Below are 56,587 nucleotides of genomic sequence, written 5' to 3'. Positions count from 1 at the left end.
GCGGACCAAGGTTACCGTCTATGTGCTGTCCGGTCTGCTGGCATCGCTCGCGTCGCTGATCCTGATCGGTCGTCTCGGCGCGGCGGAGCCGACCATCGGTAACCTCTGGGAGCTGGACGCTATCGCGGCGGCGGCCATCGGCGGGGCCTCGCTGATGGGCGGCAAGGGCAGCATCTTCGGCACGCTGATCGGTGTGGTCATCCTGGGCGTATTACGTAACGGTCTGACCTTACTGAACATTCAGGCCTTTTACCAATTGCTCGCTACCGGCCTTATTATTATCATAGCGATGTTGATTGACCGGGCGACCCGAGGCAAGTAATGAAGCAAGATCCGCGAGCCATTGGCGCTCAGATTCGCATGCGTTTGCCCCAGCTGACGCCGTTAGAACGGCGGGTCGCTGAGGCGATCATGGCCCGCACCGACATTACCGAGCAGTCTTCGTTAAAGGAGATTGCGCAGGAGAATAATGTCTCTGAAGCGATGATTGTGAAGATAACCAAAAAGCTTAACTTCACCGGCTTCAGGCATTTCAGAAGTGGTCTGATTTACTACAACCAGTCTGAGGTGGCGGGACTGCATGCGGAAATTGAGCCGGATGATTCGTCGGAGCAGTTGCTGACCAAAGTGTTCAGAACCTCTATCCAGGCGATCGAAGAGACCTTATCGATTCTGGATGTCTCTGAATTCAATCGTGCGGCAGACATCATCTTTAAAGCGCGTCATATCGATCTCTACGCCGTGGGCGGTTCTGCCGCTGTGGCGCGGGATTTGTCACACAAGATGCTGAAGATCGGCATCAAAACGACCGTCTATGACGACGCCCATATCATGCTGATGTCCGCCGCCGTGTTATCTGACGACGATGTGGTTATCGCCATCAGTCATTCGGGCGCCACACGTGCGGTGAACGATCCGGTCAGGCTGGCGGGAAAGAATGGTGCGAAGGTTATCGCCATCACCAACTACGCCGAATCCCCGATCGCGCAGAACGCCCATGTGGTCCTCAATTCAACCTCTCAGGGATCGCATCTGCTGGGTGAAAACGCCGCGTCACGCATCGCCCAGCTGAATATTCTGGATGCGCTGTTTGTCGCTATCGCCAAGAAAGATCTGAAGCGGGCGGAGAAGAACCTGATGAAAACCCAGCATGCGGTTCAGGATCTGCGGGAATTCTAACTATGAGCAAAATTGCAGTCACCGGCAGTCTTCATTACGACATTATGCTGGATGCGCCTCATCGCCCTGAAAAAGGCGAAACGGTGATGGGCAGCGCCTGTCGCTATAAGTCTGGCGGCAAGGGCGGTAATCAGGCGGTCGCTGCCGCGCACGCGGGGGCTTCGGTCCGTTTCGCCGGTGCCGTGGGTGATGACGCGCAGGGGCAGTTCCTGCGGGATCATCTGCAGCAGGCGGGCGTGGAGATCACGGCGGTCAGCGTCATCCCCGCATCGCCCTCCGGGATGAGCGTCGCCATTACCGACGCCGAAGGGGATTACGGCGCGGTAGTGGTTTCCAATGCCAATCAGCAGATCCCGCTGACCACCTTTGCGCAGCCCGACTTCTGGCAGGACGTTTCGCTGCTGGTGCTGCAGAATGAGGTGCCGGAGGCGGTCAATCTCTGCGCCGCCAGGGCCGCCCGGCAGCGGGGGATTATCGTCTGCGTGAATGCCGCGCCCGCTCGTGCACTGTCGGCGGACTTTGCAGCCTGCATCGATCTGCTGGTGGTGAACGCCATTGAGGCGCGCGACATGTGCGGGGTTAGCGTACAGGATCTGACGTCGGCGTATGCGGCGGCGGACGCGCTGGCCAGCCGGTTTGCCCGCGTGGTGGTCACCGCCGGCGAACATGGGGTGGCGTACAGTGAATCAGGAGAGACGCGGACGCTGGCGGCAGAGAAGGTCACGCTGGTCAGTACTCACGGCGCGGGGGACTGTTTTGTCGGAGTGTTGTGCCAGCGCCTGAGCCGTGGCGCAACGCTGGCGGAGGCGGTCAGTGACGCTAATCGTGCGGCTGCCGATCACGTCTCCCGGCCGCTGCAGTAAAGGCGCGAGCGTGCCACGTCACCGACGCGGCACGCTCCTCTTATCAGGCGCCGACATTCACCACGGTTTTACCGAAGTTTTTGCCATTCAGCATATCGATAAACGCCTGCGGCGCATTCTCTAAGCCTTCGATCATGTGCTCGCGATAGTGGATTTTTTTGCTCTCCACCAGCGGCGTCATCGCCTTCAGGAACTCAGGATAGCGGTCGCCGTAATCCTGGAAGATGATAAAGCCCTGCATACGGATACGACGCTTCAGAATACCCGCCATGATCAGTGACGTTCTGTCCGGGCCTTCCGGCAGCTCACGCTGGCTGTAAGCGGAGACCAGCCCGCAGACCGGTACACGCGCAGCGGTGTTAAGCAGCGGGAACACCGCGTCAAACACTTTGCCGCCCACGTTTTCGAAGTAGATATCGATACCATCCGGGCAGGCATTTTTCAGCTGCTCTTCGAAATCGGCGCTGTGGTGGTCAATACAGGCATCAAAGCCCAGCGTATCGACCGCATAACGGCATTTCTCTTCACCGCCCGCCACACCGACGACGCGACAACCTTTCTGTTTACCCAGCTGACCGACCGTAGCACCGACCGGGCCGGTTGCGGCGGCCACGACCAGGGTTTCACCGGCCTGAGGCTGACCGATATCCATCAGGCCCATATAGGCGGTAAAGCCTGGCATTCCCAGAATACCCAGCGCCCAGGAGGGGTGGGGCAGATCGTTGCCCAGCTTCGCGATCTCTTTGCCATCGGAGACGGCATACTCCTGCCAGCCGCTCTGTGACAGCACCCAGTCTCCGATCTTAAAGTCGCTGTGCTTAGAGGCCGCGACCTGACAGACGGTGCCGCCGACCATTGGCTGATCCAGCTCGGCGGGCGCAGCGTAGGATTTACCCTCATCCATCCGGCCACGCATATAGGGGTCCAGTGACAGGTAAATGGTCTTCAGCAGCACTTCACCCTCTTTGATTTCCGGCACAGGCTGCGCCACATAGCGGAAATTCTCTTTGGTCGGTTCACCCTGAGGGCGTGAAGCGAGTAACCAGGCGTGATTCTGCGTTGCTTGTTCAGTCATCGTCTCTTCCTTCTGTAGCCGGGCGATGCAAGGAGCATCGCCGTTTGAATACCGCAAAGTGTAGATGACCCTGGCGGGAATGCGTTTAGCGTGACGAGCGGTAAACTGCCGGAGCCGATGTGCGGGCAGGGCGTACAGAACGCAGCGGCAGCCCGGCTGCGGCGGGATCACGATGTTGATAGCCGGGTGAATGACAGTCACATCCGCTTGCAAAAAAGCGCGCCGGCGCGGCGGCCGTTACCGCACCCGGTGACACAGGCGCGGAACGGCGTGTGATAAAAATTTCTCTTTTAGCGAAGAGGGTTAGCATGACGATTCAGCATCTGCGTATCGCCCGGCCGGTGACGGATCTGGCGCTCAGCAGCCATGTCTGGTGTCACGGGCTGGGACTGCAGAACATCGGCGGGTTTACCGGCCATCAGGGATTCAGCGGTGTTATGCTGGGGGCGGACGGGCTGGGCTGGCATCTGGAATTTACCCATTGTCCGGGCCATCCGCTTCTGCCTGCGCCTACAGAGGACGATCTGCTGGTGCTCTACCTTCCCTGTCACGCGGCGTGGCGCGATCGTTGTGCCCGCATGGATGAGGCTGGCTTCCGGCGGGTGCCTGCGTTTAATCCTTACTGGGATCGGCAGGGCGTGACATTCAGTGACCAGGACGGTTATCGTGTCGTGATCCAGCACGCAGCCTGGCCCCCTCAACCTCTCTGATAAACCGGAGCAGACTTTGAACATTCTCTGCCTGCATACAGCGGCCAGTAATATCGCGATATTCGATGCCGCCGCAACGACCCTGGCGCAGAACGCGACGCCGCTCAGTCATCGGGTGATGCCTGAACTGCTGGCGGAGGCGGAGCGCAGCGGCGGGATGACGACACCGTTGCGCCGCCGGCTCGCACAGCTGATCGCCTCGCTGCTGCCGTCGTTTGATGCGATCCTGATTACCTGTTCAACGCTGGGCCCGGTCGCTGAGGATTTCTGCCCGCAGGATCGCGTCATGCGCACGGACGCTATGCTGGCCAGCGCGCTGCAGCGTCATGCAGGACGCACGGTGGCGCTCTGCGCTGCCGAATCCACCCTGGCGGCGACACGAACGCTCTTCTGTCAGCCCGGCGGCCAGGTCGACGTTGTGCTGGTGGAGGATGCCTGGACCGCGTTTAAGGCAGGGGAGATCACCCGCTATTTCTCCCTGCTTGCCGCGGCGGCGGAGCAGGCTTATCAGCAGGGGGCCGTTGCGGTAGCACTGGCACAAAGCTCAATGACGCCGGTCGCACAGCAGTTTCCTGCTGCGCAGCGTCCGCTCACCGCACCGTTTCTGGCGCTGCAGGCCTGCTACGATCTCAGATGATCGTCACCCCCTGCTGATGCAATGCCCGATCCAGCGCCTCATCCGGCGCGGTCTCAGTAACCAGCATACTCGCCAGCGACAGATCGCCAATGGCAAACGCGGAGGCGGCGTTAAGCTTCTCCGCCGATGCCAGCACTACGGTCTCTGCAGCGCGGCCTGCCAGGGCCCGCTTGACCGTTGCCTCCTCGAAATTACCTGTCGTCAGGCCCGCCGCCGGATGTACCCCGGTCACGCCCATAAAAAAGAGATCGGCGTTGATGCGGCTGAGTGACTCCAGCATCGCGGCGCCCACGGTGACAACAGAGTGGCGGTAGAGCTGGCCGCCCAGCAGGATGATCTCCACCTGTGGATGTTCAGCTAACGCCAGCGCCACGCTGGGGCTGTGGGTGACGGCCGTAAAGCTCAGCGTATCGGGCAACTGCTGCACCAGTTCTGCGCTGGTGGTGCCGCCATCGATCAGCACAATCTGCCCGGGCTGAATCAGCGTCACCGCCTTCTGCGCGATAACCCGCTTCGAGGCGGTCTGCACGCTTTTGCGTGTTTCGAAGGTGCCCAGTGCGGCAGAGACCGGCAGTGCGCCGCCGTGAACCCGCTGCAGCAATCCTTCGGCTGCCAGTTCACGCAGATCGCGGCGGATGGTGTCCTCGGAAAGGCCGAATCGCTGACTGAGATCGCGCGACTGCACCTGTTTTTCCTGCGCGAGCAGGGCGAGAATGGTCTGTTTACGTTGGCTGGAGAGCATAAAACGGGCCTGCATGTTTTTTCTTGAGTTTGCACGATTCTGCATGATAGCGTGAAGGCTGTCTACTTATCCCGGAGAATACCATGCAGCCGAACGCGTCCCGTGTGCGCCTTATCCATGAGCAGTTACTGTCCGATAACTGGTATACCCTGAAGAAATATACCTTCTCGCTGCAGCGCCGCGATGGTCGCTGGCAGGAGCAGAGCCGCGAAGCCTACGATCGCGGTAATGGTGCAGTGATCCTGCTTTACAACCGTGAGACCCGCCGCGTGGTCGTGACCCGCCAGTTCCGTTTTCCCGTCTTTCTGAACGGGCATAACGGTTTCCTGATTGAAGCGGCTGCCGGCCTGCTGGATAACGCCTCACCAGAGGCCCGTATCGTGGCTGAGGCGGAAGAGGAGACCGGTTTTCGCGTCACCCGGGTAGAGAAAGTGTTTGAGGCCTTTATGAGCCCCGGTTCCGTCACCGAAAAGCTCTACTTCTTTATTGCTGAATATGATGACAGGCAGCGCAGCGGCGAGGGCGGCGGTATCGAGGAGGAGGGCGAAGATATCGAAGTGCTGGAGCTGGATTTCGACCAGGCGTTACAGGCGATCGATCAGGGTGAGATTGTGGATGCCAAAACCATTATGCTGCTGCAGCATCTGCGTCTGAAAGGCATTTTATAAGTTCGCTTTACCGGGCAGACCGCTATGCAGGCGGCCCGCCCGTCCTGGCTTACTGATCCTGCGTCAGAATGCCTTTTACATCGTGCGGTTCAGAACGCAGATACTGCGGCGGCACCTGAACTTTGCCATCCAGCGCGGCGGCGGCGTGCCACGGCCAGCGCGGATCGTAGAGAATACCGCGCGCCAGGGCGACCAGGTCCGCTTCGCCCTGTTGCAGCACATCTTCAGCCTGCTGTGGCTCGGTGATCAGGCCCACCGCGATCACCGGAACCGACACCTGCTCACGAATATCCCGGGCAAACGGCACCTGATAATTCGGGCCGACATCAATTTTCTGATCTTCCGACAGGCCGCCGCTGGAGACATGGATATAGGCGCACTGCAGGGCTTCCAGTTCACGCGAGAAGGCGATCGACTGGTTAATCTCCCAGCCACCCTCGACCCAGTCTGTAGCAGAAATCCGCACGCCCACCGGCACCGAAGCGGGAACGGCGTCACGTACGGCTTTGAAGATTTCCAGCGGGAAGCGCATACGGTTCTCCAGCGAGCCGCCATACTCATCACTGCGCTGATTCGACAGCGGCGACAGGAACTGATGCAGCAGATAGCCATGCGCGGCGTGAACCTCGATGAGCTGGAAGCCCAGACGCACGGCGCGCAGGGCGGTATCAACAAATGCCTGGGTAACCCGCGCCAGGTCGTCACGGCTCATGGCAACCGGTTTGATCTCATCTGCGCTGTAGCTCAGCGCCGAAGGCGCGATAGTCTGCCAGCCGCCCGCATCCGGGGCAATCTGCTTACCGCCTTCCCACGGCACCGCACAGGACGCTTTGCGTCCCGCATGACCCAGCTGAATACCGATCGGAATTGAGGAGTAGCGACGCACATCTTCCAGCACCGTCTTCAGCGCGGCTTCGTTGTCATCATTCCACAGACCGAGATCGCCGGGAGAGATGCGGCCAATGTCCTCGACGGCCGTGGCTTCGATGATCATCAGGCCCGCGCCGGAAAAGGAGAGCTGGCCAAGATGGATCCGGTGCCAGGCGGTCGCATTACCCGCTTCGGCGGAGTACTGGCACATCGGCGCAATGACGATGCGGTTATCCAGCGTAAGTTCGCCCAGCGAGACAGTGGAAAAAAGTTGGCTCATGTTATCTCCATGGTGTTATGACTGACGTGACAGGCAATAACTATAGCGGGGGATTGGCAGAGTCGGGGAGAATGCAACGTGACATTTTATGACGGTGCGCTTTCTGCGGTTGCGTCAGAAAACGGCGGAACCTGCCCGCCAGAGGCGACGGGCAGCAAAAAAGGCCAGTCAGATCTGCGCCATGCCGCCGTCGACAAAGAGCTCTGTCGCATTAATAAAGCTGGCGGTATCGGACGCAAGGAACGCCACGGTTTTAGCGACCTCCTGCGCTTCCCCCAGGCGGCCAAGCGGGATCCGGGCTGACAGCGCATCAAACAATCCCTGTCGCTGCTCTTCATTCACCAGTTCGCCCAGACCCGGCGTGCGGATGGGGCCAGGGCTGACAACGTTGACCCGGATACCGCGATCTTTCAGATCCAGCGCCCATGAACGGGCAAAATTACGCACTGCCGCTTTACTGGCGCTGTAGACGCTAAAGGCGGCGGTACCCTGAACGCCGGCAGTAGATCCGGTCAGGATCACCGAGGCGCCTTCAACCAGCAGCGGCAGTGCTTTCTGAACCGTAAACAGCACTCCGCGCACGTTAGTATCAAAGATACGGTCAAAATGCGCTTCGGTAATCGCTCCCAGCGGCAGCATGTCACCGCCCCCGGCATTGGCAAACAGAATATCGAGATGTCCCGCCTGTGCCGCGATACGCGAATACACTTCATCAAGATCGTGCAGTTGAGCGGCATCGGCCCGAATTCCCGTGACGTTTTTGCCCAGGTGGATGACGGCGTTATCCAGCTCCCTCTGACGGCGGCCGGTAATAAATACCTGTGCGCCCTGTTGTGCCAGCTCGCTGGCTGTTGCCAGTCCGATTCCGCTGGTGCCGCCTGTCACTAATGCCACTTTTCCTGCGAGTAATGTGCTCATCGGTTTTCTCCTGCTCATAAGGTAACGTTTCCCGGTCAGCGCCGCTGCCGGTCTGATTGCCACTCTATGGGAGCCGGATTAGCAGATAAATCCGCTAAAATGAAAATGACTATTCACGGAGATGGATAATAAAGGGGAAAGAATGGATCAGTTACTGGCAATTAAAGCTTTTTCGCGGGTCGTGGAGAGCGGCAGTTTCACCCGTGCAGCGGATTCCCTGAACATGCCTAAAGCGACCCTGAGTAAGCTGGTGCAGGAGCTGGAAGCGCATCTCTCAGTACGGCTGCTGCAGCGCACCACCCGGCGCGTCACCGTGACGGCAGAAGGGCATGAATATTACGAAAAAGCCCCGCGCATTCTGCATGATCTGGAAGATATCGATGCCTGTTTCAATGCCCTTCGTCAGAAGCCGCGAGGGCATCTGCGCATCGATGTCGGAGGATCGACGGCCAGAGATGTGCTGATCCCGCTGCTGCCCGATTTCTTTGCCCGATATCCTGATATTACTCTGGACCTCGGTGTATCTGACCGGCCGGTGGATATGATCAGTGAAAGCGTTGACTGCGTGATCCGGGGCGGTCCTCTGGCCGATTCATCACTGATTGCCCGTCTGATTGGACAGGCTACGCTTGTCACCTGCGCAACGCCTGCCTATCTGAAAGCGAACGGCGTCCCGGCTTATCCTGATGAGCTGCGTAACGGACACCGGCTGGTGAGCTATCTTTCGCCACAGACCGGCAGGCCATTTCCGTTTCGGTTTGAACGGCAGGGGGAAAAAACGGAGATCGTCACGCCGCATCGCATCGGGGTAAATGAGAGTAATGGCCATCTGGCGGCCGGACTGGCCGGGCTGGGGATTATTCAGACGTTCAGTTACTGCCTGACGCCGTTTCTGCAGCAGGGCCGGATGGTGGAGATCCTGCAGGCGTGGCGTCCGGCGGGCTATCCGTTTCATCTGGTCTATCCGCAAAACCGGCATGTCACTCAGCGGCTGAGGGTATTTATCGACTGGCTGGTGGCCTGTTTTCCGGCGAAGGTCGCAGGAGAGGGTGAGTCCGGCACCGGAGTGCCGGATTTTCCGGGATCAGTTACCGCGGTAGGTGGAGTAACCAAAGGGGCTCAGCAGTAACGGAATGTGGTAGTGCTCACCGCTGGCGTCCATGTTGAACTCAACCGGGATTTCCGGGAAGAAGGTTTTCTGGTTGCTCTTTTTGTAGAAGTCACCGGTTTTGAATACGACCCGGTAGCTGCCTGCGGCGGCCATTTTTTCCTGCGGGAAGAGGGCGCTGATGCGACCGTTATTATCCGTGACGCCTGAAGCCAGTTTCACCCAGTTATCCTGCTGCTTTTGATCCAGCTCGACCTCGATTCCCGCCGTAGGCTGGCCGGTCTGCAGGTTCAGAACGTGGACGCTCAGGGGATTTTTAGCGGTGGCAGGCTGCGCTGCGATAGCTGATGCAGCAGAGGTCATCAGTAGTGTAGCAATCAGAGCATATGACGTTTTCATCAATGTTTCCTTTATTGACTCGTTGGGTGACTGTGAGGAAAGGGTATGATCGCTGACGGCAAAGCGACATTTATTGGCGGGAAATGTGAAATTTCTGAGAAATGAAGGCGACAGGTATTTTAGTTACATCATACATAAAGCCTTCCTTTACGCTTAATCCGGCATAGTGCGGTAAAGGCTATTCAATGAAGTAAACCGCCGCTCAATAGTGCCAGAAAAAGCGGGGCGGCCAGATGTTAACACTGATTTATATGATTTACGTCAACAAGTTACGAACCGGACTGATGAATATAGTCAACCCGCACGGCTACGCCAGCGCAGCGGCTCTTTTCCTGCTGAGGCTGCCAGATCGTTAAGGCAGGCAGACGGGCAGGCGCGGCTGGCCCTGTCACGCAAACAACTCACTCTTCAGGACGACAAGCATGAGAATGAATAAACTGGCGCTGACCATGATGTTACTGGCTGGCGCGACCGGCGCTGTGGCAGCAGAGCAGGCGGGCGATCCAGCGGCACAGACCGTTACGCAGAGCGGCCCTGCCGCGATTTCATCGCCGGATAGCGGGGCGCAGCGTCAGACGGCATCACACCCGGCTGATGTGCCTGTCGTCTCCGCCGCTCCGGCGGCACAATCCTCTTCGCCATCTCCGGAGACGACGCCGGTTATCTCCACATCGGTAACGGCCGCGCCGCCTTCCGGCAACGGCGTGGCGCCTGCTGTGCAGAACGCAGAGGCATCCGGTATTGCTGCTACCCAATCATCCGGCTCCGCACCGCAGAAAGCCGCGGACGCTGCGGCTCTCCCGTCACAAACGGAGAGCAGGACGTCAGACTCGGCTGCGCCGGCGGCGTCCTCTGCCACAGAAAAACCCGAAACGCCGCCGGCCACCGCTGACGCTGATACTCCCTCAGCCAGCGCCCCGACGCCATCGGTTACCGCAGCACCCTTTACGCCTGCGCAGGAAGCGCGTATTGGCGAGGTGGCAAAAGCTTATCTGCTTCAGCATCCGCAACTGCTAATCGAAATAGATCAGAAGCTGCAAAAAATGCAGTACGACAATCAGATAAAGGCGATGACCGCTGCCGTCATCCGGCATCAGAACGCGCTGCTGAACGACCAGACTATCCCGGCCATCGGCCCCGCAGACGCCAGCGTTGCGGTAATTGAATTTTTTGATTATCAGTGCAGCGTCTGCGCCCGTCAGGCACCGATTATTCAGTCGCTGATGAAAAGTCATCCACAGATCCGGTTTATTTTCAAAGAGTGGCCCATCTTTGGCTACCGCTGGAAACCCTCTTTTCAGGCAGCCGAAATGGGCCTGACTATCTGGCAACAGAAGGGGGCCGATGCCTATCTGAAATACCATGATGCGCTTTTTACTACCGGCCATATCGAGGGCGCACTGACGCAGAAGGACATTGCCAGAGCGGCATCCGTCGCCGGGGCGGCGAAAATCAAAGCCAGAAGTCAGGCGATGCTGGAGACGTTGTCCGGTACGGATGAGCTGGCGAAAAATCTCGGTTTTCAGGGCACGCCGGGCATCGTCGTGATGCCTGTCTCGGGCGCAACCGCAGAAAATGTCACGGTCTTTCCGGGCGGCGCGACGGAATCGATGCTGCAGGATGCGCTGAATAAGGCGCAGGGTCAGGCCCGCTAACCCTCATCGCGGGGCGGCGGCATCGCTGTCAGTGAACCCGGCCGGAAGGAAGAATCGCTGCCTTCCGGCATCCTCATTTAATCCCCACCGGCCGTCCGAATGCATGACTGATTGACTCGCAATGAAATAAAGCCATCTTTCGTCAGAACTGACGTTAATAACGTTTTCGTGCTATTTCCGGTGAATAACGATTCCATTTTTCCACTTATTTCAGCCTCTGTTTTTACGCCACGCAGTAAAGCGGACCAATAATCTCCTGATACCCGGAATAACACCGTACGGCGCTGAACAAACGTCCCGCCCCCCGGCTGACGGGGGAAAGAAGAGGGGGTTGGCAACGCTGCGGGACGGTATAGCTGCTGTTTAAGAACGATTTAATATACTCGCCGCGCGCAGAGTGAAGATCGTTTTAATTCAATAACGGTGCGCAATTAAATAATCAGCCAGCATTGTCTCTCTGTCGCGGCTTTATATAACCGACAGGGCTTGTTCTTTTATTGCTGGCAGCCCCAGGCGCATTCGATTGACTTTGTTGCTCGCAGAAGCGCGAGCGACGATTGACTGGACAACACTATGAATCACTATTCCCGCCGTCACGCGCTGAAGATGATCGGGCTGGTCGCTGTCGCAACGGCCTCCGGTCATCTGCTGCCACTGCCACGGCTCAGTGCGGCCCAGCCCCAGGCACCGCTAACCGGACTGGATGATTTCATCCATGTCTCCCGACTGCTGACCCAGCATAACGATCTCAGCCCGGCCCTGGCACATGCGCTGATGCTGGCGCTGACCCAGACTTACAATGACATTGCCCGCGATCTCATGACGCTGAACGCGCTGCTGCAGAATCAGCCCGGCCTGCTGCAGCAGGATCGCCTGACGTTTGCACCTGAAGATGCCGCCAGCGAATCGCTGGCGAAGGCCATTCTCAGCGGCTGGTACACCGGCGTTGTCGGCAAGGGCAAGGCTGCCCTGTATGTCACCTATGTGAACACGCTTTCCAGCCAGCTGGTCAGTGACAAAGTTGTACCGCCCGGTTTTGCATACGGTCCTGTAGGAAGCTGGGCGAAACAGCCCTGACGAAGAGAGTTCTGCCATCCATGAATAAACAAACTTCTCCCGACGTGGTCGTGATTGGCGCGGGCGTCAACGGTTCGCTGCTGGCCACGCGACTGGCTAAAGCCGGTAAGCGCGTACTGTTACTGGAGTCCGGCCCCAGAGTCGGCCGCGACGAGCTGGTTGAACGGTTTCGCGCCTCCGCGTTCAAGTCGGACTTTATGTCGCCGTATCCGTTTTCACCGCTGGCCCCGCAGCCACGTTACACGCCAGTGCCCAATGATTATCTGCATCAGGCGGGCCCGCATCCGTTTGCCGCGCAATATATCCGCATCTTTGGTGGCACAAGCTGGCACTGGGCGGCGCAGCTCTGGCGCTTCGTGCCCAACGATTTCCGTCAGCACAGCCTGTATGGCGTCGGCAAAGACTGGCCGATCGGCTATCAGGATCTGGAAGAGTACTACTACCAGGCCGAGGCGATCGCGGGTGTGGGCGGCTCACCGGACAACGGTTCGCCCCGCAGCAAGCCGTTTCCGATGGAGCGCGTTCCGGCTTCCTGGCTGCAGCAGCGGGTGACGGCGCGTCTGGCCCCCGAATTTACGGTGCTGGATGACTGCACCGGGCGAAACAGCCGAAGCTTCGACGGCCGTCCCGCCTGCTGCGGCAACAATAATTGTATGCCGGTTTGTCCGATCGACGCCCAGTATCACGGCGGACTTGCGGCTCAACAGGCTGAAAACAGTGGGGTGCAGGTCATCACCGAAGCCGTGGTTTATCAGCTGGAGCATGATGCGCAGGGGCGGATCACGGCTGCCCGCTATTACGACTGGAACAAAGTCAGCCATCGGGTGACGGCAGAGACCTTTGTGCTGGCCGCCAACGCGATCGAAACCCCGAAGCTGCTGCTGATGTCCGCCAGCGACACATTCCCGCAGGGTATCGCCAACGCCCGTGACAACGTGGGCCGCAACCTCTGCGATCACCCGGCGATAAGCGTCACTTTCGATGTGGATGAGGAGATCTGGCCGGGCCGTGGGCCGGTCAGCCCGTGCTCGATAGGCCAGTTCCGCGATGGCGATTTCCGGCGCGAGCACTCGCCGTTCCGCATCGATATCTCTAACGCGTCGCAGGTCGCTGCGGTAACTAAGGAGGTACTGGCAGAGGGCTACTTCGGTAAAAAACTGCAGGATGAAATCCGCTTCCGCGCCGCCCGGCGTCTCAGCATTAAAAATGCGCTGGAGCAGTTACCCGATCCCGATAACCGCGTCACCCTGAGCGGCAATAAAGATGCGCTGGGTCTGCCGACGCCGTCGCTTTACTGGAATATCGATGATTACGTGGTCAGAGGCACGGCCAGAACGCGGGAGTGTTACGACGCCATCGCGAAACGGCTGGGTGCGACCAATATCCGGCACAGCAAGAGCGGCAAATTCTCCAACCGTCAGCATATTACCGGCACGCTCTCAATGGGCCGGGACCCGGCGACCAGCGTGACCGATGAATGGGGGCGGGCGCACGACCATCAGAATCTGTTTATGGTCGGCACCGGCGTGATGCCGACGGTCGGCACCTGCAATGTCACGCTGACGGCGATGGCACTGGCGCTGCGCACGGCAGACAAAATCCTGCAGGAGACGCAACATGGTTAAGTTATGGCACGCTTTACTGACCGCAGGCACCTTACTGGTCGCCCCGGCCCAGGCGCAGTCGGCCGATCAGAGTGAGTTGATCCGGCGCGGTGAGTATCTGGCGATAGCGGGCGACTGCGGCGCCTGCCATACAGAGGAGGGCAAAGCGCCTTTCAGCGGCGGTCACGCCATTGTCAGCCCGCTCGGCACCATCTTCAGCACCAATATCACGCCGTCGAAACAGGCCGGTATTGGTCATTATACGGAAGCAGAGTTCGCGGCGGCGCTGCGGAAAGGGATTCGGGCCGACGGCAGCCGTCTCTATCCCGCGATGCCTTACACCGCCTACGCCAGGCTTAACGATGAGGATATCCTGGCGCTCTACGCCTACTTTATGCAGGGCGTAAAACCGGTGGATGAGCGGCCGCCGCAGACGGCGCTGCCATTCCCGTTTAATCTGCGCATCAGTATGGCGGCCTGGGATCTGCTGTTCGCCGGTGATAAGGTTTATCAGCCCGATCCCACGCAGAGTGCGGCCTGGAACCGCGGTGCCTATCTGGTTCAGGGGCTGGCGCACTGCAGCACCTGTCATACGCCGCGCAATCTGCTGATGGCGGAACAGCAGCATAAGTTGCTGAAGGGAGCGTCGCTCGGCACCTGGTACGCGCCGGATATTACGGCACCGGCCCTGCAGGCGAACCCACACTGGACGCAGCAGATGCTGGCTGAGTATCTGTTGACCGGTCATGCGGCCAACGGCGCCACGGCAGGCGGCCCGATGCGGGAAGCGATCGACAAAAGCTTCTCGCGCATGACGGATGAGGATCGTCAGGCGATCGCCACATATCTGCTGCCCGCCGACGCTGTCATCCCGAAAACCCCGGACGTCAGGGGATTGCGGCCGGTCACCGGTGACGATCTGCCGCCGACGCTGGCGACGATCAGCCAGGGTGAACAGATCTATCGGGATAACTGCGCGTCCTGCCATAACTTATCGGGCCAGGGACAGAACGGGCTGCCGGCACTGCAGAATCATCCCGTGCTGAATAAGCCTGTGGCGGATAACGTGGCGATGGCCATTCTGGATGGCGTCTGGCCGGAAAAAGGTCAGGGCATGATCGGGTTTGCCGGTTCACTGGACGACGAGCAAATCGCGGCCGTGACCAACTACGTGATGCAGGATATGGGTCACAGTCAGGTGCAAATCACGCCGGAGAGAGTCAGCGCGCTGCGCGCTGGCGGTGACACGTCGCCGCTGAAACTCCTGGCGCGTATCGGCATGGGTGCAGCGGTGGTTGCGCTGATTCTGATCGCGTTCTGGTTACGGAAAAGACGCGCAGCAAAAGTCTGAGTTGAAATCCCCGCAGGCGTTTGTCGCGGGGATTTTATCTATTGGTCGGGCAGCGTTCGTTAATTGCCAGCAACGGATTACAGAGAGGGTGAATTCAGTGTCAGGGCTGCCGACGCCGTTATCGGCTCAAAGGATGAAAGCGAGCGAACGACACGGCAGGGAACAGCAGAGCAGGAGAATCCCGTTAGCCGATGGCGTACCGCATACCTTATTTAACATAATATACATTATGCGCTTTTAATGCTTATGATGTCCGGGCATCGCTGAAATCCTGAATTTCGATGAAAACGGCCTTTTGACCCTGACTGTCGATCCGATCCTCGCTCCGGCCCATTTTCGATGATGGCTTCGCAGTTTATCCCGGTTCATCTGTTGAGCCTCTGACTTTCTGTTTTACGCACTTTTACGCACTCTGCCAGTCCGCCGCCACGGCTCTGACATATTTGCCATCAGCCACGTCTGCTGTGCCGCACGCACTGATTCACTACGCGCATTCTGTAACGGCCTCCGCTTCTCCGCGGCTGCACGCACAATTTCGGTTTCCGTATTTTCCGTGGACGAAGCAACAAAATGCGCTGACGTCTTCCCACTTATGCGTCTTTGCCGATATCCGCTGTCATGCAGCCCCACAGGTTTTACCACGCTGAGTCTGAGGCGCTGACCTGCTAGCACGCCTTATCCGTCTCGTTGCTGCTGCGGATTCTATGTCCGCCAGTTTCGGTTCCGCGCGCTGCCCGACCGCGACAAAGCCGGATCCTGCTCTGGATGTTGCCGCGTACATCCGAAAAATGGCAACGCTACGTGAATTCTGAGGCTGTTGTGTGGCCCGCTGGCCCCGGAATTTATCAGAACGCGCCATTTTCTGGCCCCGTTATCTGACCACACCGGAAAATTATGGCCGCTGCATGACATCCGATTTCAGGCACGCTAAAGTTGCTGGCTCTGACGGTTTGCTTGATGAGAGAAAATGAAGCGCTTATTTGTCTATGGCACGCTCTGTCCGGGCCGCGAGAACGCCCATATCCTGGAAAAGATTGGCGGCGAATGGCTGGCCGGTTCGGTGAATGGCACTTATTACCCGCGTGGCTGGGGCGCGGCGGCTGACTTTCCCGGCATCATCCTGGACGAAAACGGCCCGGACGTGCCGGGTTACCTCTTTATCTCCGACCAGCTGGAAGCCCACTGGCCGATGCTGGACGCCTTCGAAGATGGCTATGATCGCGTAAAAGTTCGCGTGCAGACGGAGAAAAACCAGCAGCTGACCGCCTGGGTTTATCAGCTCCAGCCGCCGGCGAGCGCCTGATCGATGTTTCCGTAACAAAGCGCGCGCGCCCTTCGGGTTTTATGGCGGGTAGCGCCTCATCGGTTCAGGACGTTATAAATAGCGCAAGCTACTGATTTTTAAACAGCTATAATGCATCTCCAGCTTTTCACTTTTGGCCACCCTTTTCGCTGCCAAACCTGATCAGGCAGGCACGATGTCAGACAGGTTTATCAAATAAGATTTAATGTATGATGTAACTAAAATAGTCTATTCTTTATACTATCAGCCTTTACTATATGCCCACCAGCCCTTACTCCGGCCAGCGCTGATGTGGAAACAGTGACACCCGGATATTAAACAGATGGATCAGCGGTGCAACGGCCTCACTCTCCTGCCGGGCGATGCGCTCCAGCCGAAGCAGCAGCAGGTCCAGCTCCTCCAGCAGATCCTGATGCGGCGCGAGCTGTAGCGACTTCATTTTGCGCTTCAGATAGAGCGCCAGCTCATGAAACATCTGTCCGCTTTCAATACCGTGCCTCTCCAGAACCTCACGGTAACGCGCATAATAGTCATAACAGTTTGCGCCCAGCCAGGTTTCGGTAATCAGATACCCTCCCACCACGATATCGGGCACCGGATCGAGCCGTTTTCGCGGCAGGATGATGTTTACCCTGTCGAGCATCCGCGCAATAAATTGCTGCCGGGAAAGCAGCGTCGCGGAATTGCGCTCCACCAGTTTGGTAAAGCCCAGCAAATCACGCAGCCCCCGCTGCACCGCGCGTCGGGCAATCCATGACGGCCGTTTATTGCGGATCAACGCCGTCAGCACGACCGCAAACAGAATCCCTGTCATTGAAGAGATGGCCGCGTTGAGCGTCACGATCAGGTTCGGCACGTAGTGATGGCTCAGCCCGATAAAGCCCGGGATCTGAATCGCGACACTCAGCCCGATCAGATTGGTCGCCGGATTGGCGATAAGCAGACTCAGCAGCATCAGACCCGGCAGCAGACAGATCATCAGCGCCTGCAGCGTGTTGGCCTGCGGGATCAGAAACGCGATATAAAACAGACTGACCACCAGCGCAATCATCACCCCTTTGACGAACAGCTTCATCGGCGTTACCGGAGAATCGACGCCCGCGAAAAAGGAGCTGATAATCGCCGCCATTAGCGGCGCATTCGCGCCATCCGCCCAGCCACTGCCAATCCAGAACAGGCTGGAGAGAAAGGTCGCGAGAAAAGCGGTCAGCGCCGACAATCGCAGCAGCCCTTTGTCGATATGCCGGTGCTCCCGGATATTGCGGATCGCGGATCCGTCGCCGTGACTGTAGAGATCCCCGGCGCGCGCGCTGACGTTCTCATAGGCATCGGCAATACGCACAAAGTTTGCCATCCGTTCCAGCAGCCCTATCAGCAGCAGACTCTCTTCGGTTGCCAGCTCCCCTGCCCGCCAGGCCTGCTCCAGCGTCTCCTGTGTGGCCGCAATCGCTTCCCGCAGTCCGTTAATATCGTTAACCCGGTCATGATGCAGCCACAACAGAAACTGCTGAAAGGCATCGGTGACGCACGGCGGAAAGCGGATGTTCAGTTCAGCCAGTACGCCCAGCCGTGACTCAATGGCGGTCAGGGTTGGCAGCAGATAGGTCAGATGCTGATACTGCACGCTGACCAGACGAATGACGTTTCGGGCGGCCTCGCCCTCATAGACGCAGTGCGTCAGCAGCGTTTCGACGTTAAGCGGATAGCCAGCCATCTGAATCAGGATATCTTCCCGCTCCAGCGATTTGTTCTTCGCCATCCCGCTAATCAGTTCGTCACACAGTCTGCGGGCGTTCAGGAACCAGTGATTGACGCTCTGCCCCAGCAGATGGTGCATGGAAACCGGGAACAGCAGCCGGTGAATCAGCGTACTGCAGAGGATCCCCAGCGTGATCTCTTCGATCCGTGAAATCACCGTATTAATAATCGCTGACGGCGTATCAACATCGGGAAAGCCCATAATCGCCGCGCTGTAACCCGCCAGCATAAAGATATAGCTCTTCGGTGTGCGGTCATGCAGCGAGAGCCAGAGGCAAACCGTCACCCACAGTGAGACGCACAGGCTGAACAGCACCGGTGACTGCACCGTTTCGGGATAGATCAGCAGAATAAAGGTGCCGCCCAGCAGCGTGCCCAGCAGCCGAAACAGCGATTTTGAGATGGTCGAGGCGGCATAAAGCTGTGAGGTGACAAAGACGGTCGTCAGCGCCCAGGCCGGTTTTTCAAAGTTCAGGATCAGTGCGACAGAGAGTGCGATAAACGCGGCAAGGGAGGTTTTGCAGGCAAACAAAACCGCGTTTTTGGTAAACCATTTCATCGAATGAGGGCAGCCAGGAGCTTTCTGAGGCGCGTATCCTGACAGAAGCGCCAGCGTTTTACTCTCAGTTAAATTTTACAAATTATTACCAGCCTGATAACGCCTTTTTATCCTGCGGTGAACAGCTTCCTGAACGGCCTGCGAACGGCAAACAATCCCCCTTCTTTCCCCTTCAGATTCTGTGTGTGCGTCTGTTCCCAGGCTAATCTTAAGGTTGGTCGCGTATGCTGCCACCCGCACACTGCAACTGCGTGGGTGTGCACAAAAGATGACTTACCTGCGATACGATTTTGCCTGCCTCGTGCAGGCTTTTTTTTGCTGAAATAGTGACACAAAACCTGAGCTGGCGGACGGGATCGTAAAAAAGCCCGCAATCGGCGGGCTTACGCTGTTATCTGACGGGAATGCCACCATTCTCCAGTGCTTCAGCCTTTTCGGGATACTGCCCGGCTGTCCCGGCGGTCATAATCACCGCCCCGCAGCGGATGCAGTGATCGCCCTTCACATCCGGTACCACATCTGCCGGATTGCCCGTATTCAGGCTGACATCACGCGTGGCGTAAACGAACGCCTCTCCTTCACATCCCGGACATTTCATAGCTGACTCCCTTGTTGACCCTGTCTGCTAAGCATAGACGACAGCGGCTGAGCCACGGGCACCCGGACAGTGCTTTCAGAATGGGCCCATATTGCCGGTGATGTCTGAGACTACGCCTGATGCCGCAGCCGCTCCAGCATAATCAGGGAGTGGCTGAAAATGGCGTCGGCGATATGCTGCGGGAAACCGGACGGCAGTGTATCGCGCACCGCCACAACGGCCTGAGGAAAGGCCCGGACAAAGAAATCAAAAATCTGCTGCAGACTGTCCGTATCGAAACTGACGCTTCTGGCCGTATTGATAAAATGACGCGGGAAGATTTTGTCGATCTCCGTTTTCCGGCCCCGGCTGGCGCGCAGCCCCATCGCCAGTTTCAGGGCGCGCCTGTTCAGACCCGTGCCACCCAGTACCGGATAGGCGGAGATGAGATCATAGAAGGGGGTCAGGCGGTAGCTGCCGCCGCGCTCAATAAACAGGGAGAAGTTCTTGGCGTGGCCATCGGTTGCGCCTGTCAGCCACTGAAACACCTGAAACTGCATAAACCGGTAGCGATCCTCAATAGCGTTACTCGACCCCATCAGTATCTGCATGATCTCCGTAATCCCCGGCCCGCCGTCCGACTCATATTTGGTCGAGGATGGCAGCCCCAGCGCCTGACAGAAATCCTCCTGCGGCAGGCGAATCAGACGGGTTTTATCGCGTGACCAGCGGCGATCGAAACGTTCGACGGCCAGGGCGCGCATCCTGCCGGCCTGGATTATTGTGGCCTGCGGCACATCGATACCGAGTGCGCGGGCCAGTGCCAGACAGAGATACTCATTCTCTACGCTTTCGCGCATATCGAGCGTGGCGGCAGGCTGTTTAATCTCCCCAATCGGCAGCTTGATAATGTGGGAGGTAGGCGTGGCGCCGGCTGGAATGCTCCAGCCCTCATCGGTCAGCAGCAGCGCGGTCTTTTCCTGCGCACCCGCCACCGAGATACGGAAATCGGTCTCTTCCCGCAGCATCCCCAGCGGGATATCTGACTGATAGGCCGACAGGACGCTTTCGAGGCGGGTTTCATCCAGCACTTCGTAGCGGGCGTGCAGCGCGGGCAGCGGCATATCGGGCGGCAGCAGCATGGTTGCGCCAACGCTGTCGCGGCCGATCTCCTGCAGCAGATCGAACGGCTGACGCGATTTTATCTGATAACGCGCTACGATTCTGTCGCGAATCAGCGGACTGTCCGGCAGCAGGTTATCGAAAAAATTGATGACCGCAGGGGAAGTGATCGCCCGGACCTGCAGTGGCAGCGAGAGTGACAGCGGCCTGGAGAGCGGATTACTCAGCCAGCCGGTATCATACTGAAACTCATGCGCGCCGTTGCGATGTCGGGTCAGTACACCCACCCGCTCGCCGTTCATCCACGCTATCAGCCTCTGCATTACCACGCATCCTCATCATCAATCTGTGGCGTTGCCGCCGCCGCTTTTTCCTGCACATCCAGACTCAGTTCCAGCGACTGCAACAGTTTAAACAGCGTGGCCAGTGAGGTGTTGTCAGGCGCATTTTCAAAGTGGGAAATGGTGGCCTGTTTCAGGCCGACCTTTTTTGCCAGTTCACTCTGGGTCCAGCCATTGCGCTGGCGGATCAGTTTCAGCCGGTTTGCCAGCTGAAGCGGGCTGTATATCATGGGGCGCTCCTCCGGAAAGCAGACGACAAGCATAGCGCAGTCGTCTTATCCCTGACAGGGTATAAATGACACTTTATCCCCATAAGAGGATAAATACAACTTTATACCCTTCCGGGGATAACGGGCGATTTATCCCTTGCAGCGGATATTCCGGGATTTACTAACGGATTAAAGAGGAGCAGGATGCAGACATTGACCCTTACCCACGAGATGAACGATGACGACCGGGAAGCCCTGCTGATCGGTCTGGGCGCGTATAACCAGACGTTTATCCAGCGAGATAACTGGGGGCCGCTGTCGGTTGCCTGCCATGATCCGCAGGGAACGCTGCGCGGAGGCCTCATAGCGTCACGGAAAGGCAACTGGCTCTGTATCGATTATCTCTGGGTAGACGAAACGCAGCGGCGTCACGGCACAGGCAGCGCGCTGATAAATGCGGCAGAACAGGAAGCGGTCAGAATGGGGTCACGGTTTGCGCTGGTCGATACCTTCAGTTTTCAGGCCCTGCCGTTCTATCAGAAACAGGGTTATGCGTTACAGATGTCACTGCCCGACTTTCCGCATGAGGGGATGCAGCGCCATTACCTGATAAAAACGCTGTCACGCTGACGGGCAGAACGCCAGCGTGACAGCGTCACCGTAGGTCAGAGGCCCGCAATATGGCGCAGATCGGCCTCGGCACCCGGTGCTACGGCCAGCACCTGCGCCCCTCGGGTGAGGCGGTCACCCTCAGTGTTAAACGGATGAACCCAGCCGCCCGCCTCTTTTACCAGGCAGTACCCCGCCAGACAATCCCAGGCGTGCATGTAAGGTTCGTAATAACCGACTACGCGGCCTGCAGCCACCCAGGCGAGCATCAGCGCACCCGATCCGATACGGATAAAGTTACCGCCCGCCGTCAGCAGCGCCGCCACTATTTCGCCCACCTGCTGCGGCGTCACATGGCTGTTGGCACCAAACCCGGTGACATGATTCTGCAGCGTCCGTGAGGGATCGACGGCCAGCGGGCGTCCGTTCAGGGTTGCTCCCTGCCCCAGCGCCGCCACATAGCACTCCTGATAGGTGGGCGCGAAGATCACGCCGATAACCGGTTCATCGCCGCGCAGCACTGCAACCGACACACACCAGCTCGGCATCCCGTTGAGAAACGGGCTGGTGCCATCGATCGGGTCAACCACCCAGGTATAGTCAGATTGTCCCGGCTGCAGGCCCGACTCTTCACCCAGAAAGCCATCGTCGGGAAAGGCGTCACGGATGCGGCTGGCGATCAGCTGCTCCACGTCACGGTCAGCAATTGAGACAACATCCTGCAGATCATATTTGGTCTCCACCACCAGCGTCTCCCGGCGGTGAAACCAGGATAAGGCAGTCGCGCCCCCTTCGCGCGCCACGGCTTCAGCCAGGGCCAGTCGCGTCATGATTTCGTGCGTTTGCATACGAACTCCCGGATTTCATCAGATTAACGGGCAATCAGGGCAAGGCCCTGAGGCTTGAAGTGGATACCGACCCGGGCCGCGAGCGGCAGACGCTGCGCCATCAGCGGATCGATAATGAACAGTGCGCCCAGCTCGGTCGCCACCTCATATTCGATGTGGTCGCCCAGCCAGGTGCTGTGGATCACCTCCCCCTGCAATGCGCCGTGGCCCGCCTCCGACAGCGTGATAAACTGCGGTCGCACGGCCAGCTGCGCAAGCCCGGTCCGGGCAGAGGAGCTCTGTACCCGAAATTGCTGAGTGCCGAGGCGAATCAGTGCCTCCTCTGTATCGGCCTGTACCACTTCACAGGGCAGAATGTTGGCCTCCCCCATAAAGTCAGCGATAAAGACCGAGTCAGGTGCGTGATAAAGCGTCTCCGGCGCGCCCTGCTGAGCAATATCCCCCTCTTTCATGACAATAATCTTATCGGAGACGGCCAGCGCCTCCTCCTGATCGTGGGTGACATAGACGGCGGTAAAGCCGATCCGCTGCTGCAAATCGCGAATATCGGTGCGCACCCGACGGCGCAGACGCTCATCCAGGTTCGACAGCGGCTCATCGAGCAGCAGCACCTGCGGCTCCAGCACCAGCGCACGCGCTACCGCAATACGCTGCTGCTGTCCACCGGAGAGTTCCGACGGCAGCCGCTGCCCCTGGCTGTCGAGTCCCACCAGCTTCAGCCCTTCGTGCGCCCTTTCCTGCGCTTCACGTTTGTTCATGCCCGACGACAGCAGGCCATAGAGAATATTGTCGAGGGCGTTCATGTGCGGAAACAGCGCATAGGACTGGAAGACCATCGCCACGTCACGCTGGTTGGCGGGCAGATGGGTGACATCTTTGCCGCCTATCAGGATCCGGCCCGAGGTGGGATGTTCCAGCCCGGCCAGCAGCCGTAGCGTGGTGGTTTTGCCGCAGCCGGAGGGGCCGAGCAGCGTCACCAGCGTACCCGGCTCCACGCTGAGCGACAGATCCGGCAGCGCCGTGAAGCCGTCAAAATGTTTGGTCACATGCTCAAAAACCACCGAACCAGCTTGAATGGTCGTCATACGGCTCTCTCCTGAGTCAGGTTGGATGCAGAGGGTGCGGCAGTGATGACCGCCGGTCGGGTTGCGCGGCGCAGGCGGCGTTCGCCCACCAGAAGCTGGAAGAGGCCGATGATCAGAAGCATTACCACGATCAGGACAGAGGAGTAGGCAATCGCCACGCCATACTCTCCGTTCTCCACCAGGCCGACGATATAAGAGGTCGCCATGTTGTACTGCGCGCTGACCAGGAAGATCACCGCGCTGATCGAGGTGATGGCCCGCACAAAGGCATAAACCAGCGCCGCACTGATGGCCGGTTTTAGCAGCGGCAGCACCACTTTGCGCAGCGTACGGAAACTGTCTGCGCCCAGCGTCAGGGAGGCTTCATCCAGGCTTTTATCGAGCTGGCTCATGGCTGCGATGCCGCCACGGACACCCACCGGCATGTTGCGGAAGACAAAGCAGGCGATCAGGATAGTCGCCGTGCCGGTGATCTCCAGCGGCGGCAGGTTATAGGCCATCACATAACTCACGCCAATTACCGTGCCGGGAATGGCAAAGCTCAGCATCAGCATAAATTCAAAGGTCTGACGACCGGCAAACTTCTGCCGCACAATCAGCCAGGCGGTCAGCAGGCCCACGATGGCCGTCAGCGGCGCGGCGATCAGCGCAATCTCCAGCGTGGTCCAGAATGAATTCCAGGCGACGCCGCGCCAGACCAGCGTGCCCTGCTCAATAGTGACGCTGAAGGCCCGGATATAGTGATCCAGCGTCAGCGCATTATTCAGCCCCCAGGACTGCACAAAGCCGCCGACCATAATCATGCCGTAGATCACCAGCGTGAAGAGGCCCCAGGGGATCACCATGCCGTAGACGCCGTAGCGCACCGGACGTGGCAGCCGGGCGTGACGGCCGCCGTCACCTTTCCCGGTCACGGTGGCAAAACTCTTGCCGGAAAGCCAGACGCGCTGAACCAGGAAGGCGAACAGCGTGAAAGTCAGCAGGATCATCGCCAGCACCGCGGCGCGGCTGGGATCGTTCTGAGCGCCGACCACCGAAAAGAAGATCTCTGTCGAGAGTACGCCGTGACTGCCGCCCAGCACCATCGGGTTACCAAAATCGGCCATGCTTTCGATAAAACTGATGAGAAAGGCGTTGGCCAGACCGGGTGCCATCAGCGGCAGCGAGATGCGGGAGAAGGTACGCCAGCGGCTGGCGCGCAGAGTCTGTGACGCCTCTTCCAGCGAAGGCGAGATCCCCTCCACCACACCAATCAGCACCAGAAACGCAACGGGCGTAAAAGAGAGCACCTGGGCGATCCAGATGCCGGTCATGCCATAGAGCCAGCGGCCCGGCTCGATGCCGAACAGCGTCGCCAGCGATTCCGTCACCACCCCGGAGCGGCCAAACAGCAGGATCAGCGCCAGCCCGATGACAAACGGCGGCGTGATAATCGGCAGAATGGTCAGCATCCGCAGCGCCTTTTTGCACGGCAGCGGCGTGCGGGTAGCCGCCAGCGCAAATGCCAGCCCCAGCAGAGTGGATCCGCTGGCCGTCATCAGGGCCAGTCCCAGCGTACGCCAGGCGGTGCCGCAACTGCCGCCGGTGAAGCAGCCAAGGCTCCAGATGGCCGGATCCTGCAGATTCGCCAGCAGTCCGTCAGGCTTAAAGCTGCCATCAACATCCTGCACTGAGGCGACAAACAGACTCAGAACCGGATAGATCACAAAGGTGGTGACCAGCGCCACCAGCAGTACAATCGACGCCACCACAAAGGCATCGCCTTTCAGCACGCCGCGCTCGGCCAGTGCAAAGGCGAAGATCAGCAGAAACAGGGTCAGCAGCAGCAGTGCGCCTGCCCCCATCGCCGGTTGCCCCTGCGCCAGCGGCCCCGCAAGCTGATCCAGCCAGAGCCAGTTCCAGCCGCTGAAGCCGATGGCATGCCCTTCCAGCACCAGAAACAGGATGCCCGTGAGGCTGAACAACAGAAGCAGCGTACTGCGGGTTCGGCCGAAGGGCAGAAAGCGGCAGGCCGCCGCGAGCAGCCAGAGCGCCACGACGACGCTGAGCCAGGGGCGTAACGCAAGCTGGCCCAGCGCAGGGGGGCTGTTCTCATCGCGCCACAGGCTGAAGATCCCGTCAACGCTGAAAAAGCCCTGCTCCAGACTGTACCAGGGCAGCAGCGTCAGCGCGACGACTCCCGCCAGCAGCACACCGGTTAAGCGACGATTGTGCGCATTCATAAATCACCTCGTTCAGGAAGCGGACATCAGGCTTGCGCCACCGCGGTCTGGTACAGGCCCGGCTCAGGCAGCCAGGCGCACACCACCGTTACTGCGCGCGGGCACCGATCTCTTTATCCCAGCGACCCAGCAGCGCCTTGCGTTTTGCCGCGTCACCGTAGGTTTTGAAGTCATAATCGATCAGCTTGATGTTCTCGAAGCGCGGCGCGTATTCAGAGATCGCCGCCTGGCGGTTGGAGGGCAGCTGGAACGATTTCGCCTCTTTCATGTGCGACTGCGCCTCAGCACTCAATGCCCAGTCATACCAGCTTCTGGCGTTGGTCAGGTTGCGGGCCCCTTTGATGATCGACATCGAGCCAATCTCATAGCCGGTGCCCTCGCAGGGGGCAACGGGCTTAATCGGGAAGCCATCCACCTGCATGGCGACGGCATCGTGCATAAAAACGATGCCGATGGTGGTTTCGCCGCGCGCGGCGGCTTTGACCGGTGCCGAGCCGGACTTGGTGTACTGGGAGATGTTGGCATTCAGCTTCTTCAGATAGTCAAAGGCCTGGTCTTCGCCCATAATCTGAACCAGCGTTGCCAGGGTGTTGTAAGCCGTGCCGGAGGAGTTCGGATTGGCGATCTGAATTTCGCCTTTGAAAGCGGGATCGAGCAGGTCCGCCCAGCAGGCCGGAACCTTCTGCTTTTTCTCCGCCAGCAGTTTCGTGTTGTAGCCCCAGCCCAGCGCGCCGGCATAGACGCCGACGGTGCGATAGCCGGAGATCTCTGCCACCTTCTGCGACCAGGGCTGCTGCTGGTCGAGCAGCGGCGAGTGGTAAGCCTGCGTCAGGCCCTCTTCTGCGGCCTGCATATGCGGGTCGCCGGTACCGGCCCACCAGATATCGGTGCGGGGATTCCGCGCTTCGCTGCGGATACGGGCATAAGCCTCACCGGCGGAGAGTCGCACCATGCTGACTCTGATATCGGGATGAGACTGGCTGAACAGCGTCGTCATCTGTTCGCATACCACCACATCCGCAGAACAGATCATATTCAGATTGCCCGCTGCCGCAGCGGCAAAGGGCTCGGCCGGGCAACTGACAATAACAGCAGCAAGCAGAGAGGAATAACGCATGATGTTCTCCTGAGGGGCCGGATGACGCAGAGTCGCCACCTTTTGCACATGTGTGCAATTAGTACGGCCGCCCTGTCTGGCTGTCAATTCAGTTATCCCGCAATTGTCAGGTTCTGTCACAAATTTGAAACATTCAGCGCATCGTTATCTTTTGCACAGCTTTGCAATTTCAGGCAGACTCACTGCGGGCCCTCACGGGATAAGGAGAAGAAGATGCAGCAGCTGAAGACGGTCGTCAGCGCCCAGGATGTGGCGGAGCGGGCGGGTGTCTCCCGATCCGCGGTGTCACGCACCTTTACACCGGGCGCCAGCGTGTCGGAAACCACCCGTCAGCGGGTGATGAAGGCGGCAGAAGAGCTGGGTTATCACGTTAATCATCTGGCGCGCGGCCTGGTCAGTCATCGCAGCGGCATTGTCTGCTTAATCGCCTCCGAAGTAGATACCCCCTATCGTGCCAGCCTGGTGCGCTGGATGACGCAGTATCTGCAGGAGGCGGGAAAGGTGGCGATGCTGATCAACACCGACCGTTCAGATGCGCGGGTTTCGGCGGCGTTGCAGCAGGCGATTAATTTTCGCGCCGACGCCTCTGTCATTCTCTCCGGGATGCCGGACAGCGCCATCACCCGCCTCTGCTATAAGCACGGCCAGCATCTGGTGCTGATCAACCGCGATGAGTCCCTGCCCGGCACGCTGAACATCAATCTCGACTCCCGCCCGGCCGCAGAGATGGCCGTCAATGCCTTTGTGCGCGCCGGGTGCAGCCGCATCGCCTTTGTTAATTCGCTGGCGGGCACCCCGAGCCTGCAGAAACGTGAAGCGGATTTCCTGGCGGCCGCGCAGCGCGCAGACGTAACCGTTCATGTGGAGCGGTTCGGCTCGACCTCCTATGAGAGCGGACAGATTCTGGCGCAGCGCCTGCTGACGCGCAACGTGCGCCCGGACGCGGTTTACTGCGCCACCGACCTGCTCGCCTGCGGGTTTATGGATGAGGCGCGGCACCGCTTCGCGCTGCGTATCCCGCAGGACCTCTGCATCATCGGACACGACAATATTCCCCAGTCGGGCTGGGCCTCCTACAACCTCACCACTTTTGCGCAGCCGGTCGAGCAGTTTGCCCGTGACGCCATCCGCTGGCTGGTGGAAACGGAAGCACAGCCGGACGCACTGATACCGAAAAGCGAACAGCATCAGGAGCGAAGAATATATCCGGTCGATGTTGTCTGGCGCGGTTCTGTCCGGGGCGCATAGGCGCCCTTCTTTTTATTTTTCACCGGCACGTTACCGCGCTGAAATAATTTCCCGCCGGTTTTACGCTTCGCTTTAAATAATCGTGGCCTGCATTGAAAAATAGTGGACCACGGCAACCCACAATCGCGATTTCCTGTCTACGCTTTATCTGCATTATTAATTCACTCTGGTTTTATCTGCTCAATGAATCAGCAGTCAGATGTGACAAATATCACATTTGTGCCAGGCTTACTGTCTCAGATCACTCTGTTCAAGGAGCAAACAATGACAACACCAGCGAATAATACGCTCGATGTGAATGACTTCCCAAAACCTCCTTTTGAGGATCAGCCGCAGCAGGCGCCAGGCCTGGCCAGCAAAATGATCCCGGTTCCGGACCACGGTGAAACCAGCTATCGCGGGACAGGCCGTCTGGCTGGCCGCAAGGCATTGATCACCGGTGGTGACTCCGGTATCGGCCGCGCCGTGGCGATTGCCTATGCCCGTGAAGGCGCAGATGTGGTCATTAACTATCTGCCGGAAGAACAGCCGGATGCCGATGAAGTGGTGAAATTAATCGAAGCGGAAGGCCGTAACGTTTTCGCTATTCCCGGCGACATTCGCTCTGAAGAATTCTGTCAGCAGCTGGTTAAAGAGGCTGCGGATAAATTAGGCGGTCTGGATATTCTGGTAAATAACGCCGGTCGTCAGCAATTTAATGAGTCCATCCGGACGTTGAGTACAGAAGATTTCGACGCGACGTTTAAAACTAACGTTTATGCTATGTTCTGGATCACTAAAGCGGCACTGGAATATCTGCCTCGCGGCGCGTCCATCATTAATACTTCGTCCGTGCAGGCATTTAAACCCAGCGATATTCTGCTCGACTATGCACAGACAAAAGCGTGCATTGTGGCCTTTACCAAATCGCTGGCTAAGCAGCTGGGCGGTGACGGTATCCGCGTCAATGCGGTCGCGCCTGGCCCATACTGGACCCCGCTGCAGTCCAGCGGTGGTCAGCCGATGGAGAAAGTTAAACAGTTTGGTGCCGATGCGCCGCTGGGCCGTCCGGGCCAGCCGGTTGAGATCGCCCCACTCTATGTGACCCTGGCGTCGACCGAGAGCAGTTACTCCTCCGGTCAGGTCTGGTGCTCCGATGGCGGCACCGGCACCCTGTAATCCCCAAAGTGGCCGCCTGGTGCGGCCCTTTTTTTGTCCGGCTTTTATCCCGCCTATCCCCCGCTATCGAAAACAGAGGAAAACGCGCATGGAGAACCCGATCTTTCATTCGCCCGTCAGAGAGGATGGCTTTGCGGGGCTGGGCGACTATGCCGCCATCGGCGAAGGCCGTTCGGTCGCGCTGATCGCGCCGGATGGTTCAATCGACTGGTGGTGTGCGCCCAATCTCGACGCGAAACCGCTGTTTGACCGCCTGCTGGATGCCGGACTGGGCGGCTACTTTCAGATCGTGCCGGCCGCGCCTTATCAGGTGTCACGTCGCTACCGGGACAACAGTAACGTGCTGGAGACCCGCTTCGAGACCGGAAGCGGTACGGTGCTGCTGACTGAATCGATTAACAGTACGCTGGCGGGTCGGCTGCCCTGGTGCGAACTGGCCCGCCGTATCGAAGGCGTCAGCGGTGAAGTGGCGTTAGCCATTACCCTGCGCTTTGGCACCGCGGCTGAAACCCGTTCGCCGTGGGTGGCCGAAAATGAGAAAGGCAAGGTGTTTCACATCGCCGACATCATGACGATGTTCCGTGCCAGTGACGATATCTGCATCACCCATCTTTGCGACGAAGAGATCTGCGCCACACTGCGCACCACGCCGGGTTCCCGTTCCCTCTGTGCGCTGCTGGTGACCGAGAGCGAGCCACTGGCGGTGCCGCCGCTGGAGGCGATCGACCAGCGCATCGAAATCAGCCACACCGGCTGGCGCAGCTGGGTGGAGAACCTGAGCTACAACGGACACTATCCGGCACTGGTAAAACGCTCTGCCCTGTCGCTGAAGTTTCTCTGGTACTCGCCGACCGGCGCGCTGGCGGCGGCGGCGACCACCTCACTGCCGGAGGGGATTGGCGGCGAAAAAAATTACGATTACCGCTACGCCTGGGTGCGCGACGCCTGCCTGATTATCAAAGCCTTCGTCTATATCGGCGCGCTGGAGGATTGTAAGGCGGCGTTCTCCTGGCTCTCTCAGACCATCATGCGCCACGGCGTCAGGCTGCGCGCCTGTTATGCCCTGAACGGCGATGAGGTGCCCGCCGAGCGTTATCCTCTGCTTGCGGGCTATCGCCATTCCCGGCCAGTCCGGGTCGGCAATAACGCGCGCGATCAGCTGCAGCTCAGCATGTATGGCGACATGCTGGTCACTGCGCAGCACTTTATTGAGGCGGGACATGTGCTGGATATCACCACCTCACGCATGCTGGGCGAGCTGGCGAACTGCTGTGCCGACCACTGGCGGCAGAAAGATTGCGGGATCTGGGAGCTGCCTGAACTGCAGCACTACACCCATTCGAAAATGGCCTGCTGGATGGCGCTGGATCGGGCGGTGGCCCTGGCCGAGAGCCAGCATATTGAACCAACCTGGCTGGGGCGCTGGCAGCGGGAGCGCGACCGTATTCGCGACTGGATTGAGTCCCACTGCTGGTCTGAACAGCAGCAGGCTTATCTCTTTTATGCGGGCAGCGAGGATCGGCTCGACGCCTCGCTGGCGCTGGTTCACCACTATGGCAACGCGGTGAACCGGCAGCGGATGCTCGCCACCTGTCACGCTATCCGCAGGGAACTGGGCGATGGCAGCGCCATGCTCTACCGCTACAGCGGCGTCCGGGAGGAAGAGAGTACCTTTCTCGCCTGCGCTTTCTGGCTGGTGGAGGCCTGGGCAAAGCTGGGCGAAACGGCGCAGGCAAACCAGGCGATGCAGGAGATCCTGACGACGCTGGAGGGTCACGGCAACGTCGATATTTTCAATGAGATGTATGATGTGCGCACCCAGAGCTGGCGCGGCAATATGCCACAGGGGCTGAGCCATCTGGCCCTGATCTGCGCGGCGCAGGCGCTGTCGGAAGCCGAAGCGCCGCCCTGAGTAACCGGGCCCTGCTGCGGGCCCGGTTACTCCGTTCTCTCCTGCTGCAGGGCCTGCAGGATCTGCCAGGCCGCCCGGACGCGCAGCGGGTTCGGATAGTTTTTATTCGCCAGCATCACGATGCCGCAGTTCGCGGCGGGAATAAACGCAATGTAGGCCCCGAATCCGTTGGTCGCGCCGGTTTTATGTACCCAGCTGGCGGGCTGCGACGGCCCGACGGGCGTCAGTTGCGTCGCCGGACGGGCTTTCAGCGCCACACTGTTATCGCTATCGCCGATCAGGGTGTCGGCAGAAACCGGCCAGTCGTACATCTCCCAGCCCAGCCCCTGATAGAGCTTCCCGACGCTGAAATAGCGCGACTGCGCGGTGCGTATGGCATTCCGCAACACCGCATTGCCAGCGGAAAGGCGATTAGGATCGATGTTCGCCTGCATAAACGTGAGCATGTCACGCGCGGTCGATTTAATGCCGTAAGCTTCAGCATCCAGCATCCCTGGCGACACCCGCACCGGCTGACCCTCTTTATAGCCCCAGGCGTAGTTAAGCATCATGGAGGGCGGCACAGTGATATAGGTGCGCGTCAGGCGCAGGGGCTGAAACACATTCCGTTCCATCGCCTGCTCATAGTCCCCCTTCACCATCAGCGCGCCAAACAGGCCGATGCTGGCGTTAGAGTACTGACGCAGCGTGCCTGGCGCGGCCCCGGGCTGCCAGTCCTGATAGAAGCGCAGCAGCGACGCCTGATCGGTCACCTGATCCGGCAGCTGCAGCGGCAGGCCGCCCGCCGTGTAGGTGGCCAGATGGAGCATCCGCACCGGCCGCCACTGCGCACCGGTCAGCTGCGGCCAGTACTTCTGCACCGGATCGCTGAGGCGGATGTCGCCGTTGCGGATCTGCACCCCGGCCAGCGTGCCGGTAAAGGTTTTACTGACGGAACCGAGTTCAAACAGGGTGTTTTCCGTGACCCGGCGGCGCGAGTCGAGATCGGCCACACCGAAGTTCACGAACTGCGACCGGCCTTTGCAGAGCACCGCCACCGACATGCCGGGGATCGACTGCTGCGCCATCAGCGGTTCGATCGTGGCTTTGACCAGAGAAGTGACCTGCTGTGAGGAGAGATCGGCGGCAACACAGCGGGCAGAAAGAGCGAGCAACACAACGTACAACACAGACTTTTTCATCGGCAACCAGACGTTCTTTACTGAAAGAGATTACTTACATTGACTGGCACAGGCCTGCACACACATCTGCGCCTCGGTGCTGCAGGATCCGTTGTCACGGGTATTGCAGTGAGACTGTTCAACGTAGCAGTTGGACTGGCAGGCAGAGAGATCGCAACGGGCCGCAGCGGGCGTCAGCTGAACCACGGGGGCGCGGGCTGGAAAAAGCGGAGCGGGCTGAGCGAAGGCGCTGCTGCCCAGTAAACCGGACAGCAGCAGAGTGACGAGCAGTTTCATAAGAGTTCTCCTGTGGGACGCTTCCCTGAGTATGACCAGTCTGGCGCGTCCCGTCAGGGAAATCTCACTAAATTGAGACAACAGGAGGGTGTTGAGTGGCATTCATCACGCCACGGCTGTAGATTTCGTTGAGTCGGGCAATGTAACGCTGGGTGTCATGCTGCTCCCGGATACGCTGAATGGCCGCCTCGCCCTTCTCCTGCAATATTTCAGGACGCCCAATAATGGCCAGCAGCGTCGACTTGAGGCCCTCCACCAGCGAGCGGCGCAGTGCGGCTTTCTCATCCGGCGAGGTAATGCTGTATTCGCGGTCAGCGTTCAGTGGACTGGTCAGCACCCAGCCCGCGCTGGCGGGATTGATCTCCGGCAGCGCCCGCACGTTACTGGTGATCACCGGGCAGCCGTTGGCCTGCATCTCGAGTACCGAGAAGCCATAAGTCTCCTGCCAGGTCGGCAGGAGTCCGGCATCACTCTGGCGGAACAGCTGCATCAGTGCGCCATTCTCCATCCGGGCGTGGTGGGTAAAGCAACGATAGCGTTTAATCCGGTTCTCAATGCCGCGACAGAACGCCTCATCATCCTGGAACTGGCGATGCGCCACGTTGTGGCGCTTGGACAGCTCGCCAATCAGCTGCACATCCAGCTGCGACTCTTCCATGCGGCGCTCTTCAAGCAGTTCACTGATGGCCAGCACCACTTCCGCGCCGCCTTTACGGTAGAACTCATTACCGGCGAACGTCAGCCTGAGTATGCCGGGCTGGCGTGGTGCCTTCTGCTGCACAAACAGCTTTTGTGGCGGATGCATCACCAGGGTTTTCCGGCGGATCTGCTGCGCAATATCAGGTCTGAACAGCTTCATCTGAATATTCAGCGTGGCATCGGAGATCGCAATCAGCCCCAGACAGTTATCTTTCAACAGGTGCGGGATCAGGCGCTGCAACTCAGGGTTATCCTGCTTGGCGACGCCCGCCACCGGTAACACGCGCGGCAGCTCGGTTTCAAAGCTTGCCACCCACTTCTGGCGGGTAATCGCGACTTCATTAAACAGATGCAGGATGTCCACCCGCGAAGCCCCGGAAAACGGCACCGGCTGGAAAACAAAGATTTTATTTTTTTTAAGCAATCGGGTGCGTAACGGATTAATAAAATAGAACAGATTGCTTTTCTTCAGATTGATATATTCATTATCCGGATTAACTAAAATATTGCGCTGCTCGGGATACTGGTTATTTGTGATTCCAATTTTCATGATTGCCTTCCGGAGTCCTTGTCATTGGCGTGATCTATATCATGCCACGCCAGAATCCGCGTCCAGGCAATATCCTAAAAGCCTGTTGTGGCGCGGTTTGTACGATTTTCCTTATGCTTTAATCTGGCAACAAAATCATCACAGTTGTTTCTGATTGTGAATAAACAAACGCTATTTATGGCACTATCCGGTTGGTTTACCAGCCTTTCCGGGAGAATAAACACCTGGCCTGACCGCGATTAACCGGGCCGATTGTTAATTAATTGTTTAATTATTTTTCGGGCTATTTAACGCTTCCTGCCCGCCTTATCGTTAATTATTTCTTAACTGACTTCAGGACACCGCCAGAAACGCACCTGCCCGGCGGATGAGATGGGCTGATCGCGCCCCGCGCCAGATCGGGCGATGAAACGATCGATACAGCATCGCCGGGTCTGCACCCTGATGAAACGTCACGCTGCAACATGGTAGTGCAACGGCATCGCCAGTCGCGGCGGAATCGCTGGCCTGCTCGGGCCTTAATGCCTTGATTTTACTGCCGCCGCTGCTCTTTTCTGCGGCGCACGCCTGCCTGGTACAAAAGTTGCAGGATGTAAGGCAAGCAGACAGGAGAGCATTATGAAAGCAATCGTGATTGGTGGCGGGATCGGCGGCATGAGCAGCGCCATCGCGCTGGAAAAAGCCGGATTTGAGGTCGACGTCTTTGAAGCCGTCAGGGAGATGAAGCCGGTTGGCGCGGCAATTTCGATCTGGCCCAACGGCGTGAAATGCCTGAACGCGCTGGGCATGAAAGCTGCGCTGCGTAAGCTGGGCGGGAATATGGCTTATATGGCCTATCACGACGGCACCAGCGGAGCCGCCCTGACCCGCTTCAGCATGGCGCCGCTGGTGCAGCAGGTCGGCGAATATCCCTGCCCGGTTGCGCGGGCCGAACTGCAGGCGATGCTGATCGACACCTTCGGCCGCGAACGGGTGCAGTTTGGCAAGCGGGTGATCCAGGTCAGGCAGACCGAACAGGGGGTTATCGCCACCTTCTCGGACAACAGCCAGGCCCACGGTGATTTTCTGATTGCCGCAGACGGTACCCACTCGGTGATCCGCGACTATGTGCTGGAGCAGAAGCTGGAGCGGCGCTATGCCGGTTACGTTAACTGGAACGGCCTCGTTACCATCGATGAAGGGATCGCGCCCGCCGACCAGTGGACCACCTTTGTCGGCGATGGCAAGCGGGTGTCACTGATGCCGATCAGCGGCAATCGCTTCTACTTCTTCTTTGATGTGCCGCTGCCAAAAGGGTTGCCACAGGATCGATCCACGGTAAAAGCGGATTTAACCGGCTACTTCCGGGGCTGGGCGGCGCCGGTGCAGCGGCTGATTGCGGCCATCAATCCTGAAACCACCAACCGGGTAGAGATCCACGATATCGAGCCGTTCAGCCGGTTCGTTAAGGGTCGCATCGCCCTGCTGGGCGACGCCGCCCACAGTACCACGCCCGATATTGGTCAGGGCGGCTGCGCGGCGATGGAGGATGCGGTGGTGCTGGCCTCTGCTCTGGCGTCCCATTCGCTGGGCATTGAGGATGCGCTGCTGCGCTATCAGACCCGGCGGGTTGAGCGGGTCAGAGATCTGGTGCTGAAAGCGCGTAAGCGCTGCGACGTGACCCATGCGCGCGACCCGGCCGTCACGGCGGCGTGGTATGACTCCCTGAAAAACGAAACCGGCGAGCGCGTGCTGGCCGGTATGTGCGAAACCATCGAAGGCGGCCCGCTGGGCTAGCGGTAAAGCGCGGGCCGTCTGCATGACGGCCCGCTGCCGGTGTCAGTCATCCGTGAGACCGCGATTTTTCAGCATCGGCGCCAGCTCTGGCGCTGCGCCCCGCCAGCTCTCATAGAGCGTTTTCAGATCGCTGCTGTTGCCCCGGGACAGAATCTTCTGCCGGAAAAGATCGCCGTTTTCCCGCGTCAGTCCGCCCCGCTCTGAAAACCACTGATAGCCATCGTCGGCAAGCATCTGCGTCCAGATATAGGCGTAGTAGCCCGCCGCATAGCCGCCGCCCCAGATGTGCTGGAAATAGCTGGAGCGATAGCGCGGCGGCACCGCCGTCAGCGCCAGATTATCGCTCTCCAGCGCCTGCTGCTCAAAATCGCCGACGCTGTGCGGCGCGGCGTCGGCCTTCAGACTGTGCCAGTGCAGATCGAGCAGCGCAGCCGCCAGCAGTTCGCTCATCTCATAGCCTTTGTTGAACTGTGCGGCCTGCACCATCTTCTCATATAGCGCGGCCGGCATCGGCTCCTGCGTCTGATAGTGGCGGGCGTAGTGCCGGAACACCTCCGGCTCGCTGGCCCAGTGCTCGTTGATCTGCGATGGAAACTCAACAAAGTCGCGCGGGGTTTCCGTGCCGGAGAGGCTTGGATAGCGCTGGCTGGCGAACAACCCGTGCAGCGTATGACCAAACTCATGGAACAGGGTAATGACGTCGTCCCAGCTCAGCAGCGCAGGCTCACCGGCTGGCGGCCGGGTGTAGTTGCAGACGTTGTAGATCACCGGCCGGCTCTCCAGCAGCGTTGACTGGTTAACGAAGTTACTCATCCAGGCTCCGCCGCCTTTGCTGTCGCGCTTAAAGAAGTCGGTATAGAAGAGCGCCAGCGGGGTGTCATCCGCGTCGAAAATCTCATAGACCTGAACGTCGGGATGGTAAACCGGCAGATCCTGACGCTGCGCAAACCGGATGCCGTAGAGCTGCGTGGCCGCCCGGAAGACGCCGTTATGCAGCACCGAGTTGAGTTCGAAGTAAGGTTTGATCTGACTCTCATCCAGGTCGTAGCGGGCGCGCCGCACCTGTTCGGCATAGAAGCGCCAGTCCCAGGCTTCCAGGGTAAAACCGCCCTGCTGCTCGTCGATGATCTGCTGAATCGCCGCCGCTTCCCGTCCGGCGCGGGCGCGGGCGGCAGGCACGATGTTGCGCATAAAGGCCAGCGCCGCATCGGGCGTTTTCGCCATCTGATCCTGCAGCTTCCACGCCGCGTAGCTGGCAAAGCCCAGCAGCCTGGCCTGCTCCGCCCTGACCTGCGCCAGCCGCAGAATAAGCTCGCGGGTGTCGTTTTCATCCCCTTTTTCGGTACGCGTGACGCCAGCCGTAAAGAGCGCCTCACGGGTGGCACGGTCGGTGAGGCTCTGCAGCGCCGGTTGCTGTGTGGTGTTCTGCAGCACCAGCAGCCAGCGATCCTCCAGGCCGCGCGCCCGCGCTTCCGCCTGAGCCACCGCGAGATCGGCGGCGGACAGTCCCGCCAGCTGCTGCCGATCGCTGACCACCAGCCCGCCCGCTTTGGTGGCCGCCAGCAGCCGGTTGGTAAAGCGGGTGCTGAGGCGCGCCGCCTCCTGATTCAGCGCCTTAAGCTGCTGTTTCTGCGCCTCCGGCAGGTTGGCCCCCGCCAGCTGGAAGCGCTGCCAGATCACCTCGACCAGCCGTTTCGATTCGCTATCCAGCGTTGCGCGATCCAGATAGACCGCATCAAGTCGTGAGAACAGCGGCCGGTTAAGCATGATCTCATCGTTCAGCGCGGTGAGCTGCGGCGCAATCTCCTCATCGACCTGCTGCAGATAAGGGCTGGTATGTGCAGACGTCATGGCGCTGAAGACCAGGTTAACCCGGTTCAGCAGCTGTCCGCTCTTCTCCAGCGCCTCGAAGGTGTTGAGAAAGGTGGGCGCCTCGCTGTTCCCGGCGATTGCGGCGATTTCCTGACGCTTCGCCTCAATACCTGCCTGCAGTGCGGGCAGGAAATCCTGCTCCTCGATCTGATCAAAAGGAGGCGCCTGGTAAGGCAGTGTGCTGACGCTAAAGAAGGGATTCTGACGGGCGTTCATGGTTCGCTCCTGATGGGCATCGCAAAGGCTTATCCTGACAGGTTGCCGCCAGCGCGACAACTCAGCCGATCGTCTGCTGATAAACGCTGATGATCTCACCGGCAATCGCCACCGCAATTTCGGCGGGCAGCTTGCCTTTCACATCCGGCAGGCCAATCGGACAGCGCAGGCGGGCCAGCGTGTCGCTCTCCACTCCCTTGCCCGCCAGCCGGTAGCGGAAACGCTGATTCTTGGTTGCTGAGCCGATCACCCCGGCATAGCGAAAATCACCGCGCCGGAGCACCGCCTCGCACAGGGCAAAGTCGAGCGGATGATGGTGCGTCATGATGATGAAGTAGCTGCCTGCCGGGGCCTGCGCCACGCAGTCGAGCGGATCCTCCGGCTGATGTGTCACGACGCCGGGCGGCACATGGCAGAACTGCGCCGCGCGACTGTCGACCCAGTTTATGTGACAGGGTAACGTTGACAGCAGATTCACCAGCGCCTGACCGACATGTCCGGCCCCGAACAGCCAGATCTCCGGCTGCGCCTGCAGCAGCGGCTCAAACAGCAGCGTAGTCCTGCCGCCGCAGCACTGGCCGAGCCGCGCGCCCAGGCTGAAGGCTTCCGTGTGCGGGGCGCGGGTGCCGCTCTCCAGCATCGCCCTGGCCTGGGCGATGCACTGAAACTCCAGATGCCCGCCGCCGATAGTCAGCCACGTCTCATGCTGTGAAACAATCATCTTGCTGCCGCTGTCACGCGGCACCGACCCCTGTTCACTGAGCACGGTGATCAGGACGCAGCTCTGACGCTTCTCCCGCAGCTGGTGCAGCACGCCGATCCAGTCATGGTAGATCATCAGTGGCTCCTGTCAGGCGCTGCACGCCCCGGAAGATCCGTTCGGGCGTGGCGGGCGCATCCAGCAGCGGGTGCTGCCGGTAGTCCGCGACGCTGGCTACCGCATCCTGCAGGGCGCACCAGGCCGCGATACCCAGCATAAAGGGCGGCTCCCCGACGGCCTTGGAGTGAAACACCGTCTCCTTTGGATTTTTGCGATTCTCTACCAGCGTGACCCGCAGATCGGCCGGCACATCGCTGATGGCCGGAATTTTGTAGCTCGCCGGACCATCGGTCAGCAGCTGCCCTTTATCATTCCACACCAGCTCTTCGCAGGTGAGCCAGCCCAGCCCCTGCACAAAGCCCCCTTCCACCTGACCGATATCGATGGCCGGGTTTAAGGAGGCGCCGACATCATGCAGGATGTCGGCACGCAGCAGGCGGGATTCGCCGGTCAGCGTATCGATGATCACTTCGCAGCAGGCCGCCCCGAAGGCGTAGTAGTAGAAAGGTTTGCCCCGTCCCGCCAGCCGGTCGTAGTGAATACCCGGCACGCGATAGTAGCCGGTGGCCGAAAGCGGCACCTGATTCAGCCACGCCAGCTTTGCCACCTCAGCAAAGGTATAATGTTTCTCCCCGGCGCGCACCACGCCGTTGCGGAAACTCACCTCGGCGGCGTCGCACTGATGCTGTTCGCAGAGCATCGCGGTCAGCCGGTCACGCAGAATCTCCGCCGCATTCTGCGCCGCTTTGCCATTGAGGTCTGCACCGCTGGAGGCGGCCGTCGGGGAGGTATTCGGCACTTTTCCGGTGTCGGTGGCGGTGATCTGGATTTTATCGGTCTCGATCTGCAGCACCTCGGCGACAATCTGCGTCACCTTGGTGTTGAGCCCCTGGCCCATCTCGGTTCCGCCGTGGTTAAGCTGCACCGTACCGTCGGTGTAGATCAGGATCAGCGCGCCTGCCTGGTTAAGAAAGCTGGAGGTAAAGGAGATACCAAACTTCACCGGGGTCAGCGCCAGTCCGCGTTTCAGCAGCGGGCTGCGGGCGTTAAAGGCCGTAATCTCTGCGCGGCGGGCCTGGTAGTCGCTGCTGCGTTCAAGCTGCTCCGTGATCTCATCCAGCAGGTTATCTTCGACCTGCTGATGGTAATGGGTAATGTTACGATCCTCCTTGCCGTAGTAGTTACGTTTGCGCAGCGTCAGCGGGTCCAGACCCCGTTCGCGGGCGATGTGATCCATGATCTGTTCAATCGCCACCATACCCTGCGGTCCGCCAAATCCCCGGTAGGCGGTGTTGGAGGCCGTATTGGTGCGGCAGCGATAGCCGGTAATCCGTGCATCTCCGAGGTAATAGGCGTTATCGGCGTGGAACATGGCACGATCGACAATGGATCCGCTCAGATCCAGCGAATAACCGCAGTTTCCGGCCAGATCGATACGGATGCCGCAGAGCCGTCCATCCTCCTCGACGCCCGCCTCATAGCGCACGAAGAAAGGATGGCGTTTGCCGGTCACGCGCATATCGTCGCGGCGTGAGAGCCGCATCTTCGCCGCCCGCCCGGTCTGGCGCGCCACGATGGCGCAGAGACAGGCGACGCCCGCCGCCTGCGTCTCTTTGCCGCCGAAACCGCCGCCCATGCGACGCATATCGATGGTGACCTGATTCAGGCTGATGCCCATCACCTCCGCCACCAGCTTCTGCACTTCGGTGGGGTTCTGGGTCGAGGAGAAAACCTGCAGCTGCTGATCTTCGCCCGGGATCACCATCGCGGTCTGGGTTTCCAGATAGAAGTGCTCCTGGCCGCCGATATGAAACGACCCGCTGACCCGATGCGGCGCACGCGCCAGCGCCGCCTCCACGTCGCCGCGCTGATGAACATGCGGCTCCTGAACAAAACTGCCCTGCGCCAGCGCCTGCTCCACGTCCAGCAGCGGTTCCAGCACCTCATACTCAATCACCGCTGCGGCCGCGCCCTGGCGGGCGGCGTCAGGTGTCTCTGCCGCCACCGCGATCACAATCTGGCCCAGATACTCCACTTTCTCGTGCGCCAGCAGCGGATCGCCCGGTTCCAGCGGACCGACATCGTTGATGCCCGGCACATCCTGCCAGGTCAGGACGCTGACGACGCCCGGCACGGCGTAGCAGGGTTGCACATCAATTTGCAGGATCCGGGCGTGGGCGTGTTCGCTCAGGCGCGGACAGAGGTGCAGCAGTCCGGGCAGCTCCGGCTTGTCGTCAATGAAGCGCGCCTCACCCGAAACGTGCTTTTCCGCACTCTCATGGCGATTACTGCGACCCACGCCGCTCTGCAGGTCGGCGGCGTACTGCGCCTTAATCACCTCTTCGGTCAGTTCAGGACGGTTATGAGACATAGCGTGAGACCTCGATACAGGTTATGTCGCCGTTATGGCGATGCCAGTAGCGGCGAAGCAGGTTCTGCGCCACCTTGAGGCGGTAGTCGCTGCTGGCACGAAAATCGGAAAGCGGCTGGAAATCCTCGGCCAGCGCGGCCGCTGCGTGTGACACTGTCACCGCATCCAGCGGCCGGCCGAGCAGCGCCTGTTCGCAGTGATACGCACGCCGGGGCGTCGCGGCCATGCCGCCAAAGGCGATACGGACGGCGCTGACGACACCCTGATCAAACTGAAGATTAAAAGCCCCAAACACCGCAGAGATGTCGTCATCCAGCCGTTTAGAGACTTTCCAGGCGACAAAATCAGGTGACACCGTCACTTTATCGATGCGGATGGCGCGGATAAACTCCCCTTTTTTCAGCTGCGTCTGCCGGTAGCCGGTAAAGAACTGGTCGAGCGGCAGACTGCGCTGCTGTTCGCCTTCCTGCAGCACCAGGCTGGCATTCAGGGCCAGCAGCACTGGCGAGGCGTCGCCGACTGGCGAAGCGTTGGCAATGTTGCCGCCCAGGGTGCCCTGCAGACGGATCTGCAACGAGGCGAAGCGTTGCAGCATCTCGCTGACGCCGGGAATGCGGCTGGCAAGAAAATCGCTGACCTGCTGTAGCGACGCGCCCGCCCCCAGCAGATAGTGGTCGTCAAATTCGCTGCAGACTTTAAGCGCAGCGACCTGCTCCAGCGCAATCAGCACGCCAATTTTTTTATGCTGCTGGGTGATCTGCAGGCTGAGGTCGGTGCCACCGGCAATCAGCTGCGCGTCGGGATGCGCCTGACAGAGCGCAGCCAGCTGAGCGGGCGTTTTCGGCAGGAAGCAGCGGCGACCTTCACCGGCTAACTCCTGCACCTCCGGACTGGCCAGCGCCTCCAGCCGCTGTACGGTGGTGGCAGCCTGCTGCTCAAACAGATCGGACACCGGCTGCGAACAGAGCTGTTCGGCGGCCGCCATAATGGGGCGGTAGCCGGTGCAGCGGCAGAGATTTCCGGCCAGCGCCGTTTCCGCCTCGTGGCGATCCCAGCCTTCCGCCCGTTTCTGCAGGCTGAACAGCGACATCACAAAGCCCGGCGTGCAGAATCCGCACTGCGAGCCGTGGCACTCCACCATCGCCTGCTGCGCCGGATGCAGGGCGCGGCCATGACGCAGATCCTCTACCGTGATCAGCTGCCTGCCCTGTAAGGCGGAGACCAGCGTCAGGCAGCTGTTGACGGTTTCATACTGCATCTTTCCCTCCACGGCTTTGCCCAGGGTGACGCTGCAGGCGCCGCAGTCCCCCGAGGCACAGCCCTCTTTGGTTCCGGTGCGCTGCTGCCGGGTGCGCAGATAAGTGAGCACCGTGAGATTAGGATCGAGCGTCTCTTCGGTGACGAGCTGATTATTTAACAGAAACTGGATCATGCGGCTTGCTCCTGTGATTCTCGCTGCCAGACCGGACGACCCGCGACCCAGGTCTGGGCAATGTTGCGGTCGTCGCCCAGCGTCATCAGCACGAACAGTTTTTCCCAGATATCTTTGCTGTTGCCGATACGCAGCTGCTGCAATGCAGAGACAGCCGGATCGAGCACCACGAAATCGGCCTCTTTACCCACGTTGAAATTGCCGATGGCCTGGTCGAGGTCCAGTGCGCGGGCGCCACCCAGCGTGGCGTGGTAGAAGGCTTCGGCGGCGCTGAGCCGGTAGTGCTGTAACTGCCCGACCTTGTAAGCTTCGCCCAGCGTCTGCAGCATGTTAAAGGTGGTGCCTGCGCCGACATCGGTCCCGATCCCCACGCTGACGCCCTGCTGCCAGCTGCGTTTCAGGTTGAACAGCCCGCTGCCGAGAAACAGGTTGGAGGTGGGACAAAACGCAATGGCGGATTCGGTGTCGTGCAGACACTGCCACTCCCGATCGTCCAGATGCAGACAGTGCGCAAAGACGCTGCGACGGCCCGTCAGCTGATGATGATGGTAGACATCCAGATAATTCTCCCGCTCCGGGAACAGTGCTTTCACCCAGGCCACCTCCTGCGGATTCTCACTGAGATGGGTGTGCACCCAGGTATCCGGGAACTCCTGACGCAGCTGCTGAACTTTTTCCAGCAGCGCCGGGGACGAGGTCGGTGCAAAGCGCGGCGTCAGCGCATAGCTCAGTCGCCCGCGCTGATGCCAGCGCGCAATCAGCGCCCGCGTCTGCTGGTAGCTCTGCTCCGGCGTTTCGGTCAGGTTGTCGGGCGCATTGCGGTCCATCATGACCTTACCGGCAATCAGCCGCATGTTCAGGGCTTCGGCCGCGCTGAACAGGGCCTCCACCGACTGCGGATGGACGGTGCCAAACACCAGCGCACTGGTGGTGCCGTTGGAGAGCAGCTGATGCAGAAAGAAGGCGGACATCCGCGCCGCGTGATCGGGGCAGTGATACTGCGCTTCTACCGGGAAAGTGTAGTGATTGAGCCACTCCAGCAACTGTTCACCGAATGCGCCAATCATCTCGGTCTGCGGATAGTGAATATGGGTGTCGACAAAACCCGGCACAATCAGCCTGCCGCGCAGGTCGGTAACGGGCTGGTCTGCCAGCCGCGCCGCGCTGTTCTCCCAGCTCTCCAGCCCCACCACGCGGCCTTCACGCAGCAGCAACACCCCATCCTCCAGATAGCGGGCCCGTTTGAGGAGATCGTCGGGATGAGTCACTGTGCCCGTGAAATCGAAGAAGCTGGCGCGTATCGCCGTATCAGTTGCTGATAACATGGTCCGTCCTTTCTGAATGCGCGCTGATGCGCGATGGTGCATCAGCAGAGGTATCTTCATTACGCCTTGCAACCTGCGTGCCAATTTCGAAATGAAATAAAATCCTTAACAATCAGCAAAATAAGAGTGAAACGCATCGTTGCGCAACAAAACAGCCCGGAGTGGGTTAGCAACCGTTTGCGGAACCGATGCAAACGGTTGCAGTCCGTTTTCAACCGGACAGGATGATTTAAGTATGGCCGCTCAGCCCAGAATCTGCCCTTTCAGGGTGCAGGCTGCCCTGAAAAGGCGCATCCGGCTGAGCGGTAAAATGCGTTTACAGGCCAGGCTGTTTTTCCACGCGCAGAAGCCGGAATGAAATGCTATGGTGAAGCCATCGACTCTGAAAATGGCATAAGGAACAGTGAGATGATAATTTTTGTCACCGGTGCGACCGCCGGTTTTGGTCAAAGCATCACCCGCCGCTTTATCGAAAATGGTCATAAGGTGATTGCCACCGGACGCCGCGCCGAACGTCTGAAAGCGCTGAAAGAGGAGCTGGGCGACAACCTCTATACGGTGCAGCTTGATGTGCGCAACCGTGCCGCGATCGAAGAGGCAGTGAGCCAGCTTCCGGCCGAATGGCGTCATATCGACGTGCTGGTCAACAATGCCGGGCTGGCGCTGGGCATTGAGCCTGCGCACAAAGCTAACGTTGAAGACTGGGAAAACATGATTGACACCAACACCAAAGGGCTGGTCTATATGACCCGCGCCCTGCTGCCGCAGATGGTGGAGCGCAATGTGGGTCATATCATCAATATCGGTTCGATTGCCGGTAGCTGGCCCTATGCCGGTGGCAACGTTTATGGTGCCACTAAAGCCTTCGTGCGTCAGTTCAGCCTGAATCTGCGTACCGACCTGCACGGTACCGCGCTGCGCGTGACCGACATTGAACCGGGTCTGGTCGGCGGCACCGAGTTTTCTAACGTGCGTTTCAAAGGCGACGACGATAAAGCGGGTCAGGTCTATGAAGGTGCGACCGCCCTGACGCCAGAGGATGTGACGGAGGCGGTCTGGTGGGTCGCGACGCTGCCAAAGCATGTCAACATCAACAGCCTGGAGATGATGCCGGTCAGTCAGACCCTGGCGGGCCTGAAAGTCCACAAGCCGTAAGTTCCCGCCACGCCAGCTGCGGCTGGCGTTATCCCCGCCCCCAGCCCAGCACGATGATCAGCATCCCGCTGAACGCAATCAGTGCCCCGCTCCAGTCCCACGCGCTTAACTTCACGCCATCCACGATCCGCAACCAGAGCAGCGCCGTCAGGACATAAACGCCACCGTAGGCCGCGTAGACCCGGCCACTGGCCGCCGGATGCAGGGTCAGCAGCCAGACAAACAGCGCCAGGCTGGCCGCCGCAGGCAGTAACAGCCAGACAGCGCCCCCTTTTTTCAGCCACAGCCACGGCAGAAAACAGCCGGTAATCTCCGCCAGCGCGGTAATAAAAAAGGGTAACCGGAATATCTGGTTGATATCTCCTTTGCTGGCAGCCTGTAATTCCCACTTTCTCACCGGAGAATATGGTTGATCAGCCTCCCTTCGCGGGTTAGTATCAGTCCATCTATAGGAGGACGACCTCATGATTCGGGTCCGCACGTCGGCCACTCCACGCCACCTCGCCTTGACCAGGAGCCTTGTACCTTGAGTTCGCAGAAAACCGTGACCGTTACACCGCCCAACTTCCCCCTCACTGGCAAGGTCGCGCCCCCCGGCTCCAAATCCATTACCAACCGTGCTCTGTTGCTCGCGGCACTGGCCAAGGGCACCAGCCGTTTGAGCGGCGCGCTCAAAAGCGATGACACACGCCATATGTCGGTCGCCCTGCGGCAGATGGGCGTCACCATCGACGAGCCGGACGACACCACCTTTGTCGTCACCAGCCAAGGCTCGCTGCAATTGCCGGCCCAGCCGTTGTTCCTCGGCAACGCCGGCACCGCCATGCGCTTTCTCACGGCTGCCGTCGCCACCGTGCAAGGCACCGTGGTACTGGACGGTGACGAGTACATGCAAAAACGCCCGATCGGCCCGCTGCTGGCCACCCTGGGCCAGAACGGCATCCAGGTCGACAGCCCCACCGGTTGCCCACCGGTAACGGTGCATGGCGCGGGCAAGGTCCAGGCCAGGCGTTTTGAGATTGACGGAGGCTTGTCCAGCCAGTACGTATCGGCCCTGCTGATGCTGGCGGCGTGCGGCGAAGCACCGATTGAAGTGGCGCTGACCGGCAAGGACATCGGCGCCCGTGGCTATGTGGACCTGACCCTCGATTGCATGCGTGCGTTCGGGGCCCAGGTAGACATCGTGGACGACACCACCTGGCGCGTGGCCCCCACGGGCTATACCGCCCATGATTACCTGATCGAACCCGACGCTTCCACCGCCACTTACCTGTGGGCCGCAGAAGTACTGACCGGTGGCCGTATCGATATTGGTGTAGCCGCGCAGGATTTCACCCAGCCCGACGCCAAGGCACAGGCCGTGATCGCGCAATTCCCGAACATGCAGGCCACGGTGGTGGGTTCACAAATGCAGGATGCGATCCCGACCCTGGCGGTGCTCGCCGCATTCAACAATACCCCGGTGCGCTTCACTGAACTGGCGAACCTGCGCGTCAAGGAATGTGACCGCGTGCAGGCGCTGCACGATGGCCTCAACGAAATTCGCCCGGGCCTGGCGACCATCGAAGGTGATGACCTGCTGGTTGCCAGCGACCCCGCTTTGGCTGGCACCGCCTGCACCGCACTGATCGATACCCACGCCGACCATCGCATCGCCATGTGCTTTGCCCTGGCCGGGCTGAAAGTCTCGGGCATTCGCATCCAAGACCCTGATTGCGTAGCCAAGACCTACCCTGACTACTGGAAAGCGCTGGCCAGCCTGGGCGTTCACTTGAGCTACTGACACACAAACCTGTGGGAGCGAGCTTGCTCGCGAAAAACGTTAACCAAAACGCGTGTTTGCTGAATGAATGCGGCGCCTGTGAGTTTTTCGCGAGCAAGCTCGCTCCTACAACTGAACCTTGCCGGGAGCGTCAATGACCCTTCGCCAACCCTGCCCACCCGGCGCCTGTGTCTGCAACCGTGAACAACTGCTGGAAGCTCCCGGCGCTGATCTGCGCATTCTGCAACTGACGCGACAGCAGGAAAAAATCCTGCTGGAGCGCCTGGAAAACCTCAAGAGCCTGCAAGACCTCGAACACTTGCAACAGCGGATGTACGACCAACTCGGCATCCGCGTCCACATCGCGCCCGGGCATACCGAGGTCAAAAGCATGCGCGGGATCCAGATCGTCATCGACGAACTGCCGGGCATGTGCCGCAAGACCCGCCAGTCGATCCCCGCCTCCATTCGCCGTGGCCTGGAGAAAAACCCAGAGATTGCCTACCGCTTGCTCGACGCCCACGACCTGTTTCGCGACGCTTGAATTATCCCGCGATGGCCTCACGCTCAAACAACCCCTGCCCCACGGTCCGGGCCTTGTGCAAATGCGCCTGGGCCGTGCCACTTTCCGAGTCCAACAACAACTCGGAAGTGAGTACCCGCGCCCCGCAATAATCAAAGATGCCGTAGTCGATCTGGGTATTCATGGCCTTGGCATAACCGTGTCGATCGAAGGCGCTTTCGTCAGCCGCCCCCAGGGCCAGCACATGTACGTGCAAATGCCTGAGTTTCTTCTGCACCGGTGTATCGGGGCCGTAATCAATCGCCCAGCCATTGACGAATACGCGGTCGACCCAACCCTTGAGCAACGCTGGCATTGACCACCAGTAGATGGGGAACGCCAGCACCAGCGCGTCGGCGCGGTCTATGCGGGCCTGTTCGGCCTGCACGTCGGCTGGCGGCGTCGCCCGAGTACGGTGCACCCGATGGTCGGCGATGGTGTAGCGTGGATCGAACCCTTCAGCGGCAAGGTCGGCTATTTCAAAGGTGTGGCCAGAGGCGGTCAAGCCCGCGCCCACCTCGGCGGCCACACTGTGGGTGAGAGATTGCGGGTCGTGATGAGCAACTACGATCAGTGCGTGCATGACTTTGACTCCATTTGAGCTTAATCTACTTTTAGTAAGTTACGTCGAATAAGTTACTTTTGGTATATAAGCATGTCAAGCAGTGAATCCCCTGCCCCACGTCGTCGTTTGTCCCGTGAAGATCGGGGTAACCGGAATATCTGGTTGATATCTCCTTTGCTGGCAGCCTGTAATTCCCACTTTCTCACCGGAGAATATGGTTGATCAGCCTCCCTTCGCGGGTTAGTATCAGTCCATCTATAGGAGGACGACCTCCCCCACCTTGGGAAGTAATGACCAGGACGACCTGGCCCCGTTATATTTCGGAGGGGTCAATGCCTTGGGTATATCTTCTCGTTGCCGGTGTCCTTGAGATTGTGTGGGCTTACACAATGAAGCAATCTCATGGCTTCAGTCGGCTCTTACCATCGATCATCACGATTTCTACAATGGTGGCCAGCTTCTGGCTGTTAGCAGTCGCCATGCGAACTATTCCACTCGGAACTGCCTACACAATCTGGACGGGAATAGGAGCTGTAGGCGCTTTTCTTGTCGGAATCGCATTTTTGGCTGAACCGGTTAATGCAGCGAGAATCATTGCTGCGATCCTCATTGTTTCAGGGTTGGTGTTAATGAAACTATCCAGCGCCTGACATCGAGGTTATTAATGATGGGTCTCGTTACTGGCCTTATTAACCTCTCAAATTATGAGGTCAGGGACTCCAAGTCGACAGACGACGAAATGCACTTCCAGGTGGACGCACCCGATCCCATCGCGTGCGAGAAATGTGGCGTGCAGGGTGAAATCGTGCGGTTCGGCAAGCGTGATGTTCCTTATCGTGATTTGCCCATCCACGGCAAGCGGGTCACCCTCTGGGTGGTTCGTCGCCGGTACACCTGCCGGGCCTGCAAGACCTCCTTCAGGCCCCAGCTACCGGAGATGGTGGACGGCTTCCGCATGACGCGGCGGCTGCATGAGTACGTGGAGAAAGAATCCTTCAACCACCCCTACACCTTCGTGGCGGCGCAGACTGGCCTGGACGAGAAGACGGTACGCGACATCTTCAGCGCTCGCGCCGAGTTCCTGGGGCGCTGGCACCGATTCGAGACGCCTCGCATTCTGGGTATAGACGAGCTGTACCTGAACAAGCGCTACCGCTGCATTCTGACCAACATCGAGGAGAGAACCCTGCTCGACCTGCTGACCACCCGCCGGCAGGACTTGGTGACCAACTACCTGATGAAGCTGAAAGACCGGCAGAAGGTCGAGATCGTCAGCATGGACATGTGGAACCCCTACCGTACGGCGGTCAAGACGGTGCTACCACAGGCCCGTATCGTGGTCGATAAATTCCATGTGGTGCGCATGGCCAATGATGCCTTGGAGAAGGTGCGCAAGGGCCTAAGAAAGGAGCTGAAACCCTCCCAGAGCCGAACCCTCAAGGGAGACCGGAAAATCCTGCTGAAACGCGCTCACGAAGTCTCAGACCGAGAGCGGCTGATCATGGAGACCTGGACAGGCGCATTCCCGCAACTGCTGGCCGCCTACGAGCACAAGGAGCACTTCTACGGCATCTGGGATGCCATCACGCGCTCCCAGGCAGAAGCCGCCCTGGACGAGTGGATAGCCACCGTCCCGAAAGGCCAGAAGGAAATCTGGAGCGATCTGGTCAGAGCGGTGGGCAACTGGCGCGAAGAGATCATGACCTACTTCGAGACGGATATGCCCGTCACCAATGCTTACACGGAATCCATCAACCGACTGGCCAAGGACAAGAACCGTGAAGGGCGTGGTTACTCCTTCGAGGTGATGCGGGCACGAATGCTCTACACCACGAAGCACAAGAAGAAGGCCTCAACTGCGAAGGTCTCTCCATTCTACAAGAAAACCATCTGTTACGGACTGTCGGATTTCGCAGAGGAACTCAATTACGGGGTCGATCTATCAACCATCTGAGGGTGGTATAAGGTTGGTGGGGTGAAGGAGCCCCATCAACCATTAAATCCGGATACCCATAAAAAACAGCAAGGCGGTCTTGATCAGCACCGGTTTCTCTCCCGAACGTAAACAAATGACTCACCGCTGGTGAGCAAAGAAACGGCGATGATATACTAAAAGCCTCTGCCATCGGGCTGAATTGTTGCAGAGCGACCAGGCAGGCGTGTGCGCTGTCCGGGTTCAGCATCACCGCTGAAACAGCCTGATGGGCCAGGCTCCAGGCATGTCCGCTGCTATCGCCGTCGCAGAGAGTATGGTTTGCGTTAACTAAAGGATAAAGTAATGAAAAAAATGATCCCTGCCGTGCTGATGGTACTGCTTTCCACCGCGGCCCTGACTGCGACAGCCAACACCAATCGTCTGATCATTGAAGATGGCAGCTCTGCGCTGAGCAATGAAGCAGCGCGTCAGGACAGAGAGCAATGGAATGACACGCGGATGCTCCGCAACAAGGTAAACAGCCGCGTCGAAAAAGAGTTCGACAAAACTGACCGGGCGTTTGATACCCGTGACAAGTGCGAGCAGAGCCTCAATCTTAACGCCTACTGGGAACCCAACACCCTGCGCTGTCTGGACCGCCGTTCAGGCCGCCCGGTTACCCCCTGAAATTGCGCTATAGTAATGACGGACGACTAACATAAGGAAGACGTGATGAAGCTACAGAGAGTGTTGTTCACTGCGGCGTTGTTTGCCCTGCCGCTGATGGCGCAGGCATCCTGTGAGTCAGTAAAAGCGGATATCAGCCAGAAAATCATTCAGAATGGCGTACCCGAATCGGGCTTCAGTCTCGACATCGTCGCCAACGATCAGGTTGATCAGGCAGGCGGTCAGGTCGTCGGGCATTGTGACAATGATACACAAAAGATCGTTTATAAACGCTCTGGCAGCGACAGCGACGCCAGCGTGCCCGCCAGTGCCGGCAGTTCGCAGGACGCGCCAGCACAGTAGTCCGTTTCAGATCAGGGCGGCCCTCGCCGCCCTGCCTGCTAGTCCGCCTGTTCCGGCCGCTGACGCGGCATCATCCACGCCACCCCTATTGCCAGCAGCGCCGTCACCAGCGCCACCACAAAGACCCAGTGCAGTGACGCGGCAATCGCCGCCACCATCTGCTGCAGCGTCTCGGGCGGCAACGCCTGACGGCTCTGACCGGACATAATCTGCTGCACCGGATCCTGAATCTCTGGCAGACGCCACTGCAGATTCAGATTCAGCACCGCCCCCATAATGGCTGTCCCCACCGCTGAGCCGATCATCCGGCTGAACATGATGGACGCGGTACAGATGCCGCGAATCTGATAGTCCGCCTGATTCTGCACCGACACCAGGAAGGTGGTGCTGGTCATGCCCATGCCGGTGCCGATCAGGAAGGCCGTAAAGCCCGCCTGAAACAGCGAGCTTGCCGGCTGCAGAAACAGCAGTAAGGCGCTGCCGGTCACCAGCAACAGCACGCCGAGCTGGGCGGTGAAGCGGTAGGAGGTGTGCAGCATCAGCCTGCCGCTGAGCGTACTGGCCAGCGGCCAGCCAATTGACATCATCGCCAGCACGCTGCCCGCCTGCAGCGGTGAACCGCCGCGGATGCCCTGAATCCAGGTGGGCAGAAAAGCGCTGATCCCCATCATGGCCGCCCCGATAATCAGGTTGCCCGCGTTCCCTGCCACAATCAGCCGGCTGCGCCAGATCACCAGCGGAAACAGCGGCGCTGCAGCGCGCTGCTCATGCCGTCTGAGCTGCCAGCCCGCCAGCAGCGACACGAGCAGAAACGGCACCAGCCAGAGACCCAGCTGCTCCGCCTGCAGCAGCGCGGTCAGCAAGGCGGTCACGCAGAGCATCAGCCAGCCGCTGCCCGCCACGTTCAGCGGCTGCGTCTCCTCCTCCTGCGGATGCGACGGCAGCCAGCGCGCCAGCATCAGCATACTGACCACGCCTATCGGCAGATTGACCCAGAAGATCACCGGCCAGCTGAAGTGCTGCACCAGCCAGGCTCCGGTCAGCGGCCCCACGATCGCCGCTACCCCCCAGACGCTGGACAGCCAGCCCTGAACGCTGGCGCGTTCGCGCGGCGAGTAGATGTCGGCCACGATGGTGGAGCTGAGGGGCATAATGGCCCCCGCGCCGAGGCCCTGAAACGCCCGGAACAGGATGAGCCAGAACATGCTGTGTGCAAAACCGCACAGCACTGAGCCCAGCAGGAAAATTGTGGTGCCGATAAAAAACATCGTTTTGCGACCGACCCTGTCCGCCAGTCGCCCGTAGAGCGGCACGCTGACCGCCTGGGTCAGCAGATAGATAGAGAAGACCCAGCCAAACTGCGAAAACCCGCCGAGGTCGGCGATGATGGTAGGCATGGCGGTGGCGACGATAGTGACTTCGATAGCCGCCATAAACATCGCCAGCATGCAGGCGATTAAGATCCAGTGGCGGTGTCCGGTCTGAAGTTGTGCGCTGTCAGTCATAGAGTTCCTTTTTTTAACAGCAAGACTAGCCGAAAAGCGGCCCGCTGAGTTTCCCGCCAGTGCGCATTTTCCGCTCCATCTGTGACGGTGTCACCGAATGTCGATGAAATTTTTTTATTGTCACATCAGCCCAGACGCTACAGGGCTTTAACACCATTTTAACCTGTTTCTCTCTTCCTGTTTTAAGGCTGAAAAGCTGGCCTCTCGGATAAAGGGCTGCTATAGCAATAGAGCTTCTTATTTCAGCATCGGCTGAAAAAGCGTGGATAAACAGTCATTTCATCCACATTTTATCGCAGTTTCGGTTTTGGGCGCGGTGGCCGGTTTTGCCGCTTCTGTCGGACTGTTTGTGGCAGTTATAACAATTGAGATCGTTATCAGGGAGAATCTCCTATGCAAAATGCTTCACTGGCGAAACGCGCCGGTCTGGCTCTGCTTGCAGTTGTGGCGGTCATCGCCTTAATGATCCGGGGCCTCGGCTGGGATCTGCTGGTGGCCCGCAAAGTCGATCTGCTCTATCTGGGGCAACAACACCTCTTTTTAGTGTTCTGGTCCATGCTGTTTGCCCTGCTGGTCGGTATCCCCAGCGGCATCCTGCTCAGCCGCCCTTTTGCCCGTCGCTGGGCTGAAAGCGTCATGCAGATTTTTAATGTGGGTAATACCCTGCCACCGCTGGCGGTGCTGGCCCTGGCGATGGTCATCATCGGCATCGGCGACCGTCCGGCGCTGATTGCGCTGTTCCTGGCCTCGCTGCTGCCCATCGTCCGCAACACCTTCTCTGGCCTGAGTGCGGTGCCGCCGTCACTGCTTGAAGCCGCCAACGGCATCGGCATGACCCGCTGGCAGCGGCTGCGTCAGGTCGAACTGCCGAATGCCCTGCCGGTGATCCTCTCCGGCGTGCGCATCGCCACCGCCATCAACGTCGGCACCGCACCGCTGGCCTTCCTGATTGGCGCCAGCAGTTTTGGCGAGCTGATCTTCCCTGGCATCTACCTCAACGACTTCCCGACGCTGATCCTGGGCGCTGTCGCGACCGCTCTGGTGGCGCTGGTTCTGGATATGATGCTGGCCGCGCTGGGGCGCTTTCTGAGTCCGCACGCCGCGGCCTGACCATAAGGAATTTTAAATGCTAACGCGCTGGATCAAGAAAAGCGTTGTCGCGCTGACGGCAACGCTGCTGATAAGCCAGACGGCACAGGCCGCAACACCGCTGGTGATGGCCACCAAAAGTTTCACCGAGCAGCATATCCTCTCCGCCATGACCGTGCTCTGGCTGCAGAAGAAAGGCTTTGAGGTGGTGCCAAAACGTAATATCGCCACCACCATCGGCCGCAATGCGATGCTGAACAAACAGATCGATATGGTCTGGGAATATACCGGCACCTCACTGATTATCTTCAACCACATCAGCCAGCCGATGTCTTCAGAGCAGGCGTATGAAACGGTGAAGAAGCTGGATGGAAAACGGGGGCTGATCTGGCTGAACCCGGCACCGATGAACAACACCTACGCCTTCGCCATGACCCGCCAGGAGGCGGAAAAACAGGGGATCAGCACCATGTCCCAGCTGGTGGCGAAAATTGAGCAGATCCGCAAAACCGACCCGGATAACAACTGGCGGCTGGGCCTCGACCTGGAGTTCGCCGGTCGCTCCGACGGCCTGAAGCCGCTGCAGAAAACCTACGGCCTGGCGCTGGATCGGCCGCAGATCCGCCAGATGGACCCCGGTCTGGTCTACAACGCCATCCGAGACAGCTTCGTGAATGCGGGGCTGATCTACACCACCGACGGCCGGGTTAAGGGCTTCGACCTGAAAGTGCTGGAGGATGATAAGCACTTCTTCCCCAGCTACAACGTGACGCCGGTGGTGCGCCAGGATGTGCTGGCGAGCCACCCGGGGCTGGACAGCGCGCTGAATCAGCTCTCTGCGCAGATCACCGATGAGGCGATTACAGAGCTGAACAAGCGGGTCGATATCGATCACCAGTCACCGGAGAAAGTGGCGCGTGATTTCCTTCAATCCAAAAACATGCTGTAAGGAGGCACTGTGGATACCCTTCACTACATCATGGATAACTGGAGCACCCTGCTGACCCTGAGCTGGCAGCACAGCTGGCTAGTGCTGGTGGCGGTGGGCCTGGCGATCGTAATTGGCGTGCCGCTGGGCATTCTGATCGTGCGCGTCAGATGGCTGGCGACCCCGATTCTGGGGATCGCCACCGTGGTACTGACCATTCCGACTATTGCGCTGTTTGGCCTGATGATCCCGCTGTTTTCGCTGATCGGTCAGGGTATCGGGGCGCTGCCCGCGATTACGGCGGTGTTCCTCTACTCGCTGCTGCCTATCGTGCGTAATACCCACACCGCGCTGGAGAACCTGCCGGATGGCCTGCGTGAAGCGGGTCGCGGCATCGGCATGACCTTCTGGCAGCGTCTGCGCTGGGTCGAGATCCCGATGGCGCTGCCGGTGATTTTCGGCGGCATCCGGACCGCCGTGGTGATGAACGTTGGCGTGATGGCAATCGCCGCGGTAATTGGCGCAGGCGGTCTGGGACAGCTGCTGCTGGATGGGATCAGCGGCAGTGATATTCGTATGCTGATTGCCGGGGCACTGATGATTTGTCTGCTGGCTATTTTTCTTGACTGGCTGCTGCATCGTCTGCAGCAGGCGCTGACTCCAAAGGGGATTCGATAATGATAACGCTGGAAAACCTGACGAAAACCTTTACCCAGAAAAACGGCACCACCAATAAAGCCGTCGATAACGTCAGCCTGCATGTGCCAGCCGGTGAGATGTGCGTACTGCTCGGCCCGTCGGGCTGTGGTAAAACCACCACGCTGAAGATGATTAACCGGCTGATCCCCGCCACCAGTGGACGCATCCTGATTAATGGAGAAGATACCAGCACCCAGGACACTACCACCCTGCGCCGCAATATCGGCTATGTGATCCAGCAGATTGGTCTGTTTCCCAACATGACCATCGAGGAGAACATTACCGTGGTGCCGCGGATGCTCGGCTGGAACAAAAAGCAGTGTCACGAGCGGGCCACCGAGCTGATGAGCATGGTCGCACTGGACCCCAAAAAGTTTCTTCATCGCTATCCGCGTGAGATGTCAGGCGGTCAGCAGCAGCGTATCGGCGTGATTCGTGCGCTGGCGGCGGATCCACCGGTGCTGCTGATGGATGAGCCCTTTGGTGCGGTTGACCCGATTAACCGCGAAGTGATCCAGAATGAGTTTCTGGAGATGCAGCGTCAGCTGAAGAAGACCGTGATGCTGGTGAGCCACGATATCGACGAGGCGCTGAAGCTGGGCGACCGCATCGCGGTATTTGGTCAGGGCAAAATCGTGCAGTGCGCCAGCCCGGATGAGCTGCTGGCGACCCCGGCCAATGAGTTTGTCGGCTCCTTTGTTGGCCAGGACCGCACGCTGAAGCGTCTGCTACTGGTGCAGGCGGGCGACGTGACCGAGCAGCAGCCGACTATCACCGTGCGCCGCGCCACGCCGCTGGAGGAAGCCTTTGGCACCATGGATGAGAACGATATGCGCTCGATTACCGTGGTCGATGAGGATGGCAAACCGCTGGGCTTTGTGAAGCGCCGCGAGGCACGAAACGTCAGCGGCCGCTGCGAAGAGAAGCTGCACACCTTCAAAGTTACGGGTAAAGCGGAGGAGAACCTGCGCGTCGTGCTCTCCAAACTTTATGAGCACAACACAGTCTGGATGCCGATCGTCGATGAAGAGGGGCGCTACAGTGGGGAGATTTCGCAGGATTACATCGCGGATTACCTTAGCTCAGGTCGTACCCGTCGTCGTCTGAATCCGTAATTCACGCCTGTCCATCACCTGACGGGGGCCAGGCTGGCCTCTGTTGGGTGACGCCATCCCTGGCCCGCTATGCTTTGCTAACAATAATGGCGCCCTTCGCGTGAAATTCTGCATTGCCTGTCTGGATCGTCAGGCAGTTTAGCTCTCCGTCAGCCTCTCCGCCTCAGCGGCTTCTGCCATCTGCCCTTCGTCCGGCAGGACCAGGTTCAGCCCGATCGCCAGGAGGCCGCCGGTCGTCACCGCATGGCCGAACAGGCTGTTAATCAGCGGCGGGAACTGCTTCAGTACCTCCGGCACCGCTTCTACCCCCAGGCCGATACCAAAGGCGATGGCCACAATCAGCATCTCGCGGCGGCCCAGCGGCCGCTGCGTCATCACCCGGATACCGGCGGCCACCACGCTGCCAAACATCACGATGGTTGCACCGCCCAGCACCGGCGGCGGGATCTGCTGCAGCAGCGAGCCGATAAAGGGAAAAAGCCCCAGCAGCGCCAGCATAATCCCCAGCAGCATACCCACGTAACGACTGGCGACACCGGTC

At 59.4% G+C, this 56,587-nt stretch carries 52 protein-coding genes and 1 pseudogene (2 of these 53 running past the window's edge); 28 read left to right on the top strand and 25 right to left on the bottom strand.

Annotation, left to right across the window (positions count from 1 at the left end; genetic code table 11):
- The 3 genes in view from ACNY69_RS09540 to ACNY69_RS09530 are tightly spaced (at most 2 nt apart) and all read left to right on the top strand, a layout consistent with a single transcriptional unit that may run on beyond the window.
- Positions 1-322, top strand: the end of a protein-coding gene (locus tag ACNY69_RS09540) for an ABC transporter permease (RefSeq protein ID WP_418798100.1). It extends 650 nt beyond the left edge of the window; 322 of the gene's 972 nt are visible here — the last part of the coding sequence; the start codon falls outside the window, past its left edge; the stop codon is at positions 320-322.
- Positions 322-1,179 (top strand): MurR/RpiR family transcriptional regulator, encoded by an 858-nt coding sequence (locus ACNY69_RS09535; protein ID WP_111140371.1) that lies wholly within the window; start codon positions 322-324, stop codon positions 1,177-1,179. Before ACNY69_RS09540 ends, ACNY69_RS09535 begins: the two co-directional genes overlap by 1 nt.
- 2 nt (positions 1,180-1,181) lie before the next feature.
- A complete protein-coding gene (locus tag ACNY69_RS09530) occupies positions 1,182-2,042 on the top strand; it encodes a PfkB family carbohydrate kinase (RefSeq protein WP_111140372.1) in 861 nt (286 codons plus the stop codon).
- Positions 2,043-2,085: 43 nt separating this feature from the next.
- Here the strand turns inward: ACNY69_RS09530 and ACNY69_RS09525 are convergent, their stop codons facing one another.
- Positions 2,086-3,117 carry an NADP-dependent oxidoreductase gene (locus ACNY69_RS09525; protein ID WP_418798097.1) on the bottom strand — a complete coding sequence of 344 codons (1,032 nt, stop codon included), beginning with the start codon at positions 3,115-3,117 and terminating at the stop codon, positions 2,086-2,088.
- A gap of 308 nt (positions 3,118-3,425) precedes the next feature.
- On the opposite strand from ACNY69_RS09525, the gene ACNY69_RS09520 reads away from it, so the two are divergent.
- Together ACNY69_RS09520 and ACNY69_RS09515 are read left to right on the top strand one after the other, a co-directional pair.
- A complete protein-coding gene (locus tag ACNY69_RS09520; RefSeq protein ID WP_293770026.1) occupies positions 3,426-3,827 on the top strand; it encodes a VOC family protein in 402 nt (133 codons plus the stop codon).
- 118 nt (positions 3,828-3,945) lie between these two features.
- Positions 3,946-4,464: a glutamate racemase gene (locus tag ACNY69_RS09515; RefSeq protein WP_111140381.1), complete on the top strand. Its 519-nt coding sequence runs from the start codon at positions 3,946-3,948 to the stop codon at positions 4,462-4,464.
- Here ACNY69_RS09515 and ACNY69_RS09510 read toward each other — a convergent pair.
- Positions 4,457-5,206, bottom strand: coding sequence for a DeoR/GlpR family DNA-binding transcription regulator (locus ACNY69_RS09510; RefSeq protein WP_111140380.1), 750 nt, complete (start codon positions 5,204-5,206; stop codon positions 4,457-4,459). The two genes, ACNY69_RS09515 and ACNY69_RS09510, sit on opposite strands and share 8 nt — an antisense overlap.
- Positions 5,207-5,289: 83 nt before the next feature.
- On the opposite strand from ACNY69_RS09510, the gene ACNY69_RS09505 reads away from it, so the two are divergent.
- Positions 5,290-5,874, top strand: a complete 585-nt coding sequence (locus tag ACNY69_RS09505; RefSeq protein ID WP_418798094.1) for an NUDIX domain-containing protein — start codon at positions 5,290-5,292, stop codon at positions 5,872-5,874.
- A gap of 49 nt (positions 5,875-5,923) precedes the next feature.
- Here the strand turns inward: ACNY69_RS09505 and ACNY69_RS09500 are convergent, their stop codons facing one another.
- Both ACNY69_RS09500 and ACNY69_RS09495 read right to left on the bottom strand, forming a co-directional pair.
- On the bottom strand, positions 5,924-7,024 hold the full coding sequence (locus ACNY69_RS09500; RefSeq protein ID WP_111140375.1) for an NADH:flavin oxidoreductase/NADH oxidase: 1,101 nt from the start codon (positions 7,022-7,024) through the stop codon (positions 5,924-5,926).
- A gap of 168 nt (positions 7,025-7,192) precedes the next feature.
- Complete coding sequence (locus tag ACNY69_RS09495; protein ID WP_293770029.1) at positions 7,193-7,942, bottom strand: SDR family oxidoreductase; 750 nt, start codon at positions 7,940-7,942, stop codon at positions 7,193-7,195.
- Positions 7,943-8,084: 142 nt separating this feature from the next.
- Between ACNY69_RS09495 and ACNY69_RS09490 the strand changes: the two genes are divergently transcribed.
- Entirely contained in the window at positions 8,085-9,071 is a 987-nt protein-coding gene (locus tag ACNY69_RS09490; protein WP_418798091.1) for a LysR family transcriptional regulator, read from the top strand.
- Here ACNY69_RS09490 and uraH read toward each other — a convergent pair.
- Entirely contained in the window at positions 9,027-9,449 is a 423-nt protein-coding gene (gene uraH, locus ACNY69_RS09485) for a hydroxyisourate hydrolase (RefSeq protein WP_111140378.1), read from the bottom strand. The two genes, ACNY69_RS09490 and uraH, sit on opposite strands and share 45 nt — an antisense overlap.
- Before the next feature lie 878 nt (positions 9,450-10,327).
- On the opposite strand from uraH, the pseudogene ACNY69_RS09480 reads away from it, so the two are divergent.
- The 5 genes and pseudogenes from ACNY69_RS09480 to ACNY69_RS09460 form a co-directional block, all read left to right on the top strand.
- A pseudogene (locus ACNY69_RS09480) lies at positions 10,328-11,104 on the top strand (DsbA family protein); the annotation flags it as partial.
- A gap of 573 nt (positions 11,105-11,677) precedes the next feature.
- Positions 11,678-12,181 (top strand): sugar dehydrogenase complex small subunit, encoded by a 504-nt coding sequence (locus ACNY69_RS09475; RefSeq protein WP_418798088.1) that lies wholly within the window; start codon positions 11,678-11,680, stop codon positions 12,179-12,181.
- A gap of 20 nt (positions 12,182-12,201) precedes the next feature.
- A complete protein-coding gene (locus ACNY69_RS09470) occupies positions 12,202-13,806 on the top strand; it encodes a GMC family oxidoreductase (RefSeq protein ID WP_111140499.1) in 1,605 nt (534 codons plus the stop codon).
- On the top strand, positions 13,799-15,136 hold the full coding sequence (locus ACNY69_RS09465) for a cytochrome c (RefSeq protein WP_418798086.1): 1,338 nt from the start codon (positions 13,799-13,801) through the stop codon (positions 15,134-15,136). Before ACNY69_RS09470 ends, ACNY69_RS09465 begins: the two co-directional genes overlap by 8 nt.
- A gap of 967 nt (positions 15,137-16,103) precedes the next feature.
- The gene (locus ACNY69_RS09460) at positions 16,104-16,439 is read left to right on the top strand and encodes a gamma-glutamylcyclotransferase family protein (protein WP_111140501.1); all 336 of its coding nucleotides are present in this window, start codon (positions 16,104-16,106) and stop codon (positions 16,437-16,439) included.
- A gap of 271 nt (positions 16,440-16,710) precedes the next feature.
- Here the strand turns inward: ACNY69_RS09460 and ACNY69_RS09455 are convergent, their stop codons facing one another.
- The 4 genes from ACNY69_RS09455 to hipB form a co-directional block, all read right to left on the bottom strand.
- Positions 16,711-18,756 carry an FUSC family protein gene (locus tag ACNY69_RS09455; protein WP_293770042.1) on the bottom strand — a complete coding sequence of 682 codons (2,046 nt, stop codon included), beginning with the start codon at positions 18,754-18,756 and terminating at the stop codon, positions 16,711-16,713.
- A 391-nt stretch (positions 18,757-19,147) separates the two neighbouring features.
- Positions 19,148-19,354, bottom strand: coding sequence for a type II toxin-antitoxin system MqsA family antitoxin (locus tag ACNY69_RS09450; protein ID WP_111140503.1), 207 nt, complete (start codon positions 19,352-19,354; stop codon positions 19,148-19,150).
- A 110-nt stretch (positions 19,355-19,464) separates the two neighbouring features.
- A complete protein-coding gene (locus ACNY69_RS09445) occupies positions 19,465-20,778 on the bottom strand; it encodes a type II toxin-antitoxin system HipA family toxin (protein ID WP_418798084.1) in 1,314 nt (437 codons plus the stop codon).
- On the bottom strand, positions 20,778-21,026 hold the full coding sequence (gene hipB / locus ACNY69_RS09440; RefSeq protein ID WP_111140505.1) for a type II toxin-antitoxin system antitoxin HipB: 249 nt from the start codon (positions 21,024-21,026) through the stop codon (positions 20,778-20,780). The genes ACNY69_RS09445 and hipB overlap by 1 nt, the downstream gene beginning before the upstream one ends.
- Before the next feature lie 183 nt (positions 21,027-21,209).
- On the opposite strand from hipB, the gene ACNY69_RS09435 reads away from it, so the two are divergent.
- Positions 21,210-21,635 (top strand): GNAT family N-acetyltransferase, encoded by a 426-nt coding sequence (locus ACNY69_RS09435; RefSeq protein ID WP_418798080.1) that lies wholly within the window; start codon positions 21,210-21,212, stop codon positions 21,633-21,635.
- A 35-nt stretch (positions 21,636-21,670) separates the two neighbouring features.
- Here ACNY69_RS09435 and ACNY69_RS09430 read toward each other — a convergent pair whose 3' ends face one another.
- The 4 genes from ACNY69_RS09430 to ACNY69_RS09415 all read right to left on the bottom strand — a co-directional run bounded on the left by ACNY69_RS09430 (position 21,671) and on the right by ACNY69_RS09415 (position 26,886).
- Entirely contained in the window at positions 21,671-22,462 is a 792-nt protein-coding gene (locus tag ACNY69_RS09430) for an inositol monophosphatase family protein (protein ID WP_111140507.1), read from the bottom strand.
- 23 nt (positions 22,463-22,485) lie between these two features.
- The gene (locus tag ACNY69_RS09425; RefSeq protein WP_111140508.1) at positions 22,486-23,547 is read right to left on the bottom strand and encodes an ABC transporter ATP-binding protein; all 1,062 of its coding nucleotides are present in this window, start codon (positions 23,545-23,547) and stop codon (positions 22,486-22,488) included.
- Positions 23,544-25,769: an ABC transporter permease gene (locus ACNY69_RS09420; protein ID WP_418798078.1), complete on the bottom strand. Its 2,226-nt coding sequence runs from the start codon at positions 25,767-25,769 to the stop codon at positions 23,544-23,546. Before ACNY69_RS09420 ends, ACNY69_RS09425 begins: the two co-directional genes overlap by 4 nt.
- 88 nt (positions 25,770-25,857) lie before the next feature.
- Positions 25,858-26,886 carry an ABC transporter substrate-binding protein gene (locus ACNY69_RS09415; protein WP_418798076.1) on the bottom strand — a complete coding sequence of 343 codons (1,029 nt, stop codon included), beginning with the start codon at positions 26,884-26,886 and terminating at the stop codon, positions 25,858-25,860.
- 213 nt (positions 26,887-27,099) lie between these two features.
- Here ACNY69_RS09415 and ACNY69_RS09410 point away from each other — a divergent pair, with 213 nt between their 5' ends.
- The 3 genes from ACNY69_RS09410 (at position 27,100) to ACNY69_RS09400 (ending at position 31,204) form a co-directional block, all read left to right on the top strand.
- On the top strand, positions 27,100-28,134 hold the full coding sequence (locus tag ACNY69_RS09410; RefSeq protein WP_111140511.1) for a LacI family DNA-binding transcriptional regulator: 1,035 nt from the start codon (positions 27,100-27,102) through the stop codon (positions 28,132-28,134).
- A gap of 264 nt (positions 28,135-28,398) precedes the next feature.
- Entirely contained in the window at positions 28,399-29,292 is an 894-nt protein-coding gene (locus ACNY69_RS09405; protein WP_418798073.1) for an SDR family oxidoreductase, read from the top strand.
- An 88-nt stretch (positions 29,293-29,380) separates the two neighbouring features.
- The gene (locus ACNY69_RS09400; protein WP_418798071.1) at positions 29,381-31,204 is read left to right on the top strand and encodes a glycoside hydrolase family 15 protein; all 1,824 of its coding nucleotides are present in this window, start codon (positions 29,381-29,383) and stop codon (positions 31,202-31,204) included.
- Between the two features lie 26 nt (positions 31,205-31,230).
- Here ACNY69_RS09400 and ampC read toward each other — a convergent pair whose 3' ends face one another.
- The 3 genes from ampC to ACNY69_RS09385 all read right to left on the bottom strand — a co-directional run bounded on the left by ampC (position 31,231) and on the right by ACNY69_RS09385 (position 33,910).
- Positions 31,231-32,385: a class C beta-lactamase gene (ampC, locus tag ACNY69_RS09395; protein WP_111140514.1), complete on the bottom strand. Its 1,155-nt coding sequence runs from the start codon at positions 32,383-32,385 to the stop codon at positions 31,231-31,233.
- Between the two features lie 30 nt (positions 32,386-32,415).
- Complete coding sequence (locus ACNY69_RS09390; protein ID WP_111140515.1) at positions 32,416-32,661, bottom strand: hypothetical protein; 246 nt, start codon at positions 32,659-32,661, stop codon at positions 32,416-32,418.
- Between the two features lie 67 nt (positions 32,662-32,728).
- Positions 32,729-33,910, bottom strand: coding sequence for a glycosyltransferase (locus ACNY69_RS09385; RefSeq protein ID WP_418798068.1), 1,182 nt, complete (start codon positions 33,908-33,910; stop codon positions 32,729-32,731).
- 618 nt (positions 33,911-34,528) lie between these two features.
- Here ACNY69_RS09385 and hpxO point away from each other — a divergent pair.
- The gene (gene hpxO / locus ACNY69_RS09380) at positions 34,529-35,686 is read left to right on the top strand and encodes an FAD-dependent urate hydroxylase HpxO (RefSeq protein ID WP_111140517.1); all 1,158 of its coding nucleotides are present in this window, start codon (positions 34,529-34,531) and stop codon (positions 35,684-35,686) included.
- Between the two features lie 42 nt (positions 35,687-35,728).
- Here the strand turns inward: hpxO and dcp are convergent, their stop codons facing one another.
- The 5 genes from dcp to guaD all read right to left on the bottom strand — a co-directional run bounded on the left by dcp (position 35,729) and on the right by guaD (position 43,722).
- A complete protein-coding gene (gene dcp / locus ACNY69_RS09375; protein WP_111140518.1) occupies positions 35,729-37,774 on the bottom strand; it encodes a peptidyl-dipeptidase Dcp in 2,046 nt (681 codons plus the stop codon).
- Between the two features lie 61 nt (positions 37,775-37,835).
- The gene (gene xdhC / locus ACNY69_RS09370) at positions 37,836-38,612 is read right to left on the bottom strand and encodes a xanthine dehydrogenase accessory protein XdhC (protein WP_111140519.1); all 777 of its coding nucleotides are present in this window, start codon (positions 38,610-38,612) and stop codon (positions 37,836-37,838) included.
- Complete coding sequence (xdhB, locus tag ACNY69_RS09365; RefSeq protein ID WP_418798065.1) at positions 38,599-40,965, bottom strand: xanthine dehydrogenase molybdopterin binding subunit; 2,367 nt, start codon at positions 40,963-40,965, stop codon at positions 38,599-38,601. The genes xdhC and xdhB overlap by 14 nt, the downstream gene beginning before the upstream one ends.
- Entirely contained in the window at positions 40,955-42,397 is a 1,443-nt protein-coding gene (gene xdhA / locus ACNY69_RS09360) for a xanthine dehydrogenase small subunit (protein ID WP_418798062.1), read from the bottom strand. Before xdhA ends, xdhB begins: the two co-directional genes overlap by 11 nt.
- Positions 42,394-43,722: a guanine deaminase gene (guaD, locus tag ACNY69_RS09355; protein WP_418798060.1), complete on the bottom strand. Its 1,329-nt coding sequence runs from the start codon at positions 43,720-43,722 to the stop codon at positions 42,394-42,396. Before guaD ends, xdhA begins: the two co-directional genes overlap by 4 nt.
- 408 nt (positions 43,723-44,130) lie before the next feature.
- Between guaD and ydfG the strand changes: the two genes are divergently transcribed.
- Positions 44,131-44,877 (top strand): bifunctional NADP-dependent 3-hydroxy acid dehydrogenase/3-hydroxypropionate dehydrogenase YdfG, encoded by a 747-nt coding sequence (ydfG, locus tag ACNY69_RS09350; protein ID WP_111140547.1) that lies wholly within the window; start codon positions 44,131-44,133, stop codon positions 44,875-44,877.
- Between the two features lie 28 nt (positions 44,878-44,905).
- Here the strand turns inward: ydfG and ACNY69_RS09345 are convergent, their stop codons facing one another.
- Complete coding sequence (locus ACNY69_RS09345; protein WP_418798250.1) at positions 44,906-45,226, bottom strand: YnfA family protein; 321 nt, start codon at positions 45,224-45,226, stop codon at positions 44,906-44,908.
- Between the two features lie 177 nt (positions 45,227-45,403).
- Between ACNY69_RS09345 and ACNY69_RS09340 the strand changes: the two genes are divergently transcribed.
- Together ACNY69_RS09340 and ACNY69_RS09335 are read left to right on the top strand one after the other, a co-directional pair.
- Positions 45,404-46,660, top strand: coding sequence for a 3-phosphoshikimate 1-carboxyvinyltransferase (locus ACNY69_RS09340; protein WP_140034371.1), 1,257 nt, complete (start codon positions 45,404-45,406; stop codon positions 46,658-46,660).
- Positions 46,661-46,793: 133 nt separating this feature from the next.
- Positions 46,794-47,183, top strand: a complete 390-nt coding sequence (locus tag ACNY69_RS09335) for a hypothetical protein (RefSeq protein WP_034127625.1) — start codon at positions 46,794-46,796, stop codon at positions 47,181-47,183.
- Position 47,184: 1 nt separating this feature from the next.
- Here the strand turns inward: ACNY69_RS09335 and ACNY69_RS09330 are convergent, their stop codons facing one another.
- A complete protein-coding gene (locus tag ACNY69_RS09330; protein ID WP_054898696.1) occupies positions 47,185-47,784 on the bottom strand; it encodes an NAD(P)H-dependent oxidoreductase in 600 nt (199 codons plus the stop codon).
- Positions 47,785-48,098: 314 nt separating this feature from the next.
- On the opposite strand from ACNY69_RS09330, the gene ACNY69_RS09325 reads away from it, so the two are divergent.
- The 4 genes from ACNY69_RS09325 to ACNY69_RS09310 all read left to right on the top strand — a co-directional run bounded on the left by ACNY69_RS09325 (position 48,099) and on the right by ACNY69_RS09310 (position 50,710).
- Complete coding sequence (locus tag ACNY69_RS09325; RefSeq protein WP_032429244.1) at positions 48,099-48,416, top strand: DMT family transporter; 318 nt, start codon at positions 48,099-48,101, stop codon at positions 48,414-48,416.
- 14 nt (positions 48,417-48,430) lie between these two features.
- A complete protein-coding gene (locus ACNY69_RS09320) occupies positions 48,431-49,720 on the top strand; it encodes an ISL3 family transposase (protein ID WP_023343400.1) in 1,290 nt (429 codons plus the stop codon).
- 324 nt (positions 49,721-50,044) lie between these two features.
- Entirely contained in the window at positions 50,045-50,368 is a 324-nt protein-coding gene (locus ACNY69_RS09315; protein WP_111140522.1) for a DUF1283 family protein, read from the top strand.
- A 45-nt stretch (positions 50,369-50,413) separates the two neighbouring features.
- Positions 50,414-50,710, top strand: coding sequence for a DUF1161 domain-containing protein (locus ACNY69_RS09310; protein WP_111140523.1), 297 nt, complete (start codon positions 50,414-50,416; stop codon positions 50,708-50,710).
- 38 nt (positions 50,711-50,748) lie between these two features.
- On the opposite strand, the gene ACNY69_RS09305 is transcribed toward ACNY69_RS09310, so the two are convergent.
- Positions 50,749-52,215, bottom strand: a complete 1,467-nt coding sequence (locus ACNY69_RS09305) for an MDR family MFS transporter (RefSeq protein WP_418798054.1) — start codon at positions 52,213-52,215, stop codon at positions 50,749-50,751.
- Positions 52,216-52,608: 393 nt separating this feature from the next.
- Here ACNY69_RS09305 and ACNY69_RS09300 point away from each other — a divergent pair, with 393 nt between their 5' ends.
- The 4 genes from ACNY69_RS09300 to osmV are packed head-to-tail and all read left to right on the top strand — an operon-like array spanning position 52,609 to position 56,046.
- Positions 52,609-53,325 carry an ABC transporter permease gene (locus ACNY69_RS09300; protein WP_418798051.1) on the top strand — a complete coding sequence of 239 codons (717 nt, stop codon included), beginning with the start codon at positions 52,609-52,611 and terminating at the stop codon, positions 53,323-53,325.
- 16 nt (positions 53,326-53,341) lie between these two features.
- Positions 53,342-54,253 (top strand): glycine betaine ABC transporter substrate-binding protein, encoded by a 912-nt coding sequence (locus ACNY69_RS09295; RefSeq protein WP_418798048.1) that lies wholly within the window; start codon positions 53,342-53,344, stop codon positions 54,251-54,253.
- Between the two features lie 9 nt (positions 54,254-54,262).
- Positions 54,263-54,910: an osmoprotectant ABC transporter permease OsmW gene (gene osmW / locus ACNY69_RS09290; protein WP_010244802.1), complete on the top strand. Its 648-nt coding sequence runs from the start codon at positions 54,263-54,265 to the stop codon at positions 54,908-54,910.
- Complete coding sequence (gene osmV, locus ACNY69_RS09285; protein WP_111140528.1) at positions 54,910-56,046, top strand: osmoprotectant ABC transporter ATP-binding protein OsmV; 1,137 nt, start codon at positions 54,910-54,912, stop codon at positions 56,044-56,046. Before osmW ends, osmV begins: the two co-directional genes overlap by 1 nt.
- Positions 56,047-56,184: 138 nt before the next feature.
- Here osmV and ACNY69_RS09280 read toward each other — a convergent pair whose 3' ends face one another.
- Positions 56,185-56,587: the 3' end of a nucleobase:cation symporter-2 family protein gene (locus ACNY69_RS09280; protein ID WP_111140529.1), read on the bottom strand. The gene runs 974 nt beyond the window's last position; 403 of the gene's 1,377 nt are visible here — the last part of the coding sequence; its start codon lies beyond the right edge, outside the window; it ends in the stop codon at positions 56,185-56,187.

The organism is Pantoea graminicola (assembly GCF_048452665.1).
In the GTDB taxonomy this organism is placed as follows: Bacteria; Pseudomonadota; Gammaproteobacteria; order Enterobacterales; family Enterobacteriaceae; genus Pantoea.
This window is presented reverse-complemented; position numbering and strand designations above follow the sequence as displayed.

Bases quoted from the DNA above. Each gene is read 5' to 3' on its own strand.
- ACNY69_RS09535 (WP_111140371.1), top strand. From the start codon at position 322: ATGAAGCAAGATCCGCGAGCCATTGGCGCTCAGATTCGCATGCGTTTG.
- ACNY69_RS09530 (WP_111140372.1), top strand. From the start codon at position 1,182: ATGAGCAAAATTGCAGTCACCGGCAGTCTTCATTACGACATTATGCTG.
- ACNY69_RS09525 (WP_418798097.1), bottom strand. From the start codon at position 3,117: ATGACTGAACAAGCAACGCAGAATCACGCCTGGTTACTCGCTTCACGC.
- ACNY69_RS09520 (WP_293770026.1), top strand. From the start codon at position 3,426: ATGACGATTCAGCATCTGCGTATCGCCCGGCCGGTGACGGATCTGGCG.
- ACNY69_RS09515 (WP_111140381.1), top strand. From the start codon at position 3,946: ATGCCTGAACTGCTGGCGGAGGCGGAGCGCAGCGGCGGGATGACGACA.
- ACNY69_RS09510 (WP_111140380.1), bottom strand. From the start codon at position 5,206: ATGCTCTCCAGCCAACGTAAACAGACCATTCTCGCCCTGCTCGCGCAG.
- ACNY69_RS09505 (WP_418798094.1), top strand. From the start codon at position 5,290: ATGCAGCCGAACGCGTCCCGTGTGCGCCTTATCCATGAGCAGTTACTG.
- ACNY69_RS09500 (WP_111140375.1), bottom strand. From the start codon at position 7,024: ATGAGCCAACTTTTTTCCACTGTCTCGCTGGGCGAACTTACGCTGGAT.
- ACNY69_RS09495 (WP_293770029.1), bottom strand. From the start codon at position 7,942: ATGAGCACATTACTCGCAGGAAAAGTGGCATTAGTGACAGGCGGCACC.
- ACNY69_RS09490 (WP_418798091.1), top strand. From the start codon at position 8,085: ATGGATCAGTTACTGGCAATTAAAGCTTTTTCGCGGGTCGTGGAGAGC.
- uraH (WP_111140378.1), bottom strand. From the start codon at position 9,449: ATGAAAACGTCATATGCTCTGATTGCTACACTACTGATGACCTCTGCT.
- ACNY69_RS09475 (WP_418798088.1), top strand. From the start codon at position 11,678: ATGAATCACTATTCCCGCCGTCACGCGCTGAAGATGATCGGGCTGGTC.
- ACNY69_RS09470 (WP_111140499.1), top strand. From the start codon at position 12,202: ATGAATAAACAAACTTCTCCCGACGTGGTCGTGATTGGCGCGGGCGTC.
- ACNY69_RS09465 (WP_418798086.1), top strand. From the start codon at position 13,799: ATGGTTAAGTTATGGCACGCTTTACTGACCGCAGGCACCTTACTGGTC.
- ACNY69_RS09460 (WP_111140501.1), top strand. From the start codon at position 16,104: ATGAAGCGCTTATTTGTCTATGGCACGCTCTGTCCGGGCCGCGAGAAC.
- ACNY69_RS09455 (WP_293770042.1), bottom strand. From the start codon at position 18,756: ATGAAATGGTTTACCAAAAACGCGGTTTTGTTTGCCTGCAAAACCTCC.
- ACNY69_RS09450 (WP_111140503.1), bottom strand. From the start codon at position 19,354: ATGAAATGTCCGGGATGTGAAGGAGAGGCGTTCGTTTACGCCACGCGT.
- ACNY69_RS09445 (WP_418798084.1), bottom strand. From the start codon at position 20,778: ATGCAGAGGCTGATAGCGTGGATGAACGGCGAGCGGGTGGGTGTACTG.
- hipB (WP_111140505.1), bottom strand. From the start codon at position 21,026: ATGATATACAGCCCGCTTCAGCTGGCAAACCGGCTGAAACTGATCCGC.
- ACNY69_RS09435 (WP_418798080.1), top strand. From the start codon at position 21,210: ATGCAGACATTGACCCTTACCCACGAGATGAACGATGACGACCGGGAA.
- ACNY69_RS09430 (WP_111140507.1), bottom strand. From the start codon at position 22,462: ATGCAAACGCACGAAATCATGACGCGACTGGCCCTGGCTGAAGCCGTG.
- ACNY69_RS09425 (WP_111140508.1), bottom strand. From the start codon at position 23,547: ATGACGACCATTCAAGCTGGTTCGGTGGTTTTTGAGCATGTGACCAAA.
- ACNY69_RS09420 (WP_418798078.1), bottom strand. From the start codon at position 25,769: ATGAATGCGCACAATCGTCGCTTAACCGGTGTGCTGCTGGCGGGAGTC.
- ACNY69_RS09415 (WP_418798076.1), bottom strand. From the start codon at position 26,886: ATGCGTTATTCCTCTCTGCTTGCTGCTGTTATTGTCAGTTGCCCGGCC.
- ACNY69_RS09410 (WP_111140511.1), top strand. From the start codon at position 27,100: ATGCAGCAGCTGAAGACGGTCGTCAGCGCCCAGGATGTGGCGGAGCGG.
- ACNY69_RS09405 (WP_418798073.1), top strand. From the start codon at position 28,399: ATGACAACACCAGCGAATAATACGCTCGATGTGAATGACTTCCCAAAA.
- ACNY69_RS09400 (WP_418798071.1), top strand. From the start codon at position 29,381: ATGGAGAACCCGATCTTTCATTCGCCCGTCAGAGAGGATGGCTTTGCG.
- ampC (WP_111140514.1), bottom strand. From the start codon at position 32,385: ATGAAAAAGTCTGTGTTGTACGTTGTGTTGCTCGCTCTTTCTGCCCGC.
- ACNY69_RS09390 (WP_111140515.1), bottom strand. From the start codon at position 32,661: ATGAAACTGCTCGTCACTCTGCTGCTGTCCGGTTTACTGGGCAGCAGC.
- ACNY69_RS09385 (WP_418798068.1), bottom strand. From the start codon at position 33,910: ATGAAAATTGGAATCACAAATAACCAGTATCCCGAGCAGCGCAATATT.
- hpxO (WP_111140517.1), top strand. From the start codon at position 34,529: ATGAAAGCAATCGTGATTGGTGGCGGGATCGGCGGCATGAGCAGCGCC.
- dcp (WP_111140518.1), bottom strand. From the start codon at position 37,774: ATGAACGCCCGTCAGAATCCCTTCTTTAGCGTCAGCACACTGCCTTAC.
- xdhC (WP_111140519.1), bottom strand. From the start codon at position 38,612: ATGATCTACCATGACTGGATCGGCGTGCTGCACCAGCTGCGGGAGAAG.
- xdhB (WP_418798065.1), bottom strand. From the start codon at position 40,965: ATGTCTCATAACCGTCCTGAACTGACCGAAGAGGTGATTAAGGCGCAG.
- xdhA (WP_418798062.1), bottom strand. From the start codon at position 42,397: ATGATCCAGTTTCTGTTAAATAATCAGCTCGTCACCGAAGAGACGCTC.
- guaD (WP_418798060.1), bottom strand. From the start codon at position 43,722: ATGTTATCAGCAACTGATACGGCGATACGCGCCAGCTTCTTCGATTTC.
- ydfG (WP_111140547.1), top strand. From the start codon at position 44,131: ATGATAATTTTTGTCACCGGTGCGACCGCCGGTTTTGGTCAAAGCATC.
- ACNY69_RS09335 (WP_034127625.1), top strand. From the start codon at position 46,794: ATGACCCTTCGCCAACCCTGCCCACCCGGCGCCTGTGTCTGCAACCGT.
- ACNY69_RS09330 (WP_054898696.1), bottom strand. From the start codon at position 47,784: ATGCACGCACTGATCGTAGTTGCTCATCACGACCCGCAATCTCTCACC.
- ACNY69_RS09325 (WP_032429244.1), top strand. From the start codon at position 48,099: ATGCCTTGGGTATATCTTCTCGTTGCCGGTGTCCTTGAGATTGTGTGG.
- ACNY69_RS09320 (WP_023343400.1), top strand. From the start codon at position 48,431: ATGATGGGTCTCGTTACTGGCCTTATTAACCTCTCAAATTATGAGGTC.
- ACNY69_RS09315 (WP_111140522.1), top strand. From the start codon at position 50,045: ATGAAAAAAATGATCCCTGCCGTGCTGATGGTACTGCTTTCCACCGCG.
- ACNY69_RS09310 (WP_111140523.1), top strand. From the start codon at position 50,414: ATGAAGCTACAGAGAGTGTTGTTCACTGCGGCGTTGTTTGCCCTGCCG.
- ACNY69_RS09305 (WP_418798054.1), bottom strand. From the start codon at position 52,215: ATGACTGACAGCGCACAACTTCAGACCGGACACCGCCACTGGATCTTA.
- ACNY69_RS09300 (WP_418798051.1), top strand. From the start codon at position 52,609: ATGCAAAATGCTTCACTGGCGAAACGCGCCGGTCTGGCTCTGCTTGCA.
- ACNY69_RS09295 (WP_418798048.1), top strand. From the start codon at position 53,342: ATGCTAACGCGCTGGATCAAGAAAAGCGTTGTCGCGCTGACGGCAACG.
- osmV (WP_111140528.1), top strand. From the start codon at position 54,910: ATGATAACGCTGGAAAACCTGACGAAAACCTTTACCCAGAAAAACGGC.